The following is a 55,216-nucleotide window of genomic DNA, read 5'->3' as shown; positions in this document are numbered from 1 at the left end:
CAGAAGCCAGAGCAGAAGCAGAAGCCAAAGTCACAAGCGAAGCCGAAGCAAAGCCACAGAAATAGCAACAACCAAAACCAACATCAAAACAGCCGCTACTCAGCTACCACCACGTTGTTGCGCCCCTGGGCCTTGGCCGCATACAGCGCAGCATCGGCGCGCGCGAACCAGTCCTGCCAACGTTGCTCGCCTGCATACATCGCCGCGCCCGCCGAGATGGTGATGCGGCCACCGGGGCCGCGCAGCGATTGATAGACCATCTTGCGCAGGCGCTCGCTGAAGCGGGCCAGCGCTTCGCGGCTGCCGGTGTCAACCAGGATCACGAACTCCTCGCCACCAAAGCGGAATACCTGGTCGTTTTCGCGCAATTCAAAACGCAGGATCGCGGCCAGGTCGGACAGGGCGATGTCGCCCGCGCCGTGACCGTAGCGGTCGTTGACCTCTTTGAAATTATCAATATCGATCACCACCAGGCCTTGCCGGAAGCGCTCGGCACGCATGCCGTCTATATGCGCCTGCAAGGATTTCTCCAGCGCCCGCCGGTTGGGAACGCCGGTCAGCGCATCCAGCGATGCCAGCATTTCCAGGCGTGTGCGGTCGCCTTGCAGGCGATGCGAGAAGTGGTAGCCAAAGCCGAAAACCAACACCATCACGATCAGCGACTGCAGTTGTGCCGGTTGGCCCAGCAACAGGCCCGGCATCAGCAGCAGGCCGGCGACCAGCATCAGGTTGAGCGGGGTGGCGATCTGATTGCGGACGATGAAGAAATTCGACATCAGTACCAGGTAGGTCCACGGCAGGGCGTCGCTGCCCAGCTGCCAGGCAGAGAGCAGGCAGCCACTCACGGTGGCCACGCACAGCAACACGCCACCAAGCTCCAGGCGCGGTTGGCGCTGATGGATCCATACGCTGGCCAGCAGGGCCAGCACGGCCAACACGCCGCTGATGGCGGCAGCAAGGCGCTCGCCGTCAAACCACAGCCATAGCGCAAAACACAGCAAGGCCAGCGTGGTTACCGGGGCGATGGTGCGCAGTGGCACGCTGCGCAATGCCTGTGGCAAGGACGGATACGGTTTCATGGGGACTTTGGGGTCCATATGGCGCGAAAGATAGCAGCGGCACCGTGTTTTCCACATTCACCTGAATAGAGGCGCTTAGCCTCTGGCGGGCTTTGTGTAGATGGAGTACAAATGTACTCCATGACTGACCTCAGCCCCCGCCGTGCCGCCATCCTTGGCTATATCCGTGACCAGGTGAATGGGCACGGGCAATCGCCGTCCCTGGCCGAAATCGCCAGCGCCTGCGGCCTGGCCTCGCGTGGGGCGGCGCGCAAGCATGTGCTGGCCTTGAGCGAGGCCGGGCTGATCGAAGTGGCTGCCGGTCAGGCACGCGGGATCCGCCCTGCGGGCCAGTCGGCGCGTGCCGAGCTGCTGCAGGTGCCTATTCTGGGGCGGGTTGCCGCAGGTGCACCGATCGGTGCCGATGCCGGGCTGGTCGATACGCTGGCGCTGGATGAACGGCTGTTTGCGATGCGCCCGGACTACCTGCTGCGCGTGCAGGGCGATTCGATGATCGACGACGGTATTTTCGATGGTGATCTGGTCGGGGTCAGGCGCAGCAGTGATGCGCGCAACGGGCAGACCGTGGTTGCCCGGCTGGATGGCGAGTTGACCATCAAGCGGCTCGCGCGTAGCGGCGCATCGTTGCGTCTGCTGCCGCGCAATCCGGCCTATGCGCCGATTGAAGTGCAACCCGATCAGGACTTTGCCGTCGAAGGTGTTTTCTGTGGCCTGGTGCGGCGCGGCTGATGGGCGCGGTGGTTGCCCTTGATAGCCTGCTGCATGAGCGCCGGGTCTGGCGCGGCCGACCTGCGCCGTTGCCGGCCAGCCGCCAGCCCACCGGCTATGCGCAACTGGATGCAGCGTTGCCGACCGGCGGGTGGCCAGAATCGGCGCTGAGCGAAATCCTGCTGCCTGCCGAAGGTGTGGGTGAACTGCGCCTGCTGTGGCCAAGCCTGGCACGGCTGACCCAAGCCGGCGAGCGTGTGGTGCTGGTGGCACCGCCCCATATTCCGTATGCACCGGCCTGGCAGGCGGCGGGCATCGACCTGCGCCAGTTGCAGGTGGTGCAGGCGGCCGATCAGCGCGATGCGCTCTGGGCCACCGAACAATGCCTGCGTTCGGGTAGCTGCGGTGCCGTGCTGTGCTGGCCGCAGCTGGCCGAAGACAAGGCCTTGCGGCGGCTGCAGGTGGCGGCCGAATCCGGGCAGACCCTGGGCTTTGCCAGCCGGCCGTTGCAGGCGGCAAAAAATCCTTCGCCTGCGGCGCTGCGTATCGCCATCGATGCACAGCCGGCGCAGCTGCGGGTATTGAAGTGCCGCGGTGGCATGGTGCCTTCGCGGCCGCTGCCCTTTGCCCGGGGGCAGTAAGCCATGCGGTGGGCGTGCATTTTATTGCCACATCTGGCCATGGATGGCGTGTTGCGCGGCTGCGCCGAGCCGGCAGCGGCACGGGTGCTGATCAGCGGGCCGAGCCAGCGGCGGGTAGTGCATGCGGTCAATCCGGCAGCGGCAGCGCTGGGCTTGAAGGCAGGGCAATCGCTGGTGACGGCGCAGGCACTGGCAACCGGGTTCGAGATACATGCGCATGAGCCCGATGCGCAGTCGGAGTGGCATCGGTTTCTGGCGGCCTGGGCGTATCAGTTCAGCTCGCAGGTAAGTCTGCAGTATGCGCAGGCCTTGATCATCGAGATCGAACACAGCCTGGCGCTGTTTGGGCCATGGCCGAAGTTCGAAGCACGTCTACGGCAGGAACTGGGCGCACTGGGTTTCCGCCATCGGATCGCCTTGGCCCCCAATCCGGTCGCAGCCCGCGCCCTGGCCAATGCCGGTGATGGCATATGCGTGGATGAGGCTGGGTTGCTGGCATTGCTTGGCCAGTTGCCGGTGGCGCGCGCCGGCTTTGGTGCCAGCGCATCGGGGGCTTTCGCGCGCATGGGCATCCGCACCGTCAAACAGTTGCAGGCTTTGCCACGGGCCAGCATCAATCGGCGCTTTGCACCGGAGGTGCTGCGGCAGCTGGATGCCTTGCTGGGTGAGAGGCCTTTCGTATTGCAGCCGTACCAGCCGCCGGATGTTTTTGAGCTGCGTATCGAGCTGGGTTACGAGGTGGAGTCTTCGCAGGCGCTGCTGTTTCCGCTGCGGCGTTTGACCTCCGATCTGGCGGCGTTTCTGGCCGGACGTGATGGCAGCGTGCAGCGTTTTGCACTGTTGTTGGAACACGAGGACCGGCCAGCCACCACGGTGGAAATCGGTCTGCTTGCGGCCGAACGTGATGCCAGCCTGTTGTTCGAGATTGCCCGCAGCCGTCTGGAGCAGGCCAAGCTGCCGGCGCCGGTGCGCCAGTTCGGTTTGCGCGCCGATCAATTGCCGGCCTTCGTCCCCGAGCACCGTGAGTTGTTCGACACCCGCCCGCAGCAGAGCATGCCGTGGGAGCAGTTGCGCGAACGCTTGCGCGCGCGCTTGGGCGACCAATCCGTGCACGGGCTGCGCGTACATGCCGATCATCGGCCCGAACATGCCTGGCGCGGCGAGGCCGCCCCAGCTGCAGCTGCAACCGCCGATAGCCTACCGTCACCAGTGCGGCCTGGATGGTTGCTGCGCACGCCGCAACCCTGGCCGGGGGCAAGCCCGGAATTGTTGTCGGCCCCGGAGCGGATTGAAAGCGGCTGGTGGGATGGCGACGACGTGCGCCGTGACTACTACCGTGTCAGCACCCGCTTCGGCCAGCAGGCCTGGGCCTGGCGCGAGGTAGGCGGCGAGGGCGGTTTCATGCTGCAGGGCTGGTTCGCATGAGTGCCGGTTACGCCGAACTGCATTGCCTGTCCGCCTTCAGTTTCCAGCGCGGTGCATCGACTGCGGATGAGCTATTCGCACGGGCCAAGGCGCATGGCTACAAAGCGCTGGCCATCACCGACGAATGCACGCTGGCCGGCATCGTCCGGGCCTGGCGTGCGTCGAAGGAAACCGGATTGCCACTGATTGTTGGTAGCGAAATCCAGCTGGAGAACGGACCGAGGCTGGTCCTGCTGGTGGAAAATGCCGCCGGTTATCAGGCCTTGTGCTGGCTGATCACGCAGGGCCGCCGACGCGCGGAGAAAGGCGAATACCGCTTGCTGGCCGACGACCTGGCCGCGGTTGATCGCAGCGGCTTGTTGGCGCTGTGGTTGCCTGGCGTGCAACCGCAGTCTGCAGAAGCCATGCAGTTGCGGCAGTGGTTTCCACAGCGCTGCTGGATTGCTGTGGAGTTGCACCACGGTGCCGATGACGATGCACGCCTGCAGCAGCTGCGGCAACTGGGCGAAGAGCTGCAACTGCCGCTGGTGGCGGCCGGTGACGTGCATATGCATGCGCGCGGACGACGCGCGTTGCAGGATGTGATGACTGCCGTCCGCCATCGGGTCACCGTTGCCGAAGCCGGGCAGCGCCTGTTTGCCAATGGCGAGCGGCACCTGCGTACGCTGTCGGCGCTGCAGGCGATCTACCCCGCCGAACTGCTGCAGCACAGCCTGTGCATCGCCCGGCGTTGTGCCGGGTTTGATCTGAAAGAGGCGGTGAACTACCAGTATCCGAGCGAGGTGGTGCCTGCCGGTTATACGGCGCAGTGCTGGTTGGCGGAGCTGGTGGCACGCGGCGCGCGCAAGCGCTGGCCGGAAGGCGCGACGCCTGCAGCACAGGCGCTGATCGAAAAAGAACTGGGCCTGATCGCCAAGAAGAAATACGCCTCCTACTTCCTCACCGTGCATGATCTGGTGGCCCATGCACGCAGCATCGGCATCCTTTGCCAGGGCCGTGGCTCGGCGGCCAATTCGGTGGTGTGCTTCGTGCTGGGCATCACCGAGCTGGATCCCTCGCACAGCTATCTTTTGTTCGAACGTTTCATCTCGGATGACCGCGATGAGCCGCCGGATATCGACGTTGACTTCGAGCATGAGCGGCGCGAGGAAGTCATCCAGTACGTGTTTTCGCGCTATGGCCGCGAACGTGCCGCCCTGGCGGCGGTGGCCACCCAGTACGGTGGGCGCGGTGCACTGCGCGACGTGGCGCGGGTATTGGGCATGCCGGGCGATGTGATCACCCAGCTCACTTCCTGCATCGGCCACTGGTCGGACAGCATCCCCGATGCCGAGCGGCTGCGCGAACACGGCTTTGACCCGGACAGCCCGCTGCTGCGGCGCATCCTGATACTGGCCAACGAGCTGGTCGATTTCCCGCATTATCTATCCCAGCATCCGGGTGGCTTTGTCATTTCCGAGCGCGCCCTGCACAGCATGGTGCCGGTGGAGAACGCGGCGATGGACGCTCGCACGGTGATCCAGTGGGACAAGGATGACTTGGAAACCCTGGGGCTGATGAAGGTCGATGTGCTGGCGCTGGGCATGCTCACCGCAGTGCGGCGCTGCTTCGACCTGATCGAGCGTTATCGCGGCCGGCACTACACCCTGGCGACGATTCCGCAGGAAGACAAACCCACCTACGACATGATCAGCCGCGCCGATACGGTGGGCGTATTCCAGATTGAATCGCGTGCGCAGATGGCGATGCTGCCGCGGCTGCGGCCGCAGACCTTCTACGATCTGGTGGTTGAAGTGGCCATTGTCCGCCCCGGCCCGATCCAGGGCGACATGGTGCATCCCTACCTGCGCCGGCGTACCGGTGAGGAGCTGGTCAGCTATCCATCCGAAGCCCTGAAGGAGGTGCTCAAACGCACCTTGGGCGTGCCGCTGTTCCAGGAGCAGGTGATGCAGATCGCAATGGTCGCCGCCGGTTACAACGCCAGCGAAGCCGATGGCCTGCGCCGTTCAATGGCGGCATGGAAGCGCCACGGCGGCCTGGAACCACATCGGGTAAAGCTGACTGAGGGCATGCTGGATCGCGGCTATCCGCTGGACTTTGCCGAACGCATCTTCGAACAGATAAAGGGCTTCGGCAGCTACGGTTTTCCGGAAAGCCACGCTGCCAGTTTCGCGCTGATCGCCTATGCCAGCAGCTGGTTGAAATGCCACCATCCAGCCGAGTTCACCTGTGCGCTGCTCAACAGCCAGCCTATGGGCTTCTACAGTGCGGACCAGTTGCTGCAGGACGTGCGCCGGCATGGCGTGGCGACGCGGCCACTGGATGTACGTTACAGCGGCTGGGAGTGTTCGCTGGAATGGGAGCGCGACAACCAGCGTCTGGCGATCCGGCTGGGCTTCTGCCTGGTGCGCGGCTTCAATGCCGAAGACGCATTGCGTATCGAGCAGGCCAGGGCGCAGGACGCGTTCACCGATATCGCCGACTTGTGCCGGCGTGCGGATCTGGATGCGCGCGCACGTGCCTTGTTGGCCGATGCCGGTGCCTTGCGCGGCATGGCCGGCAACCGCCATCGCGCACGTTGGGCGATTGCCGGCGTGGAAGACCAGCGGCCGCTGTTCGACGATCAGCCGGCGACGGCGGAGGCCGATGTTGCCTTGCCGATGCCCAGCGTCGGCGAGGATCTCAACGCGGACTACGCCTTGCTGGGAACCACCTTGGAGCTGCATCCGCTTGCCCGCCTGCGCAGCCAGCTGCGCGCGCGGCGCTGCCGCAGTTCCCGGGATCTGGAAAGCATGCGCAGTACCGGCAATGTGCTGGTGGCCGGCTTGGTGCGCGGCCGGCAGCGGCCGGCGACCGCCAGCGGGGTTACCTTCATCACGTTGGAGGACGAGTTTGGCCAGATCAATGTGGTGGTCTGGCGGCAGCTGGCTGAACGCCAACGGCAGATATTCCTGGAATCACGGCTGATGCAGGTCAGTGGTCGTCTGGAAGCCGAAAACGGCGTGCGTCATCTGATCGCACGCCGCCTGGATGATCTGTCCTCGCTGCTGGGCAGCCTGGACGTGCGCAGCCGCGATTTCCACTGAGGCCGGGCCTGTTTGTTCCCAGGCCCGGGGTGCGCTCAGACGGCGTTGAAACTTGCCGCCAAGGTGCCCACCACCAGCACCCAACCGTCGACCAGCACGAACAGCAATATCTTGAACGGGGCCGAGACCAGCATCGGTGACAGCATCATCATGCCCATCGACATCAGCACGCTGGACACCACCAGGTCGATGATGACGAACGGGATGAAGATCAGGAAGCCGATTTCGAAGGCGGTCTTCAGCTCGCTGGTGACGAAGGAGGCAACCAGCACCGGGAAGGGGATGGCATCCGGGCTGGCGTAAGGGCCTTGCCCGGCCAGGCCGGCGAAGGTCATCAGGTCGGTCTCACGTACCTGCGCCAGCATGAAGGCGCGAAGCGGCGCGGTGGTCAGCTGCCAGGCAGTCTGGAAATCGATCTTGCCATCCAGATACGGCGCCATGCCGGTGGACCACGACTTGTCCCAGACCGGCATCATGATCATCGCGGTCAGGAACAGCGCCAACCCGAGCAGGATCTGGTTGGAAGGCGTCTGCCCGGTGCCCAGCGCCTGGCGCAGAAGGCCAAGCACGATGATGATGCGGGTGAAGGCGGTGAGCACCAGCAGCATCGATGGCAGCAGGGTGATCGCCGTCATCAACAGCAGGGTCTGCAGCGGCAGGCTGACCGGCGCGCCGCCGATCTTGCCGACATTCACGTCCGGCAGCGCCGGCATCTGCGGGCCGGGCGCGGCCCATGCAAACAACGGCAATGCCAGCATCGCCAGCAGTAGCAGCAGCTGCCAGCAGGTGCGTGAGTTCAAACCGCTTGAATTGAAGCGTTGGCCCGACATGATCAGGAGTCCTTGCGCAGTTTCTGTGCCAGCAACTGGGCGAAATTCGGTAATTGTTTGAGATTGGGCAGGGCCGGCGCAGGTGTCTGCGGCAACGGCTCAGGCAGCTGGTGCAGGGTGCTGATGCCGCCGGCGGTGATGCCCAGCAGCAGCTGCTGGCCATTGACGTCGACCACCACCACACGCTCCTTGGCACCGACGTTGATGCTGGCCACCACCTTCAAGCCCTCGGCCGGCCGGAAGGCGCCGCCCGGCATGCGCTTGAGCAGCCAGCCCAGGCCGATGATCAGGCCCAGCACCAGCAGCAGGGTGAAGAACGCACCGAACAGGCCGGGTGCACTGGCCGCATGCTGGCCAACCGGCGTGGCCGCCTTGGCGGCCGGCGCGGCATAGGCGAGCAATGCGATCAACGCAGTCTCCGGATGCGCTCGCTGGGGCTGACCACATCGGTCAGTCGCACGCCGAAGCGATCATTGATGACCACCACTTCGCCATGCGCGATCAAGGTGCCGTTGACGAACACGTCCAGCGATTCACCGGCGCCGCGTTCCAGTTCCACCACCGAGCCCTGGTTGAGCTGCAGCAGGTTGCGGATCGGCAGGCGCGCGCGGCCGACTTCCAGCGACAGGGTCACCGGGACGTCGAGGATGACGTCCAGGTCCAGATCGGTACTGATGCCGTTGTCGGCCTGCAGGTTGGCGAACTGCGCCGGCGCTGCGACGGTTTCGGTTTCGGGGGATTGGTTGTCATTCATCGGTGTTTTCCTGAATCACGGGGACGCTCGGGCGCTTTCCCGGAGGATGGGTAGCAGTGATCTTGATGGCGTTGCGGTCGTTGGAGACGCCAAACTCGCCGGTGAATACCGGGATGCCTTCCACGCACAGCGGCACCTGCTTGGGCATCTCGATCGGCAGCACATCGCCGATCTTCAGCTTGGTCAGCTCGCGCAGGCTCATGCGGCGCTTGGCCAGCACGCTGGACAGCTCGACTTCGGCGGTATCCAGCTGCTCGCGCAGCATGATGGCCCAACTTTCGTCGCGGTCGTTGCGATCGCTCTGGATGCCGGCATCCAGCAGTTCGCGGATGGGCTCCAGCATCGAGTACGGCAGGGTGATGTGGATGTCGCCGCCGCCGCTGTCCAGCTCGACATGGAAGCGACTGACCACCACGTATTCGCGCGGGCTGACGATGTTGGCGAAGTGCGGGTTGATCTCGGAGTTGATGTAGTCGAAATCGACGTTCATCACCGGGCCCCAGGCTTCGCGCAGATCGGTGAAGGTCTGCTTGAGCATCAGCTGGATCACGCGCATTTCGGTGGCGGTGAACTCGCGGCCTTCGATGCGGGTGGGGTAGCGGCCATCACCGCCGAAGAAGTTGTCGACGATGGCGAACACCAGGGTCGGCTCGAACACGATCAGGCCGGTGCCGCGCAGTGGCTTGAAGCGGATCAGGTTGAGGTTGGTCGGCACGTACAACGAGTGCAGGTAGTCGCCGAACTTGATCAGCTCGATACCGCGTACCGACAACTCGGCCGAGCGGCGGATCAGGTTGAACAGGCCGATGCGCCACAAGCGTGCGAAACGCTCATTGACCATTTCCAGGGTCGGCATGCGTCCACGGATGATGCGGTCCTGGCTGGCGAAGTCATAGGAACGCGCTTCGCCCGGTGCCGCCGCAGGCTCGGCGGTATTGACCGAGCCGGAATCCACGCCATGCAGCAGGGCGTCGATTTCGTCTTGGGACAGCAGGTCGTTGATGCTCATCGTGGCGCCTTACTGGGTCACAAAGCTGGTGAACAACAATTCGTCGGCGCTGTTCTGGCCGGTCTCGGTCTTCATCAGCTTCTGTACTTCGGCCAACGCGGCGGCCTGCAGTTTTTCCTTGCCGGCGCGGTCGGCGATCTGGGTCGGCTCGACCTGCGAGAACAGCATCAATAATTTGGCGCGGATGGCCGGCGCATGGGTCTGCAGCGCGGTCAGGGCCAGCGGGTCGCGGGTCATCAGCTGCACTTCGACCTGCAGGTAGCGCGGGCCGTCGATGGGACCACTGAGGTTGACCACGAACGCCGGGTCCAGCGCGAAGTACTGTGCCGGCGCCGGTGTTTTGGCAGCGGTGGCCTTGGTGGCCGCGGCATCGGCCTTGCCCTGGGTGAAATACCAGACGCCGCCGCCGGCAGCAGCGGCGGCAAATACGGCGACCAGGGCGGGGACCAACAACGAGCGCCGCGGTTTGCTTGCCGCTTCCTTGGTGGGTTCAGCTTTGCGGTTTTTATCAGCGGCAACGGCCACGTGGAGCTCCTCAGGATTGCTGCCCAAGCAGATGCAAGGGCCGTGCCGGAGGATGTGAATGGGCAGATGGCGGGAAATTGACGCGGGTGGGGAGGGGCGGGTTTGTGGGATGTGTGGTTTGTGGGAGCGGCGTCAGCCGCGAAGCTGAGCATCTGACAGATCACCAGCTTCGCGGCTGACGCCGCTCCCACAAAGGCAGGGCCTAGATCCACACCGCATTCCAGTAGGGGTATCCGCGAGGCGAACTCGCCAGCCCGGCGCGGACCGGATTCATGATGATGTAGCGGGCAGTCGCCTTTAGATCGTGATCCTCGCGTGCGGCGCGGTCATGAAAGCCAGGTGCCCAAATGGGGCGAGTAATCGAGGCGGGCAGGGTTCGCGCGGTATTGGCTTTGATACTTCGTACCAATGTACTGAGATGGGTGTGGGCACCCAGTTGAACCAGACCGTGCCAGTGATCCGGCATCAGTACCCAGGCCAATAAGCGTGCGTCGCGCCAAAGTAGTGGGTGATACAAGGCTTGGCAGATGTGTGATGCCAGCGAGAAATCCTGGAACAGTGGCTGGCGACCCAACGTGGTGAACGTGACCAGATATACGTGGCCGGGTACGGATACTCGGCCTGTGCGAAGGGTTTTGGAGCCTGGCTTTGGGTTGGTTGCTGGTAGCGCCATCAACGCAGAATTGCACTGCGATTTCTCAAATTCTGTCAGCGCAATGATCGTTTGTAGATGGGCGGATGGATTGCCAGCTTCGCGGTTTACACCGCTCCCACAGGAGTGCATCGGCGCTGTGGGAGCGGCGTCAGCTGCGAAGCTTGGAGTGTTTCAGATTCTCAGCTTCGCGGTTTACACCGTTCCCACAAGAAGTGAATCGGCGCTGTGGGAACGGCGTCAGCCGCGAAGCTCGGAGCGTTTCAGATTCTCAGCTTCGCGGTTTACACCGCTCCCACAAGAGTGCATCGGCGCTGTTGGAGCGGCGTCAGCCGCGAAGCTCGGAGTGTTTCAGATTTTCAGCTTCGCGGTTCACACCGCTCCCACAAAGTCACTTTCTTGCAGGGCTTCAGGCATAGGCATCGAGCAGGCCGCGCAGGCGTAGGTTCTGGCTGCTTGCCATTGGCAGGTCGGTGCCATCGTGTGGGCTGCCGGTGGCCAAGCCACTGCCGGCTTCGTTTTGGTCGTTCTGTTGCTGCGAGCTGGATTGCTGGCCTACATCGGCATGGCTCAACTGCAGGCCTTGTTCGCCCAGCATTTCGCGCAGGCGCGGCAGGCTGCTTTCCAGGGCGTGGCGGACGTCGGCGTGGGCGCTGCTGAAACTGGCGTGGACGCGGTCGCCGTCCAGTTGCAGCTTCACGTCGATCTGGCCCATGTTTTCCGGGTTGATGCGGATATGCGCATGGCCGATCTTCTGCTCGGCCAGCCAGCCGACACGCGCGCCGATGGCCTCGTCGAAGTCGCCGGCATTCAGATCCGGGGTCGGCGTGGGCGCGGTGATGCTGCTGGCCGGGGCAGTGCTGCGTACTTCCTGCAAGGCCTGGTTCTGTAGCAGCGACGCAAACGCGGCAGGTGCAGGTGCGTCGACATCGAGGTTGAGCTCGCCGCCATCATCGTTGGCAGCCGCTGTCATCGGCAACGTCAACTCCGCTGTGACGTCATCGCTGCTCGGGGCTGCCGCTGGCGTGGCGCCAGCAACTGCAGCTGCAGTGCCAGGCAGGGCCGGGGTTGCGCCCGTAGCGGGAGCTGCCGGTGCCGCCTGCTGGGTGGCGGCGGCCAGCGCTGCGGGCAATTGCGCTGCCGGTTCCGGAGCTGGCACAACGATTGCCGACAAGCCAAACGGCGGCCAGGGCGCATCGGTGTCCGTGCCTGCTGCCTCGGGCTTGTCGTCATCACCGGCACTGCTGGTGGTTGTGCTGGCCTGCTCGGTGCTGGCCTCGCTGGCGCTGTCGTCGGCGCGTGCTTCCTTGGCCGGCGCCGGGTCATTGCTGGCTGGCTTGCTGGCTGCGGGCTTCTGCGTGGCGGGCTTGCTGTTGAGCATTGCATCGAAGCCGCTGTCGGCGTTCTTGTCGGTGCTGCTGCGCGGCGCGCTGTTGCTGTCGACGTTGCCGGCAGAGGAGAGCGCTGAGGGGAGGATATTCATTGGCTTTCTCCTTCGCCCTCGGTCTTCTTCAGGCGTGCGCGGCGGGCGCCGATATCATCCATCTCGCGTTGATCGCGGCGGTCGGCCACCTGCTTTTCCTGCGCCCGGTAGCTGGCAGCGAGCTGTTCAAGCACGGCCTTGTCGCGGCTGGCCAGCAGCAGGCGCGCGCGCTCGGCTTCAACGCGTTCCTGGTTGCTGTCCACGGTCTTGCTTTGTGCTTCGACCGCGTTGTCGAGGCGGTCGAGGAAGGCACGGCGGTTGAGCAGCTGGGCGGCGCTGGTGGTGGCCAGCTGCGCGTTGGCGTATTCCTCGGCGTACTGGCGCAGCTCGGAGAGGCGCGACTGATGCATGTCCAAGGCCTGCTGGCGTTCGGCCAGGGCTTTGGCGACTTCATCTTCGCGGTCCTGCGCGCGGCGCAGCAGCGGATCCAGGCGGCGGCTAGGGCTCATGCGGGCGTCTCACTATCTACCAGTTGGTGCAATGCATTCAGGCTATGGCCCAGGTCGGCGGCGTTGTGCACGTCCTGACCAAGGAATTCCATGATCTCCGGCCAACGATCCAGCGCCTCGTCGGTGAGCGGATCATTGCCGCGCTGGTAGGCGCCGATCGCGATCAGGTCGCGGTTGGCCGTATAGGCCGACACCAGCTGTTTGAGCTTGCGGATGCGGGCGCGCCAGACGTCATCGGCGATGTCCTGGACCACGCGGCTGACCGAGGATTCGACGTCGATGGCCGGGTACAGGCCGCTGTCGGCAACGCGGCGCGACAGCAGGATGTGGCCATCGAGAATGGCACGCGCGGCATCGGCAATCGGGTCCTGCGGATCGTCACCTTCGGTGAGCACGGTATAGAACGCGGTGATCGAACCACGGCCTTTTGCGCCGTTGCCGGCGCGTTCCACCAATGCCGGCAGCTTGGCAAATACCGAGGGCGGATAGCCGCGGGTGGTAGGCGGTTCGCCCACCGACAGGCCGATTTCGCGCTGGGCCTGGGCAAAGCGGGTCAGCGAATCCATCAGCAACAATACGTTCAAGCCCTGGTCGCGGAACCACTCGGCGATGGCGGTCGCACGGTAGGCACCGTGCAGGCGTGCCAGCGGCGGCCGGTCGGCTGGACTGGCGACGACGACGGCACGGCGCAGGCCTTCTTCGCCCAGCGTGGATTCAACGAAGTCGCGGACTTCGCGGCCACGTTCACCGATCAGGCCAACCACGATCACGTCGGCGGCGGTGAAGCGGGTCATCATGCCCAGCAAGGTCGATTTGCCGACGCCAGAACCGGCGAACAGCCCCACACGCTGGCCGCGACCGATCGGCAGCAGCGCGTTGATCGCGCGCACACCGACGTCCAGTGGCTGGGTGATGGGTTCGCGTGCGAGCGGGTTGATGGACACGCCGGCCATGCCGACGACGCCTTCGGCGCGGATCGGGCCCTTGCCATCGAGCGGGATACCGTCGGAATCGATGACGCGGCCGAGCAGGCCTTCGCCGACTTCGACACCGCCGCGGCGGTAGGACGGCACCACGCGGGCATTGGGCAGCAGGCCATGCAGTTCGGCGCTGGGCATCAAATAGGTGCGGTCACCGGAAAAGCCGACGACCTCGGCATCGACCCAGCCGCCATCTATGATCTCGACCTTGCAGCTGGCACCCATCGGCGCTTCGCAGCCAACGGCTTCCAGGGTGAGGCCAACCGCGCGGCGCAGGATGCCTTCGCGGACCAGACCATGGCCACCGCCGGCATCGAGCGAGATGCCATCCAGACGCGCGGCCAGGCGAAGATTGCGGGCCGCTGCCCAATCGGCGGGGGCGGGCGAGGGCGTAGCGTTCATTGTGCGGCTCCGGCACGGCGCAGGACGGTGGCCAGGGCGGCACGCAGGCGTGCATCCAGGGTGCCGTCGACACGTACGGCTTCGGCGTGTACGCGCAGGTCGCCACGGCTGAGGCTGTGGTCGGGTACCAGGCGCTGGCCGGCTGGCAGCGTCAGCAGATTGCTGATGGCGGCGATATCGTCCGGATGCAGGCGGACTTCGACATCGCGGTTGGTGCCGCTGACAGTGTCCAGTGCTTCATCGATCAGATCCTTCAACAGCGACGGGTCCGCCTCGTAGGCGCGGCTGATCAGGGCGCCGGCGATGCGTACGGACAGTTCGCCGAGTGCGCCGACCACTTCATTTTCCAGACGTACCAGCGGGCGGCTGAAGTTGTCGAGGATGCCTTCGATCTGCGCGGTCAAACGGCGTACTTCGGCTTGACCCTGGGCGTAACCATCGGCGTGACCTTGCTGGAAACCTTCTTCCTGCGCGGCGTCGCGGATGGCCTGGATCTCCTCCAGTGTCGGCAGCTGCACCGGCGGCGGAGCGGGCTCGGCGACGATGGTTTCCAGCGCGTCCAGATCGATATCGTCCAGCACCGGCGTAACCGCCGGTGCATTGAGATCCGGTGCAAGCCAGCGCACGGCATTGTTCACAGCATGGCCTCCGCGGCACCGCCGAGGGTGATGGTGCCTTCATCGCCCATGCGCTTGACGATGGCGAGGATCTCGCGCTGTGCACCTTCCACATCGGACAGGCGCACCGGTCCGCGGGCTTCCATGTCTTCGAGCAGGATTTCGGCGGCACGCTGGGACATGTTGCGGGTGATCTTGTCGCGCACCTTGATGTCGGCACCGCGCAGGGCCAGGCCCAGGCGCTCGCCGCTGACTTCGCGCAGCACCAGCTGCATCTCGCGGTCGTCCAGATCCACCAGGTCGTCGAACACGAACATCAGGTCCTGGATGCGGCTGCCCAGCGGCGAATCGATACGGGCGATCTCGGTAAGGATGGCCTGGTCCTGGCCACCGTCCATGAAGTTGAGGATGTTGGCGGCACATTGCACGCCACCAATGTTCGACGACTTCAGGTTCTGGTTGCCGGCGAACTGGCGCTCCATGATCTCGTTGAGCTCGTTCAACGCGTTCGGCGGAATGCCGTCGAGAGTAGCGATACGCAGCAGCACGTCGACGCGGGTGCGCTCGGGCAGCAGCTTCAGCGCTTCGGCAGCCTGGTCGGTTTCCAGGTGGGCCATGACGATGGCGATGATCTGCGGGTGCTCGTTGCGCACCAGATCGGCGACCGCGCGCGGGTCCATCCACTTCAGCGCGTCCAGGCCGGTGGTATTGCGGCCGAGCAGGATGCGATCGATCAGATTGCTGGCTTTCTCATTGCCCAGCGCCTGCACCAGCATGTTGCGGATGTAGTCGTCCGAGCCAACGCTCAACGAGGTCTTGTTGCCCAGCTCGGCACCAAAATCATCCATCACTTTCTGCACCTGCTCACGGGTGACATCGGTGAGCGTGGCCATGGCGATGCCGATCTTCTGTACTTCCTTCGGTTCCATGTGGCGCAGCACTTCGGCCGCGTCGGTCTCGCCGAGCGACAGCAGCAGTACGGCGGCACGTTGCACGCCGGTCATCGGCATTGCATCAGTCATTTGACACCCATCCCTTCACTACCTGGGCAACCCGCTTGGAGTCGGTCTTCACTGCTTCACGGGCCATGCGCAGGCGTTCTTCATATGCATCCACTGGCAGGGCCAGCGCCGGCGTGCCGTCCAGGTGCAGGCGGTCGGCGGCAAGGGCCGGCATTTCGGTGCCGTCATCCAGTACCTGCACGTCGGCGCTGAGCGGATCTTCCGGGCCTGCAAGCGCCTTGGGCGTGCCGGTGATCTGGCGCAGGGCGGGGCGCAGCACGCCGAACAGCAGGGCCAGTACCACGATGGCGCCAAGAACCAGACGCAGGGCGTCACGGACCTGCGGGTTTTCCCACCACTTGGGCGCTTCCACCGGCAGGGCTTCACGCACGAAGGGCGCGTTCATCACCGACACGGTGTCGCCACGTTCGGCGTTGAAGCCCACAGCCTGCTTGACCAGTGCCTCGACGCGGGTCAGTTCGGCAGCACTGAGCGGCTGATCGGCGAGTTTGCCGTTGGCACCGGCACGCGGCACGTGGTCCACCAGCACCGCAACCGAGACGCGGTTGACCCGACCAGGCGGCTGGCGGGTGTGCTGCAGGGTGCGGTCCAGCTCGTAATTGCGGGTAGCGTTCTTGGAGGTTTCAGTCGGCGTGCTGGCCGTTGCCGGCGGCGCGGCGGCCGGGCCCGGCGGGGTGTTGCTGGTGGCGCCGGGAATGCCCTGCGGGCCAGCGGTGGTGCTGGTGTTCTCGCTGATCTGCTCGCTGCGCACCTTCTGCGGCTCGGCGTTGTAGAGCTCGCGGGCTTCCTCGGTGACGGAGAAATCCATGTCGACGCTGACTTCCGGGTTGACCCGGCCTGCGCCGGTCATCGGCTCCAGCAGTTCGCGGATGCGCTGGTTGTAGGAGCCTTCCAGGCGACGGACCTGGTCGAACTGGGCGGCGTTGAGCGCAGCGTCGCTGTTGGGATCGGCGATGGTGAGCATGCGCCCACTCTGGTCGACCACGGTGACGCGTTCGGGCGCCAGATCGGGAATGCTGGAGGCCACCATATGCACGATGGCATCGACCTGGTTGCGTTCCAGCTGCTGGCCGCCACGCAGTTCCAGAACCACCGAGGCGCTGGCGACATCACGCTGGCGGGTGAAGGCGCTGGGCTTGGGAATAGCCAGATGCACGCGGGCATCGCGCACCGGGCGCAGGCTGCTGATGGTGCGCACCAGCTCGGTTTCCAGCGCGTGCTGGTAGCGCGCGGTTTCAACGAACTGGCTGACGCCGAAACCGGGGTCGCGTTCCATCATTTCAAAGCCGAGGCGGCCACTTTCGGTCAGGCCGGAACCGGCCAGCTTCAGGCGCGCATCGTGCACGTTCTTTTCCGGCACGCTGATCGCGCCGGTAGCGGCGTCCAGCTCGAACGGGATCTGCGCAGAGCGCAGCAGGTCGGTGGCCTCGGCGGTGGCCTTCTGGTCCAGCCCGGTGTACAGCGGCATCATCTGCGGCTTCTGCGCCCAGAAGAACACGAACAGGCCGGCCGCCACGGCAACCGTGATCATTGCCATCAAGCCCAGGCGACGGGTGATCTGCAGGCTTTGCAGACGGTCGAACCAGGCCCCAGCCCGTTCCGGATTCAGTGATTCTCTGGACAGCGCGAGTGCCATGCGTGCGGATCCTTACAGCGGCATGTTCATCACGTCCTGGTAAGCCTGGACGAGACGGTTACGGACTTCCACGGTGGCGCGGAACGCCAGCGAGGACTGTTGGGAGGCGACCATGACCTTGGCCAGATCGGCATTGGCATCGCCACGCTCGAAGGCTGCGGCCAGTTGCCCGGACTTCTGCTGGGCTTCGTTGACGCCCTTGATGGCGCCTTCAAGGGTCTGGCTGAAGGACGGTGCGGCAACGGCATTGCCCTCGGCCAGCCCCTGGATCGCGTTGCTGCGCGGCAGATCGGCGATGGGCGCGGTTTGCCCCACCTGGTTCTGCAGCGTGCGGATCTGGGAGAGAACGGAGGTGATGGAGTGGGACATCGTGCGGGTTTCCGGGCAACGTGTGGGGAGCTGCTGGAGCAACTGCAAGTTGCGTGCCGGAACCGTGAAGGTCTTGATGTTCGTGAATACGTCGCGGCTGCGGTGATTGGGCGTCGGCTTTCCGACACGGGAGCTTCGGCTCACGCCGCTGGCGGTGGATTCGCAGCTGGCAGAACGAAGACGGCCGCCGGAGAACCGGCGGCCGTAATGACAATGGAGCAGAGCTTGGATCAGGGCAGCCAGGCGGCGCGCCACTCATCAAGCCCGGCACCTTCGAGCATCCAGTCGCGGTGAACCACCGATTTCAGCGCATCGCCTGCCAAGCGACGTACGTCGGCATCGGCCAGATGTTCGCGGATGGCACCCACCCATTCGCGGTGCCGGTTGCGTACGCGGGTAACCGGCAGGGCGGGGTCACGGTACGGGCCGACATCACTGCAGACCACCGGTACCGCGCAGGCACCGTACTCGAGCAGGCGCAGGTTGCTCTTGCATTCGTTGAAGCGGTTCTCTTCTAACGGCGCGATGGCCAGGTCGAGCTGCAGCTGCGCCAATGCACGCGGATACAGCGCGATATCCACGCCCGGATGGAACTCGGCCACATACGGACGCAGGCGGTCCGGGCACATGCCGAAGAACACCCAGTCCACCTCCTGCGCCAATTCGCTGACAACATCGGCAATCATTTCCAAGTCGCCGGTATGGCCCAGGCCACCGGCCCAGCCGACGCGTGGGCGCCGGTTGTCGTCGCGGCGCACTGCGGGCAGGTGCTTCCACCAGCTCAGCGGAAGACGGTTACGGGCAATGCGGATATCCGGATGCAGGCCTGCGAAGGCCTCGGCCATCGCCGGTGTGGACACCACGAACCGGTCGACCATGCCCATGGCCTTGCGCAGGCTGCGCAATACATCGCGCGGCATATGCTCGCGATGCGTGCTTTTGGCCGGCAGATTGGGCAGGTAGTCGTCGAGCTCATAGACCTTGATCGCACGCGAGAAGCGGGCACCGCGCTGGATCTTGTGCAGGTCATCCTCGCTGACGCGGCGCTGCAGGATCACTACATCCGGATCTATGCGCGCCTGCTCGACCGGGTCCAGCAAGGTCGAATAGAGCGCGCCTTCAACATGGCCTTCCAGCTTCAAGGCTTCAAACGGCTGGATTACCCGGTACTGGCCACTGCCCCAGGGATCGGCAGGCTGCGCCAATACGCGGGGAAGCGGCCGCCAGGGCAGTGGCTTCCACGAGAAATCCGATTCACCCAGGCGGAATCCACCGGCGACGTCCAGCCGCAGGCTGGGGTTGTAGGCCGGATCGTGGGCGAGGGCAGGGAGCCAGCGTTCGAGCAGGGCATCGGCTGTCGCTTCAATCATCCCGGACTGCTCGGTCGAATGCAGCAGCAAGGCATGCGGCGTCCACACGGTCAGATAGCCGCGCGCACGCGCGCGCAGGCACAGATCCACATCGGCACCTTCATCGGCGAACGTCGCGTGATCGAAACCATCCAGTTCGGCGAACAGCTCCGCGCCGATCAACAGGCAGCTGTCCGCTACCGCCGAATATTGCTGCGCCACCTGTAGACGGTTCATGTAGCCGGGCGCATCCATGGCAGCGCCGGCAAACGCGTGGCCGCCGCTGCAGAACAGGCCTGGCACCAGCCCGGCGTGGCTGAGCTTGCCATCGCCGGAGACGGTCTTGGCACCCACCACCCCGACCTCGGGGCGCAGGCCATGATTGAGCAGCTCATCCAGCCAATGAGGCTGCAACGCGGCTACCTCGGGGCGCAGGAACAGCAGGAACTCGCCGCTTGCCTGGGTCGCGGCAAGATTGCAGGCAGCGGCGTGCGGCAGCGGCGGATCGAAGGCGAATGCCTGCACCCGATCTGCGGCCAAGGACTCAACCTGCTGCATCCATTGACGCAGTTCATCCGTCGCGCCGTTGTCGACCAGCAGCAAGTGATAGTCGGCATAGCGGGTCTTTTCCAGTACCGATACCACGCAGCGCTCGAGGACTGCCAGCGTGGTGTCGGCCGATACCACGATCACCAGCGACACCACCGGCCGCCGTGCGTGCGCATGGTTGATGCGATACAAGCCCGAGCCAATCGCCTCCACTGTCGCATCGGGGTAACCGCGTGCGCGCAGATGGGCAAGGATGACCTGCTGCTGCGCCTGGCAGTCAAACCGCGCCGGCGCGCCAGTGATCACGGGTTCGTGCAGATGGGCAATGCCCTCAAAGCCACTGCGGTGAATGAGCCGCAGGATGAGATCAAGTTCGGTGGCACTGCCTGCGGCGGCATTGAAACCACCAGCATCGCGTGCCGACTGACATTGGAACACCCAATGTGATGCCAGCATCGCCGGGTTGCCGAGTAGCAGATCGAGATTGAAGTCGGGGCGCAGGATCGGCGCCAGCGTACCGTCAGCATTCCGGCACCAGCCGTCCGCAAACACAGCCCGCAGCTGCGGCTGCTCGGCCAGTTGCATGCGCAGTTGCAACAGACCGCCTGCAGCGAACTCGTCGCCGCCCTCAGCCGCCATCAGCCAGTCAGAGCCGATGTCTGCAAGAACGGCTTCGAGAATGGCTGCAGGCTGCTGCAGATCCCACTCAATTACCTGGACATCTTCGTCGGCAAGGGCAGCATGCATCCGCTCGGCCGGGCCAGCTGTCGCTACCACTATCTGCAAACCATCCGGCAGGCCGGTCTCGCCGCGGAGGCTGGCAATGCTGCGCAAGACAGCGACGGTGTCACCATCGGCGCAACGCAGCAGCACGCACAGTCGCGGTGGCGGCCCGAGGCTGCTGATGCGTTGTTCGCACAGCTGCCGCTGGAGCGGGCTTGGTGTGCGAACTGCACGCCAGTGGTCGATCGCGCTTTCCGCGGTTTGTGGCAGCAGACGGCCGAGTTGTTTCAGCCGCTCCGCGCGGCCGTTGCGAACGGTCTCCGCATCCAGATCGGAATGGCGTGCGTACAGTTTCTGGTAAAGCGCTGGGTAGTGCTCGAAGGCATGCACGGAGCGGCGCTCGTCGCCGTCAGCGCGCATCCGCACCTGCACGGTTTCCTGGTGGACGTGATGGAAGGCGACGCGCGCAGCCAGGCGCAGCAGGAAATCCCAGTCCTCCAATCCCGGCAGTCTTTCGTCGAAGCCGCCGACTTCCGCAGCGAGCGCACGTGGCCAAGAAAATGTGTTGATGGGGATGTAGTTGTCTACCGACAGCCGCTCGTGCGAGTAGCGGTCATGCGGATAGCGGCGCTCCTCGGCCAGCGGGTGCCGGCTGCTGCCTTCGATGCGCTCGGTGATAAACAACGCGTCGCTGTAGACCACCTCATCCGGGTGCGCCTGCAGCGCATCGGCCAGGGTCTGCAGGTGGTTGGGCAGGTACAGGTCGTCGTCGTCCAGATAGACCAGATAGCGTCCCCGCGCGAGCCGATGTGCCGCGTTGCGGGCGGCGGCGGGGCCGCCGTTGCGGCCAAGTTGCAGGTAGGTGAGTGGGAACCCTGGTTCGCCGAGCAGGTGTTCGACCGGGCCGCCGCAGTCATTGACCAGAATCACCTCGAAGTCGCGCAAGGTCTGTGCATGGATGCTGTTCAGAGCATCGGCAAGCAAGGCTGGGCGGTTCCAGGTGGTCAGGATGACGCTGAACAATGGCGCCGCATTGAACTCAGCCAGCTGCTCCAACTCGCTTACCAGTTTCTGCGCTCGTGCACCGAGTGCTGAGGTCCGCTCACCGGGGTAAAGCGAAAGACGGCGCTCGATGTGCTCGGCGACCGCATTTTCATGGCCGCGAAGATGTTTCTGGGCGCTACGTTTGAATACACCTTCAAGAATGGTCAGGTGATCTTCAAGCGGATTGGTGGAGGCATAGAACCGGCTGGAATGCTGCGAAGCATGCAGCCGGTAGCTGACGCCAGGCGCATCGATATATGCGAAGTCGGGGAACTTCTCGGCGATCTGGATTGACATCTCCCAGTCGCCGGCGCCATGCGTGTTTGACGGTTGCCAGGTGGTGCGTAGTTGGAGCGTGCGGTAGATTGCCGCCGAAGGTGCAATGTAGCAGTCGTGGACGAGCAGGTCGGCCACTTCGTTGCGACCGCCAACATAGTCGGCCGATCTGTAGCCAGGATGGCGCGGCTGGTTCACGGCGGCACCATTGTCGTCGACCCAACAGATGCTGGTATAGCCGGCAACCACCTGCGGGTTGCTGCATAGGGCAGGCATCAGTCGCAGCAGATGGCCGGGATTGTAGAAGTCATCGGCAGAGAGGAACGCGCAATAGGTGCCGCGCGCCAGGTTCAGGCCATTGAGCCAATTGAAGCCGGCACCATAGTTGTGTGGATTGCGCATGTAGCGGACCCGCGGCTCATCCGCAAAGCCATGCATGACCTCAGGGCTGTCATCGGTTGACGCATTGTCAAGTATCAGGATCTCGAGGTCGTCAATACCTTGATCCAGTACCGACTGCACACATTGGCGGAGAAAGCGCCCGTAGTTGTAGGCGGGCACGATGACGCTCAGCAGCGGTCCGTTGGCGCGCACTACAGCAGCGTCTCTGGCGATCGCAGTGGTTATCCAATTGATCCACGACGGTGCGGAGTGATAGTAGGCATGTACCCCTGTGTGGGCAGGCGGTATGTCGGCCAGTGCGAGTGCCTGGGCTGCAGCGTCACCGTGTAGACGGGAGTCAATATAGTGCGTTGTGGTGACGACGTTCCCTGCGCGGCCGGGGTGGTCGCCAGGAACGAAAATGGCCCCGAAGCTACCTTCATCTGCAAGCAGGGGCTGGTCCCGTGCAGTTGCCAGCACAAGGTACTTGCTGCTTGAGGCCTGCAATGTGAACGAAGCCTGGTCTGGGCGGGATTGGGCAAACAGCAGCACCGCGTCGGCATCCTGCACCAACGTCGCCAAATGCGGTGAACTGAAGCGCATGCCGTTGGCCAAGCCATACTCGCGCAGTCCGTTCAGTGGCAGCGATTGATTCAGGGCTTGCAGATCAGTGTCCGACAACGCATGGCAGGTCCCCGTACGGATGCAGAAGCCGAGCATGGCTACTTGCCATGGCGCACCGCTGACGCGTCCGCCGGGAATGGTTTTCCAATCAATCAAGATTCATCTCCAGCACTTTGTGCAGCTGCCATTGGTCAGAGTTGCTCCACCAACTGTTTCCACGAGACGATGGGTGTAACTGCATCGTGACGGCGAAGCATGTGGATGAGTTCGTCTTCATGGTCGCGTTCGGAACTCAGCACGATCGCATCAAGCGGCTTGTGGTTGTCTGCCAACCATGCTGGTTCGACGATCTGAACGCCCAACCAATCACGCCCCTGTCGGGTAACACTGGAGTCGAGGCAGCAGGCAATGTTGACACCGGCCTGGCGGGCCTCATGCACCAGCAGCGCCGACAACAGGACGCTACCGAGTATCACTACCTGCGAGCCCGGCGCGAACTTCTGAAAAAGGTTCCGCCCCTCACAGCGATGGCTGGCCCAGCGGTGCAGACGGTGTATGGAGGTCTGCAAGGTTTCGTCAGGCGTGGGCATGCTCAGGAGCAGGCGTTCAAGTTGGTCGTTCGCTCCTTGCTTTGCAATCTGGTCCAACAGAATGGCTAGCGGCAACAACTGGAATCCGGCGCGGGGATTCGCTGCAAGGTCTTTGCTGCCCTGAGCGAACATCTGCTGGAAGCGGCGGATTGCGGCTGTTGAAGTCGTCGCGCCGGGAATTTCGGTTACCTGTTTCTGCGCCTTGTAGCGCGCGATCAAGGCGTCATAGACCGGTGTGTACTGTTGTTTGTAACTGGTACGGACGACGAAACGGCGCAACGACACATAGCCGTGCAACACCGCGCCGGTCAGGTCGGCATGATTGGTTTCCTGGCCTCCATGCTGACGATAACGTAGCAACGGGGCGTTGAGAAAGGCCACTGGTGCCTTCAGATTCATCTTGGCAGGAATGATGTAGTCACCGCTGCCTTCAACGAGTGGACGCTTCCCGTTGCCAAGCGGTAGCCCGCGATATCCCTTGTGCAGGGTGGCAAGCGACAGCAGCCCGGGAGTAAATATCAGGCTGCTTGGTGGGTGCCAATGTCGCTCTTCGGCGGCCCTGGCGATGTATTCACCGCGGGCGTAGATCCGGTCCGGCCCGGGAGGCGCCAGGTGCTCCAGCAAGCGCTGGCCGTTCTCGTCGATCGTGCTCTGGTTGGTCCAGATGGCGGCGAGTTCGGGCTGGCGTTCAAACATGGACATCTGCCGCTGCAGCATGTCCGGCTCCATGATGTCGTCGTCATGGGTTATCAGCAGGCGCTTGCCGCGGGCGATAAGGACCGCGCTGGTGCCGTTGAAGCTGGCCGGATGACCTGGCGCATTGCGTACATAGCGCAACCGGTCGTCCTTGAAGCCGAGCACTACCTCAGGCGTGTCGTCAGTACTGCCGTTGTCCATCACCAGCAGTTCGAAGTCCGTGTACGTCTGCTCGATGATCGCGCGCAACGCCAGCCGCAAGTAATGCGGACGGTTGTAGGTAAGCAGGGCAACGGTGAGTGGAATTGTCATCGACGTACGGCTCAGGACACCAGCGATTCGGGAACGACGCGATTGTTGTACGCCCTGGCCCAGCTGGCCATTGCGTCAATGGAGTCTTCCAGGCTCGTCCATGGCGCCAGACCAAGCGCACGAGCCTCATCAATGGCGGGAACATAATAGGAGCGTGGGCCATCGGCTCGGCCGAGGATGCTCAGTTGGGCATCTGGTGCGAGCCGCTGCTGCACCAGAACCGCGAGCTCGGCGACACTCAACGCCTGGTCAGAGCCTACGTTGTAGGCATGCCCCGCAGTCCCTTCGGCCAGCAATATCAGCAGCCATACGGCCAGGTCGGCGCCGTGCAGGTAGCTACGCATGGCTTGGCCGGATGAGTTGAGCGTGATGCCATGGCCGCGCAGCGCATCGCGGACGAAGTTCCCAATGGCAAAGTGGCCGTCAAGCGCGAGGCCCGGACCAGAGAAAGCAAAACACCGGGTCATGACCACGTCAATGCCGGTCTGATGCATATATACCGCTGCCAGCGTCTCCTGCATGCGCTTGGACTCGCCGTAGATGTTCAGTGCGAGTCGGCTGTCGCAGGCCAATGCAGAGCTTTCTTTTGCGGGTTGCCCATCCGGAATCGCGCCGTACTGTGCTCCTGACCCGGTAAGCAGAAGTCGACTTGCGCCGTTGCGGTGTGCGTATTCAAGGACGCGACGCGTGCCGTCGATCACGCTGGCGAATATTTCCAGCGGCTGTTCATGCGCGCGGCTTGAGGTGTCTGTCGCGGCATGAAGAACCAGGTCCACTGGGCTGTCATGAACGGCAGCCAGAGCGCGGACATCGGATATGATCCAGCGCAGCCAGGGCTCTCCGGCATGCTCGGGATGTGCAACAAGGAAGCGGGCCGGATCGCGTGAAAGGGCAATGACCTGTATATGCGTGCCACCGGCATTGAGCCGTTGCAGCAATGCGAGTAGCCATTTTCCGAAGAAGCCGGTAGCTCCAGTCAGCAGCAGGTGCTTACCGTCCAGTGCAGCATTCAGGCGCGGCCAGATCGCTGCTGGCAGGCGGTCAAAACTGTCCGCTGCACAGCTGGCCATTGGCGAAGGAGGAGTCATCTGAGCTCGGCGATGAATGTTGATTGTTGGCGCTGCAGGTTCTGACGCGCGGCTGGTGTTACAGCCCGCGGTCAAGAATCAGGCTGTGCTGTTCGGTGCTGAAGGCGCTTGCAGCCACTGTTTCCAGGGTCAGGGCGGCGTCGCCGTCCAGCGGCTGTGCCAGTGTCAGGCCAGACAGTATTTCCCGGCACGAGAGCTGGCCCTTCAACAGCGGAACCGCCATATAGAAGTCTTTGTCGAAGGTCGCCGGTTCGACGACATAGCCGGCCGGCAACTCGCGCTTGGCGTAGACACCACGGACCAGATTGTCGAGATAGTTGATCTCGCGGCTCGGCAATTTGCGCCGTTGCGCGGTCGAGCCACCACACATCTCGCGCGCCTTGTGGTAGGCGGAGAACCATTCAGCGGCTTGATGGGGCAGCGTGCAGTACGAGGAGACCGGAATGCCATCAGCCTCGATGTCGATGTGGCGTTCCCAGGTGCGCGCGCCCTTGGCATATGACATCAGCATCGAGCTGGTCCAGTCGTGGTACTCGTGGGTGGACAGCCCAACCACATGCGTCGGGTATCGGCTACGGAGATAGTCGATCTGATTCAGTTCCAGCTCGTTGTCTTCGGAGGGATACAGCGACACACAATGATTGATGGCCAACGGAATTTCGCGTTCGCCGAACTGGCGAACGACCCGGTCAATGGTCTGCTCGCTTGCACCACCGGTGGAGATGATGGTGGGACGCCCGGTCCTGACGATGCGGTCGATCAGGGAATGGTCACCCAGGTCCGAGCTGGCGACCTTGATGATCGGGAAGTCCAGCGCTTCGCACAGTTCAACCGAGGGCTCATCAAATGGGGTTGCCATCGCGATGCATCCGCTGGCCTTGATGGCATCCACGAGAATCTTGAACTCCTCGATGGAGAGCTTGGTATCCATGGTTTTCTTGACGTAGCGGATATCGCTGCGCGCCTTGTAGTCCTTGTGGACGAAGGCATCGACGTCACGGAACTGCAGCTTTATCGCCGCGCGTACGTTCCCTGCGCGAACGACTTCGGAAAACTGCCTGACAATCTCAAGCCCACGCGCAAGATTGCCCCAATGGTTGTTTGCCAGTTCCAGGACAAACAGATCTTCGAAGAATTTATTGGTGGTTTGCATGATGCAGGTTCTGGTAGGAGAGAGGGGTTGCAGCAATGGTCAGGCGTTGTAGGCGTAGAACACCGCATCGAAGCTGTTGGCGCAGTGCAGCCGCAGCTTGATCGTATAGTCCGGGTTGATGGCATGAATCAGCGTCGGAATCTTCCACAGGTCATCCCAGCGGTGGTAACCGGCTATCGCCAGGAAAGGCTTGCGTGTGGAGATCAGCTGACGTGCGCCATGCAGTGCCTCCACCTCGCATCCTTCGATGTCCAGCTTCAGGAAATCAATGGGTAGTTTGGAGACAATGCTGTCCAGGTCGACCACCTGGATCTGGCTGTCGCCGGTTCCATCCACCGCACAGCCCGCACCGTTGTCGGAGCGGAAACGCAGGAAGCGCACTGCATCGGAGATGCCGAGTGGAAACAACGTTGCAGGCAGGTCGATGCTGGCGACATGCGTGACCAGCTTCCTGAAGTTGTCCGGATCCGGTTCGAACGCGAGAACCTGGGTAGGTGACAGTTTTTCCACTGCAAGACTGACGGTATCACCGTCATATGCACCGCCATCGAGGTAAACGTTTGTGCTGTGGGGGAGTGCAGGCAGCAGGTCGACCGGGAAGTACTGCGGACCCGCCGAGCGGGGCAGGGACTCGTCGAGTTTCGTACCGGTACGGAAATCGAGGATTGCGTCGAATACGGCGATGCTTTCCGCGTCAGCCAGCAACGCACGCGCTTGCGCGATGGAGGTCTGCTGCTGTTCGTAGGCGTGCAGCGGAGCCAGCCAGTAGCGCCAGCCCATCTGCGCTTCGACCAGCGCGTAGAACTGCTGTGGAACCAGTACTTCACTGAAACCGCTTGCCAGACACTGGCGGCGCAGCTGGACCAGGTCCGAGCTGTCGCCGTGGTTGAAGATGCCTATCCAGATTGGCTTGACCAGCAGCGCATCCGGAGTCTGCGCCAGGGCATGCACCGGAAGCCCGCGGTGGTGGCTCAGCGTGGCACTGCTGGTGATGAATGCATGCACCTCGATGCCCAGCTGCACACAGGCGTCATGCAGGTCGCCCGCCATGCCGCCGGTGCCCATGATGGCGATACCGTCGCGTCGCGCGTTCTTCAGCCAATTCTGGCCCTGTGCTTGAAGCTCCAATGCCTGCTGGTTCATGGCTGCGTTACCTGGCGGATAGCCGCTGCCTGCGCGCGGATGTCCTGCAATTGCTCGACATCCAGGAACGGGAACATGTCATCGAGTTCCGGCGTATGGAACGCGCCATTGGCGTCGCGTCGCGATTTGATCCGCGGTTCAAATTCCTGCTGCGGGTCCACATGAACATGTAGCAGCGCGGGACCGTCTGCGGCGAGTGCGGAGTCCAACAACGGCAGTTCGTTGGGCTCGCGCACAGCGATAGCGGGGATCCCGTATGCCGTCGCCAGCCGTGTGTAGTCCGGGAACTCGACGCCGCTGTTGGCGGTGGCGCCGACTACGGTGCCGAAGAAGTTCTCGTGGGTCTGGCGGATGGACAGGTAGCCCTGGTTGTCCAGTACCACGATCACCACATTGAGACCCAACGTGCGCAGGGTCTGCAGCTCCTGCACGTTCATCTGCAGGCTGCCATCGCCGGCAAAGCAGATCACTCGCCGCTCGGGCGCTGCCAGTGCAGCGCCGATAGCGGCCGGAAGATCGTAGCCCATCGATGCAGAGCCGGAATTGCTGAACATGCGCTGCTGCGCCTGCAATGCGCCTACCTGGAAAGGCAGGATGCAGGCTGAAGCGTTGCCGCAGACGATGATGTCATCAGCACGTAGCTGCCGGAACACGCGTTCAACCAATGCATAAGGATTGATCGAAGGTGCCTGCTGCTGGGCCTGGGAGATGGAGGGGAACCGACTGCGCAGGTTGCGCAGCCAGTCTGCCCAAGGTGCGTAGCCTGGCAGCGTCGTATTCTCGAGGCTGGCCTGCAGCGTGGTGAGAAACTCGCCTGCATCGGCATTTACGCGCAGATCGGTACGCAGGCTGGGTTTGTCCAGCTCGGCTTGATCGATGTCGACGTGGACGGTGTATGCGCGGGCGGCAAACGCATCCCAGTTGTAGCTGGTCTGGCGGATATTCAGGCGAGAGCCGATGGTGATGACCAGGTCCGCATTCTGCACGGCGAAGTTGCCTGGCCGGGTACCGATGGTGCCAGGGCGGCCGGCGAACAAGGGATGATCGCTGGCGATCAGATCGTGCGTCCATGCCGTGGCCAGCGGAATGCCATGGCGTTCGGCAAACGCGAGCAGCGCTGCTTCAGCACCGCTGAGCCTTACGCCAGTGCCGGCGAGGATGACAGGGCGGTGTGCGGCGAGCAGTCGTCCAACGATATCCCTGCAGTCTTCGCTCAGCTGCGATGCCGGAGCCGCCGCCGCGCGGGCTGCCGTTGCCGGGAAACTTACATCAGCAACCGCACCTTGCAGGTCCAATGGAATATCCAGCCACACCGGGCCGGGCCGACCTTCGGTGGCCAGCGCGAACGCGAGCGGCAGTTCCGTCTCAAGCTCAGCGAGCTCGCCAATGGCGACCGCGCGCTTGCAGACAGGGGCGGCCATCGCAACGATTGGTGCTTCCTGGTCGCCCAACTGGCGCAGGCCGGCTATCGGCCGGTGATCCAAGGCGGTTTCCCGCTTTACCTGGCCTGAGAGAACCAGCATGGGAATGGAATCGGTGAATGCGCCAAACACGCCATTGAGCGCGTTGATGCCGCCGGGCCCCGTGGTCACATTGACCACGGCTGGCTTGCCGGCGATACGCGCATAGCCTTCGGCAGCCATTGCACAGGCCTGCTCATGGTGCATGTACGTGCAACGCAGCCTTGGATTGGTTCCCAATGCCTGATTGAGGAACATGGCGCCACCGCCTGTGACGGCAAACACCTGCTCTACGCCACGATCTGCCAGCCAATCGGCAATCTGAGAGGAGACCGTGGCTTTCCGGGAATCGCTCATCGACGCACGCCCGCATCGCCCGACGAGAAGCGGGTGTGTTGATGGTGAAAGGCGGGGAGAGCCTGGGCAGTATCCATGCGGGTTCCTGCAATTGACTGGATCATGGCTGTTGGGCTTGGCTTGCAGTCCGAGAGGTGGAGTAGGGTGGGCGAACAGGTCAGTTCATCTTTGCGCCAAGTGACGTTGTCGCGGATCACCCGTGCAGGACTGCCAGCAAGAACCGTGCCTGGGGCGAACTTGCCAGCAGTGACCGCGCGTGCGCCGATGATGCAGTCGTCGCCGATCTGGCAACCTCCAAGCAGGAATGCCTGGTAGCCGATCCAGACATGGTTGCCGATGCGGATATGCTTGCCGTGGTTTACGCGCTCGCCGCTGCTGGCATCGAAGATGGGGTGGGAATCGGTCTGCTGCAGGTGCACCTGCACCGATACCATGCAGTCGTCGCCGAATGTAATCTCGCCTTCGTGTACATCGGCGATGAGTGCTTCGAATGTGCAACGCTCACCCGTCTTGAAGCGGGCATTGCTGCTCGCGGTGACGCTGAAATCGCCAGCCATCCAGGTGCCCGCCCCCAGATCGACGCAGGATCCTTCACCGAGGAAAGTAATCTTGTTGCTACCGTTGAAGTGACAGCCAGCGCCGATCCGCAGCCGATTTCTGCCCGCGCTCAGCGGCTGTCTGCCGTCCTTGCCGTCACGCCCAAAGCGAACGCTTAGATTGGGAGGGACTTCGCCTTCCCATTCGATGCTGTTGCCATACGGGTCAGAGTAGGGTGCCGACAACGACGCAACATCGATGACCGGGTAGATATCCGCCTGAAAGCCGATGATGTCGTCCAACAGGCAATGCGTGATGCCTAGCCCGCTCAACTGCGCATTGATTTCCGGATAGTGGGCGCGTGAGGTGGTTACGATGACGAATGGGCGATCGAGCGTACTCAGCTGCTGCGGTGGCACGTACAGATAGTGCGGATAGCGCTGCGCCGCATCAGCATGGTTGTCGCTGATGTGGGTGAGTGCGAAGTTGGCACGAAGCCAGGGTTCGGCCATCTGCAGCATGTTGCCAGCACCCATCACCACAACGGTGCCTGTCTGCTGGATGTGTTCGCGGGGAATCCCGTGACTGGCGACGAGGGCAGGGCTCATACAGATGCCTGGGCGCGTGACGACGCGGAAGTGCTGGCCAGTCCGCTCTCGATGCAACTGGCGGCGTAGTCAAGCTGGTCTTCGCTCAGGCCCGGCCACAGACCGATCCAGAAGGTGTCTTTCATGACCTTGTCGGTCACCGGCAGCTCACCGCTGACCCGGTAGTTCTGGCCCTGCATGTAAGGCTGGCGGGTCAGGTTGCCGGCAAACAGCAGGCGGGTGCCGATCTTGTGGCTGTCCAGGTGGCGCAACAGGTCTTCGCGCAGCACGCCGCTGCCATCACGCAGGGTGATCGGGAAGCCGAACCAGGAGGGATCGCTGCCGGGCGTGGCATGCGGAAGAATCAATTGTTCAGTGCTGCCGGAAAGACGCTGGTGCAACCAGGCAAAGTTGCGTTTGCGCGCGGCAATGAAGCCCTCCAGGCGATCCATCTGTGCCAGTGCACAGGCGGCCTGCATGTCGGTGATCTTCAGGTTGTAGCCGAGGTGCGAGTAGGTGTACTTGTGGTCGTAGCCTTCCGGCAGGCCGCCCAGCTGCCAGTCGAAGCGCTGCCCGCAGGTATTGTCGGTGCCCGGCCCGCAATAGCAATCGCGGCCCCAGTCACGGAAAGATTCGATGATGCGCTTCAGGCGCGGCGAGCCGGTGAACACCGCGCCACCTTCGCCCATGGTGATGTGATGGGCTGGATAGAAGCTCAAGGTGCCGATATCGCCGAAGCTGCCAACCAGCTTGCCGTTGTAGGTGGAGCCCAGCGCGTCACAGCAGTCCTCGATCAGCCACAGCCCATGGCGGTCGCACAGCTCGCGTACAACGGCCAGGTTGAATGGGTTGCCCAGCGTATGCGCGAGCATGATCGCGCGCGTACGCGGAGTGATCGCCGCTTCGATCAGCTCGGCGTTGACGTTGTAGGTGCCCAGCTCGACATCGACGAATACCGGCACCGCACCGCATTGAAGAATCGGATTGACCGTGGTCGGGAAGCCGGCGGCGACGCCGATCACCTCATCGCCCTTGCCGATGGCGCGTTCGCCAAGGCGCGGCGAGGTCAATGCCGAGAACGCCAGCAGGTTGGCGGAAGAGCCCGAGTTGGTGGTGAGTACGTTGCGGATGCCGAGGTAGCGTGACAGCTTCTTCTCGAAGGCCTCGTTGAAGCGTCCGGTGGTCAGCCAGCCATCCAGCACGGCCTCCATCATCGACTTCAGCTCGGGGGCGCCTATGACCTTGCCGGACGGTGCCACCGTGCTGCTGCCGGGCACAAAGGCAGGTGCGGCCAGGTGTCGGTCGGCGTATTGCCCGACCAGTTCGGCGATCTGATGGCGCAGCTGGAGTTCGTCGTGGTTCATCGCGTGCTGTTCTGGAAATCTTCGATCTGGGTGAGTGTGTGACGCTGCATGTCTTCGCCGGCTTGCCATGCCTGGTGCCAGCGCACGGTCTGCGCCAGTGCCTGCGGCAGCGACCATCGTGGTTTCCATGCAAGCAAGTGCCGTGCCTTGGCCGAATCCAGGGCCAGCAAACCGGCCTCGTGCGGTTGCGGTGTGGCGTCGATCTGCCATTGCGGCTTGCCCGGCCACAGCGCCGCCAACTGCGCGACGACGGCACCGACACTGGCGACATCGGCGGTATCCGGACCGAAATTCCATGCCGAATCTGCGCCGTGTTGGCCATTCAACAGCGCCTGCGCAAGCAGCAGATAGCCGTGCAGGGGTTCAAGCACGTGCTGCCAGGGGCGGGTGGCGCCGGGGTAGCGCAGGGTGACGGGCTGATCGTGTTGCCATTGGCGCAGGATGTCGGGCAGCAGCCGTTCCGCTGACCAATCACCGCCGCCGATCACATTGCCGGCGCGTGCGGTCGCCAGCGCCACTCCCTGCGCCTGCAGGAAGGACGCGCGCCAGGAGGCGCACAACAGCTCAACGGCAGCCTTGCTGCTGCTATAGGGGTCGTGGCCGCCCAGGGCGTCCTGCTCGCGGTAGGGCCATACCCACTCGCGGTTGTCATAGCACTTGTCGGTGGTGACCACGAGCACGGCGCGAACGCTGTCGCATTGGCGCACCGCCTGCAGCACATTGAGAGTGCCGGTGACATTGGTCGACCAGGTGTCTGCAGGCGTCCGGTAGGACTCGCGCACCAAAGGCTGCGCAGCAAGATGCAGCACCAGTTCGGGTTGTTGCCGCGCCATTGCGGCGGTCAAACGCTCGGCGTCGCGGATGTCGGCCAGTTCACCGCCGATCAGGTCGGCCAGCCCGGTCGCCTGCCACATCGAATCACCGTCCGCTGCGTGCAGGGCGTAGCCATGAACATCGGCGCCCAGCTGGCGCAGCCACAGCGCCAGCCAACTGCCCTTGAAGCCGGTGTGGCCGGTAATGAAGACCCGGCGCCCGCGCCAGAAATCCGAAGTCACTGCCACAGTTTCCACTCCGCCTTGCCCAACGACCAACGTTCCTCGAGCCGCGTTTTGTCACGCAGGGTGTCCATCGGCTGCCAGAACCCGTGATGGAGGAAGGACATCAGCTGGCCTTCATCGGCCAGCTGGCGCATCGGTTCCTGCTCCCAGGTGGTGGCATCGCCTTCGATGTAATCGAATACGCCCGGCTCCAGCACGAAGAAACCACCGTTTATCCAGGCGCCATCGCCCAGCGGTTTTTCCTTGAAGCCGCATACCTGCGTGCCGGTGATATCCAATGCACCAAACCGACCTGGCGGCTGCACGGCGGTCACCGTGGCCAGACGACCGTGCTGACGATGGAAGTCGACCAGGCTGGAAATGTCGATGTCGGCCACACCATCGCCATAGGTCAGGCAGAACGTGTCGTTGCCCAGGTACTCGCGTGCACGCTTCAGGCGGCCACCGGTGGAGGTGCTGTCACCGGTATCCACCAGCGTCACCCGCCACGGTTCGGCGTTGCGGTTGTGGATCTGCATGCGGTTTTCGGCCATGTCGAAGGTGACATCGGACATGTGCAGGAAGTAGTTGGCGAAGTACTCCTTGATCACATAGCCCTTGTAGCCCAGGCACACGACGAAGTCGGTGATACCGAAATGCGTGTAGAGCTTCATGATGTGCCAGATGATCGGCTTGCCGCCGATCTCGATCATCGGCTTGGGGCGCAGGTGGGACTCCTCGCTGATGCGGGTTCCCAGGCCTCCGGCCAGGATGACGGCTTTCATTCCAGTAACGGCGGGCTTCATGTGCAGGCAGGGCAGCGAATGATGTGAATGACGCTGCAAGATTCATGCCGCGCCGGGTCGGCTACTTCAGCAGATGCACGTAAGAGTGCGGCAACCGTCCGGGCGTGATCATTTGCCGGCGAAAGCGTCGCCGGCCATGGTGTTGTTACTGGCTGGCGGTCTCGACCGAATCGCGCTCGATGCCGTACTTGCGCAGCTTTTCCACCAGGGTGGTGCGGCGCAGGCCCAGCAGCTGGGCGGCATGGGCGACCACGCCCTGGGTGCGCTCCAGTGCTTCGTTGATCAGGGTCAGTTCGATGTTGGCCATGTGGTCGCGCAGATCCATGCCTTCATTGGGCAGCTGACTGGTGACTTCGGGGGCGGCGATCTTGTTGATCAGGCCTGCAACCGTGTTTGCGGAGGCTTCTGCTGCAGCCGGCTGCTTTCCAAACAGCAGCGGACGTTCGTCTTCGGCGCTGGCAGCGGCCAGGATGGCCTTGTCGCCGCGGTAACGGCTGGGCAGATCCTGCAGGCGCACGGTGCCACCGGGATGCAGTACGGCCAGACGCTCAACCAGGTTGGTTAGCTCGCGCACGTTGCCCGGCCAGGCATAGCCGGCCAGGGCCTGCAGTGCTTCGGGAGCGAAACGCACTTCGCCACGGCCGGTACGCGAGAGCTGGGCGGCGATGGTCTCGACCAGTTCGGGAAGATCGCTGGCGCGTTCGCGCAGCGCCGGCACATCGATCGGGAACACGTTCAGGCGATAGAACAGGTCCTCGCGGAACTTGCCGTCGGTGATGCTCGATTCCAGGTTGCGATGGGTGGCGGCGATGACCCGCACATTGCAGCGGATCGTCTGGTTGCCGCCGACGCGCTCGAAGCTGCGCTCCTGCAGCACGCGCAGAAGCTTGACCTGCATCGGCAGGCTCATGTCGCCGATTTCGTCGAGCAGCAGGGTGCCACCTTCGGCCATCTCGAAACGGCCCTTGCGTGCACTCAGCGCACCGGTGAAGGCGCCTTTCTCATGGCCGAACAGTTCGCTTTCCAGCAGGTCGGCCGGGATGGCGCCGCAGTTGATGGCGATGAACGGGCCGTCGCGGCGCGGTGACCGCTGGTGGATGGCGCGCGAGACCACTTCCTTGCCGGTGCCGGATTCACCCAGCACCAGCACGGTGGTGTCGAAATTGGAAACCTGGTCGATCAGCTGGCGCAGCTCGACCACCGCAGGGCTGTGCCCGGTCGGGCCACTGTCATCGGTATTGCCGGCCTGGTGCTCGGCATCGAGCCGCTTCAAGCTGGCGCGGCGCAGCAGGGCTTCCATCTGCGCATGGCGCATGGGCTGCTCCAGCGGCCATACATTGGCTTCGTGCAGGCCGTAGTGGCGCGAGAACGCCAGCGGGTCGCCTTCGGCCAGCAGGATAGGCGGCGGCAGGGACGTGCCTGCCAACCAGGTGAAGAAACCGGCAGCGCGGTCGGCATCTTCCAGCGTGCCAACCACCACCGCCATCCAGTCGTTGCTGCGGTGGCGGCTGACGTCGATGTCCTGTGCGTCGCTGACCCAGCGCGGGTTGAAGTCCATGAACTCCAACAGCGCCAGCGTGCGCTCGGCGCGCACACCGTCGGCATCGATCACCAGAATGCGTGACTCACTCATGTTCCTGCACCTTGAGACTTTCCAGGATGGGCATGACTTCCTGGATGTAGGACAGCTTGCTGACGAAGTTGTCAGCACCGGCGCGCAACGCGTGTTCGCGATGCTCGGCGTCATCAAAATGGCTGGCGATGACGATGTAGGGGGGCTGGTCCTGGGTCTTGATCAGGCGCGTGGCCTGCAGGCCGCCCATTTCCGGCATGGCCAGGTCCATCAGCACCACCTGCGGGCGCAGGGCTTCGGAACGCTCGATCGCTTCCAGGCCGTTGGCGGCACTGCCTACCACTTCCAGCCAATCGATCTTGCGGAAATGGCGCATGGCGGCGTTGATGAAGCCTTCATGGTCGTCGACCAGCACTACGGTGAGCTTGTTCATTGGAATCCTTGGTCTCAGCCCACACGGGCCAGCTGGGGCTTGCTGCTCTGGCGGCGACGTTCGCGCGCCGGGGCGATATCAAGCTGTTCGCGGTATTTTGCGACGGTCCGGCGTGCAATGTTCACTCCCTGACGTGACAACAGGCCGGCAATGGCCTCGTCGGCGAGTGGGCGGGCGGGCGGTTCGGCGTCGATCAGGCGCTTGACCATTGCCTTGACGGCCTGGCCGGAGACGGTGGCGCCTTCCAGGCGTACGGCGAAAAAGTGCTTCAGTTCAAAGGTGCCGCGCGGGGTCTGCAGGTACTTGCCCGAGGTGATCCGCGAGACCGTGGATTCGTGCATGCCGATCAGGTCGGCGACTTCCTTCAGGGTCAATGGCGCCATGCATTCATCGCCATTGACCAGAAACGCGGCCTGGCGCTCGACGATGACCCGCGCGGTGCGCAGCAGGGTGTCGTAACGCATCGACAGGCCACGGGTCAGCCAGCGGGCTTCGTGCAGCATTTCGCGCAGCGGCTGGGCCGACTCGCCACTGCTGTCGGCGACAACCCGCTCATAGCTGCTATTGATCGCCAGACGCGGCGTGGTGGCCGGATTCAGCGCGACCCGCCACTGGCCGTCGGCATGCCAGGCCACCACGTCCGGGATGACGCTGGCTTCCTGCTGGGGCAGCAGGGTTTCGCCCGGCCGCGGCTGCAGCGAAAGAATCAGCCGGAAGGCTTCCTGGATGTCGGCGACTTCCGCGTCCAGCGCCTGCGCCAGCGCCGCATAGTCATGGTTGGCCAGCAATTGCATGTCGGCATCGAGCAGGCGGCAGGCCAGATGGCGCGCGGCTACCAGGCCGGGCAGGGCGGTGAGCTGGGCCAGCAGGCACTCATGCAGATCCACTGCGGCCATGCCGGCAGGTTCGCCCAGGAGCAGGCGCTGGCGGATGGCTTCGATATCGGCGCCGGTCCGATCAAGGCGGGCGCTGGCCAGCTGGCTCAGCTGTGCCAGTGGTGCCTGCAAATAACCTGCCTCGTCGCAGTGTTCCAGCCAGAAAGCGGCCACGGCCAGATCGGCCTCGTCCAGTTCCAGCGCCAGCGCATTGAGCACGCGCAGCTGCGGATCGGTGGATTCGCCGGCGGCCACGCGGGCCATGCGGTCCTCGTCGTCGGCATTCCAGCTGGCGCCGGGGACATCCCACAGATTGCTTTCGGGCAGTTCGTCGAAGGCGGCGGTGTCGGTTTGGGCGCTGTCAGCGGCAACGGTCGCCGGCACGTCTTCGGCCAGCTCCTGCAGTTCCAGCAACGGGTTGTTCTCCAGCGCCTGACGTACTTCCAGCTCCAACTGCATGCCATTGAGCTGCAGCAAACGGATCGATTGCAGCAGCGCAGGCGTGAGGTGGAGTTGTTGGCCCAGCTGGGTAGACAGTACGGCTTTCATGCAGGTTCCCGTTGCGCCCGGTTGATCGGCGCGTTGTGGAACGCATCTTGCGTGCTTCATGTCGGGGCGGTAATAGGTGTCGACCTGATAGCTGTCATAAACACCCCTACTTCATGTAGGTGTAACCCCTACATTGCGACGAAAAATTGGCGCTCGAATGCCGGCGCCTTGTTGCAACTTGTTGATTTCAATGAGTCCGACAACATCGGTGACGGGTTTCGGATTCCGTGACGCAGGTTCACTTTGTCCGGACTACTGACATCAACCCAGTTCGTTTTCGTGGCGCACGGCCATCAAAAGCAGGTCATTGGCGCGGCGGCAGCCCAGTGATTCCATCATCCGCGCCCGATGGGTCTCCACCGTCTTGATGCTGATGCCGAGGTCCGCGGCGATTTCCTTGGTGGTCTGGCCGGTGCCCAGGCGCCGCAGGATCTGCTTCTGTCGTGGCGACAGGGCGCCGATGCCGGTAGCGCGCTCCTTGCTCATCAACGGCGCCAGCATTTTTGCCGAGATCTGCGGGCTCAGGAAAACCTGGCCGGCGTGCGCGGCGCGCAGCGCCAGCTCCAGTTCCGCCGGGGCCGCATCCTTGACCAGAAAGCCGACCGCGCCACGGTCCAGTGCATCGCGCACATGGGCGGCGTCGTCATGCATGGACATCATCACCGCGCGCGCATGCGGCAGGCGCTGGCGGATGTCGGTCAGTGCCTCCAGGCCGGAGCGGCCGGGCAGGGAGAGATCAAGCAGGATCAGGTCCGGTACATGGAAAAGCGCCATTTCCAATGCCTGTTCGGCATTGCTGGCTTCGGCCACCACCTGGATTCCGTCAAATGTCTGCAGCAGCCGGGTAAGCCCAGCACGAACCAAGGTGTGGTCGTCGACAATAAGAACGCGCACAGGAGACCGGGTCATATCAGAAGGCTGCACCTTAGCGGAGCGGCGGCGCAGGCGCCAGCGCAGCAATCTGCAATTCACTCACCGGTTGCGACGACTATCGGCGATCTGCTTGCGATGCAGGCGGAACAGGTGGCGCTCAACGGCAGCCAGCAAGGCCTCGTTCTGGGCGTCCAGGCGTACCCATAACTGTGGGCCATTGGGGGTAGCGGCTTCGGCCAGCACCACGACGGGCAGTTCGATCAGGTCGGGCAGCCACTCGGCCGGCTGCAGGCGGACCACGCCCTTGGTTCCTGCCGCGTAGCCGGCAAGCTCGTCACGCTGCAGTCGCAGACCATGCCGGGACCAGCGCAGCGCTGTGATCGTTGCAGCCGGAGCGTCGCGTTGCAGCAGGCGCCCCAGCAGAACCAGGGTCAGATCCAGCCGTGCTTCCAGCCGTTGCAATTGCAGGCTGTTGTCGTTGCGCTCGTCGCTGCCGTCATCCGCATTGCGTGCGTCTTCCACCAGCGCAATGCTGCGTAAGAGCATTTCGGTACTGCCGGGGCGCTGCAGCGTGGCGCCGGCCTGGAATTCCACCGGCAGCGACAACTCGCAGCTGAGCGTGTCGTCGAACAGCTCGGTTTCCGCGGGGTGATCGATGCCGGTGCTGTTCATGCCAGGGTTCCAGCCTGTATATACGCGCTGGCCGCGCGGGTGGACTGGCGTTCGGCGCGCAGGTGTGCGGCCGCCTCGTCGCGCAGTTCGCGCATCCGCCCGGTCAGGGTGTGCTGCTGTTCCAGCAGGAGTTGCAGTGCGTCTGCCGCAGCCGCTGCGCCGTTGTCCTGGATGTAGCTGCGCAGACGCTGATCATGCGCAGCCACAATCTGTTCGGCGCGATCATGATCTTCGGCGTCGATGGCGTTCTTCAAGGCATCCAGATCTTCGTGCAGGGCATCCAGTACCTGGCGGGCGGTGTCGGTCATCAACGTGCCCCGGCGGCGTTTGGCATGGCGCGCTGCTCGGCGGGAATGGCATTCCAGGCGGATTCGATCTCGGTCATCAGCGACAGGGACTCCTGCAGGGCATTGACGTCGTTGTTGAGGTTACCCTCGGTCAGACGGTGCAGTACATATTCGTATAGTGCCGACAGATTGCCGGCCACGTCACCACCGGCCTCATGATCCAGCGAACCGTTGAGGTGGCCAATGATGGCGCAGGCCTCGCCGATGGCCTTGCCCTTCAGGGCCTGGTCGCCGCTGGCCAGGCAGGCTTCAGCGCGGCGGATGCGCTCGCCGGCGCCTTCAAGCAGCAGCGCAACCAGGCGATGGGGGTCCGCATCGATGGCACGGCTGGAAACGCCGACCTTGCGGTACTGCTCGGCATAGTGGCGGTTGGCACCGTACATGTGGATGGGACTCCTTTGTTTCAGCCGCTGCACGAGATGCTCGTCGCAGCGGTGGGTGGTGGATGAAAATCAATAAGTACTGCGATTACTTGGATTTGGAGGCCAGCTGCTGGCTCAGGTAATTGCTGGTGCTCTGCATCTGTGCGACCAGTGTGTCCATCGCAGTGAATTGCTTGGTGTAACGCTCCGATACCTTCTCCATGCGCGCATCGAGCGCGTCCAGATCGGATTCGAGTTTCTTGATCTGCTTGTTCAGCGAGTCGGTACGCAGGGTCAAGGTGCCCTGGCTGTCCAGGTTGCTCTTGAGCATGCTGGTGACGCCGCTGGACAGGCTGCCCTTGCTGCCCAACAGCGCCTGCGCCGCACCCGGGCTCTCGGCCACGGTCTTGTCGAAGGTGGTGCTGCTGAAGCTGAGCGTGCCGTCCTTGTTGATCGCCACGCCAAGTGCCTTCAGATCGAGGACATTGGCGCTGAGCTGGCCGCGCATCTGCTGCTGCAGGCCGCGGATCATCGAATCGCCGGTCAGCGTGGACGCCTTGTTGTTGGTAGCGTCGTAGCTGGTGGAGCTCTTGAGCAGGGCGGTGGTCGCGTTGTAGGCGCTGATGAACGCCTGCAGGTTGATCTTCAGCGGCGAATTGTCCTGCGCCACCGTCAGCGTGCGGGTGGTGCCCACCTCGGCCTTGCTCAGGTTGAGGGTGACACCGGGAATGATGTCGGTAATTGAATTGCTGCTGGACTCGCGCTCGAAGCCATCCACGCGCACCTTGGCGTTGCTGGCGGCGGTGGTCTGGGCCATGCCGCCGGCACCGCCATCCCAGGTCAATGCAGACAGGCCGCCATTGCCGCCGCTGGCGCTGACTTTCAGCGCACCGTCGGTGCCCGCGTCGACCGCATTCATCACCAGGTGCTGGCCATCGCTGGCGGTAATGATGGTGGCGTTGACGCCCTTGCCGTTTGCCGCGTTGTTGATGGCGGCGGCGATCTCGGTCAGCGTCGCGCCCTCGGCGATATCCACGTCCAGGGTTTTGTCGCCCCAGGCGAACGTCAGCTTTCCGTCGCCCACCGGCGCATCGGCAGCGAACGCGCCGGAGCTGAGCTTCTGGGTGGTAGCCAGGCTGAGCACTTCAACGTTGTAGGTGCCTGCTGTCGCCAGGGTCTTGCCGGTGCTTGGATCGGTGATGATGCTGGTGCTGAACCCCGCGCCCTCCGGTACCGTCGCCTTGTAGGCGCGGATATCGGCGCTCTTGACCATGGCCTCCAGTGACGACTGCAAGCCACTCAGCGAGCTCTTGATGTTGCCCAACGCCGACAGCTTGGCGGTGGCCGCCGTGCCCTGCGAGTTGATGCGATTGTCGGCCGGCTTGCGCTCGGCAGCCACCAGCTGGGCGACGATGGTGGGGATGTCGAGGCCGGAGCCGACAGCAGCGAGAGAGGAGGTGGCCATGTGTTTCCTTGGTCTAGGCTGTAGGACGCCTGTGCAGCTATCCCTTGTATCGGCACGCCTGCCCAGCAACTTTAGGCAGTCGGCGACGGTTGCCGTGCTGACCATGCAAGTGGTGTGCCGCAATTGCCTGGGCACCCCCTGCAACTGCTGCAAACGCAGAACCCCCGCCTGAAAGCGGGGGTTCTGGAAACGTCACCTTTGGGGCTGGTCCACCGGCCCCGCGGCTTGCTTAGCCCAGCAGGCTCAGCACGTTCTGGGTGGAGCTGTTGGCCTGCGAGAGCATGGCGGTACCGGCCTGCTGCAGGATCTGGTTGCGGGTCAGCTCGGCGGTTTCCTTGGCGTAGTCAGCGTCACGGATGCGGCTGCGCGAAGCGGACAGGTTTTCCGAGGTGGTCGACAGGTTGGAGATGGTGGAGCTGAAGCGGTTCTGGATCGCACCCATGTCGGCGCGCGAGCTGTTGACGGCGGTCAGTGCCTTGTCGACGATTTCCAGCGCCTTCTGCGAACCGGCGAAGCTCGAGATATCCAGCTTGCTGGCATTCTTGGCGTCGCTGACGTTGGTTGCGGCCTGCGCGGTGAACGCGGCGCCGGCGGTCAGGCCACCGCCGCTGATGGTGCCCAGGCTCATGGCCGAGGTGAACTGGTTGCCCTTGACCGACTGCAGCGTGATTGCGCCGTTGCTGTCATCGATCTTGGCGTAAACGCCGGTCTGGTCCATCTTGTCGTTGATGGCCGAGGCGATCTTCTTGTTGATCGACAGGGTCGAATCACCGGATTCAAACTTGACGGTGTCGATGTTGACGGTCTTGGCAGTGGCGCCTGCGCCGGTGCCGGTCACCGCGATCGAGATGCCGCTGACGTTGCCGGCAGCGGTAGCAGCGGCGCCGGAAGCGACGACGTTGACGGCCGTGGTGTCGACGGCGAAGTTCATCGTGCCCAGGCTGGTGGTCTTGGCATCGACGATGCTGTTGATGCCGATGGTCTGGCCAGCGTCAGCACCAACCTGGAACAGGGCGCCGGAGAAGCTGCCATCCAGCAGCTTGGTGCCGTTGAAGTTGGTCTGGTTGGAGACGCGATCGATTTCCTTCAGCAGCTGGTTGACTTCCGAGTTCAGCGCTTCGCGGTCGGTCGAGGAGTTGGTGGCGTTGGACGACTGCACAGCCAGCTCGCGGATACGCTGCAGGTTGTTGCCGATTTCAACCATCGCGCCTTCAGCGGTCTGGGCCAGCGAGATGCCGTCGTTGGCGTTGCGGGTGGCAACGTCCAGGCCGCGGATCTGGGTGGTGAAACGCTCGGAGATGGCCAGGCCAGCGGCGTCGTCCTTGGCGCTGTTGATGCGCAGGCCCGAGGACAGGCGCTGGATCGAGGTGGCCAGGCTGCTGCCGCTCGTGTTCAGGTTGCGCTGAGCATTGAGCGACATGATGTTGGTGTTGATGACTTGTGCCATGGTTTCGGATTCCTTTTTGTCGTTTGATCCGGCAGCTCAACCTGACCGGTACTGAGTGCAGTGGGAGGTGCCGTAGGGGCCGCAGTACCGCTGCTGATATCAATAACGGCAGCACCCTCCCACGCTTTAGGGCTGCTGTAGGTTCGGATTGACAAAAATCGCTGTCCATCGGAGGAAGTGCGTGGAACCCGGCATGTGGGAGCGGCTTCAGCCGCGAAGCAGGTGGCTTTCCAGGCACTACAGAGCCTGTACTTTCAACAATCTCGGCTTCGCGGCTGACGCCGCTCCTACATAGGGGCCTGCAACGCAAAAACCCCGGCGAGCCGGGGTTTTTGCGAAGAACACGTGCGACCGGCTTACTTCAGCAGGCTGAGCACGTTCTGCGGCACCTGGTTGGCCTGGGCCAGCATGGCCGTACCGGCCTGCTGCAGGATCTGGGTGCGGGTCATCTCGGCCGTTTCCTTGGCGTAGTCCGCGTCGCGGATACGGCTACGGGAAGCGGAGAGGTTCTCCGAGGTGGTTGCCAGGTTGGCGATGGTGGAGGTGAAGCGGTTCTGGATGGCGCCCATTTCCGCGCGCGAGCTGCTGACCGCGGTCAATGCCTTGTCGACGATCTCGATCGCACGCTGCGAGCCGGAGAAGTTGGAGACGTCCAGATCCTCCATGTGGCGGATGCCGCCGCCATTGGCGGCCACGCCGGCAGCGGCGGTGGTGGCGCCCAGGTCGGCAGCGAGCGAGACGGTGATGCCGGTGCCACCGGCCAGCGTGCCATTGGTGACGCCGCCGAAATCCTGCCCGGCCTTGACCGAGGTCAGCTTCAGTTCGCCGGCTTCGATGGTGGCGTACATGCCGGTCTGGTCCAGCTTGTTGTTGAACGCCTGCGCAACCTTCTTCTGCACGGCGGCAGCATCGTCGCCTACTTCGATCTTGATGTCGTCCAGCTTGATCTGGGTGGCAGCGGCCGCGCCCGCCGGGGTGACGCTGACGGTGATACCGCTGATCGAGCCCGAGGCGGTGGCGGCGGTGCCGCCGATACCTGCGCCACTCACGTTGTCGGCAAAGCCGGCCTGGCCCAGGGTGTCGATGTTCGCATCGACGATGGCATTGATACCGATGGTCTGGCCGGAGTTGGCGCCGACCTGGAACAGCGCACCGGTGAAGCTGCCATCGAGCAGCTTGGTGCCGTTGAAGCCGGTCTGGTTGGCGACGCGGTCGATTTCCGACAGCAGCTGATCGACTTCGGCATTCAGCGCCTCACGGTCGCTGTCCGAGTTGGTGGCGTTGGACGACTGCACGGCCAGCTCACGGATGCGCTGCAGGTTGTTGCCGATCTCGACCATCGCGCCTTCGGCGGTCTGGGCCAGCGAGATGCCGTCATTGGCGTTGCGCACGGCAACGTCCAGGCCACGGATCTGGGTGCTGAAACGCTCGGAGATGGCCAGGCCGGCGGCATCGTCCTTGGCGCTGTTGATGCGCAGGCCAGAGGACAGACGCTGGATGGACGTCGCCAGGCTGCTGCCGCTGGTGTTCAAGTTGCGCTGAGCGTTCAGCGACATGATGTTGGTGTTGATGACTTGTGCCATGGGACTTCTCCGTTGTGTTCGGTGACGTGGTGCGTATGAGGAGGCGGTAGGATGCGGATTACGGAATCAGCGGATCATGTTGAACAGCGACATCGACTGCATCTGGGTGAAGATGGTCTGTGCCGCCTGCAAGGCCGCGCCTTCGAGCTGGTATTGCCCAATGGCCTCGGCATAGTTGAGGTCGCGTAACTGCGACAGGGAGCTTTCAAGGGTGATGCTGCTGGCTTCGCGCAGCGAGGCCGCATCGTCGATGGATTTCAGTTGTGCGCCGCCAGCGGCGCGTGCATCGATCAGGCTGCCGGATGCACGCGCGACATCGCGGATGCTTGCCTGCAAAGCGTTCTGTTGGGCGGTGCGGCCGGCTTCCGTGGAAGTGTCCATCTGCAGCGTCTGCACCAGCTGGTCGATGGTGCTGAACACATCGCGGGTACTGGCCTGGCCAGCGGTGAACGCATCGCCGGCGGCCGGAGTGCCTTCAATACGCACCCGCAGCCCCTGGAAGACAATGTCTTCGCCGGTTTTGTAGGTGCCGGTGCCGACCACCGTATTGCTGGCATCGACGACGTCATAGGTATCGGTGCCGGTGAAGCGCAGCGTATAGCTGTCGCCATTCCAGCTGCCCGAGCCATCACGGCTGATGTCGGTCAGTACCGCCTTGCCGCTGTTGCCGGCGGCCGCGGCTGCATCGACGGTGCCGTCACCGGTGCGAATGCGCAGGAAAACCTCGCTGCCCGGTTGCGCATCCTTGACGAAGGTGCCTGGCGCTACCTCGACCTGGCGCTGGATCTGATCACCGTTGTAGGTGACCGTGCCATTGGCCAGGGTGAATGGTGCAGCGCCATCGGCGGCACCGCCAAACAGGTAGCGGCCGTTGCCGTCGGTGGTATTGGCCAAGGCCAGCATCTGGTCCTTGATCGATTGCAACTCGGCGGACACCGTCTTGCGGTCCTCGGCTGACAAGGCGGCGTTGTTGGCCTGCACGGTCAGTTCCGATACCCGTGCCAACAGTTCGTTGGCCTGCGACAAGGTGTTTTCCTGCAGACCGAGCCGGTTCTGCGCGGTATTGGCGTTCTTGCCCAGCTGTTCCAGTTCGGCAAGCACACGATCCAGGCCAACGGCGGTACCGGAGGCGACCGGATCATCCTTGGCAGTGACGATCTTCTTGCCGGTGGCCAGCTGCTGCTCAAGATGGTTCATCTTGCTTTGCTTGGACAGCATCAGCGAGACCGACTGGTCATACATCATGTTGCTGGAAATACGGTTACTCATCAGCCCACCGCCTTCAAAATCGTCTGGAACATGGTGTCGGCGGTGGAGATCAGCTGTGACGCGGCCTGGTAGGCCTGCTGCAGCCGGAGCATGTCCGCCGCCTCTTCATCGAGGTTCACGCCCGAGATCGAGTCCCGTGATGCCTTGGCGTTGTCATTGATCACCTGCTGCGCCTGCAGCGAGTAATCGGCTGCACGTGCCGCCGAGCCGATCTGCGTGGTCATGCCGCCGAGCGCGCCATTCAGGGTGACAGTGCCACCACTGAATGCCTTTGCGTCTTCCACGCCGGCAAGGCGCGAGGCATTGCCGTTGTCACTGGAGCCGGCGGCGGTCTTGCCGATGTCAAAGCGATCACCTGCGGCGGGCTTGCCATCAAGTACCAGGCTCCAGCCGTTGGCGCTGATGGTCTGCCCGGGCGTATAGGGATACGGGCCGGCACCGTCGATGGTGTAGTTGTTGGCGTCGGTGAACGCGATCACCGCAGGATTGAGCAGGGCAGGGTTGCCAGCATTCAATACGTCCAGCTTGCCGAGTACGCCGGTGCCGGTGTTGCTGAGTACCGCTGTGCCCTTGACCGGATTGGCGGCGGCAATGCGCGAGGGATCGGTGATCGCCACCGACAGGTCATTGGTTGCCCCGGCCGTCGGCTGCAGCAGGAAGCGATCATTGGTGGCGGGGGTACCGCCCACCACGAACTGCACGCCATTGACCACGAATGGATCGGCGGCAGTGCCGGTGCCGGTCATCGGTACCGCCACGCCGGTATCGGCGCGGCTGGCCTGCCAGTTGCTGCCGTCGAACTTGAGCAGCAGGTTCTGGCCGTCCAGCGCGCCCAGGTCGCCATAGCTGGCGGTGAGGCTTGCAGTGCCGGTATTGCCGCTATGGCTGGATATCTTCGGCGTACCCAGGTTGAAAAAGTTGCCGCCCATGTCGCCGTACAGGTCCATGCCTTCGGCGTGGGCCTGGTTGAACGACTGCGCCATGCCCACCGCGATCCGGCCAAGCTCAGCCTGGGCGGGGGTCAGTATGGTTTCGCGGAACTCCATCAGGCCTCCGATCTGTCCGCCCAGCGCCTTGCTGTCCAGGGTCACGGTCATGCCCTGGGTCTTGATCGCAAGACGCAGGCGCTCGGGCTGGTAGGGATCAGCTGCGGTAGTGATCTGCGAGGCGGTGGTGCCGACAACCAGGGCCTGGCCGCCAGACGAATAGACGTTCATCACGCCGCCGTCCTGGATCACCGCGGTGCCGCCGGTATAGCCGACCAGCTTGGAGATCAGCTGATCACGCCTGTCCAACAGGTCCGGTGCGGCCGCCGCGGCATTGCTGCCGATGGCGCCGTTGATCTGCGCGATCTCCTTGGCCAGCCGGTTGACCTCGGTGGCGGCGGAGATCAGGCCGTTGTTGACCTCGCTGTTCAGGCTGTCGAGGTTGCTATTGAGCTGCTTGAAGCGGTTCACCAGGGTGCTGGCGTTGTCCAGCACATCTCGGCGGTCAGCGGTGCCGGAGGCATTGGACGCCAGTCCATTGACGGCGTCAAAGAAGTTGGACCACACACCGCTGACATTGGTGGCCGCGTCGGAGAACAGCGCGTCGACGCGATCGGCCATGCCGGACAGCTGCTGCAGGCGTGCAAGTTCACCGTTGCTATCGAGCAGGCGCGAAATGGCCAGCTGATCGGCGACCCGGCGGATGTCGGTGATCTTGGTGCCGTTGCCGACGTCGCCATAGCCCACGTCGCTGGGGTCGCGAGTGGCAAAATCCACCTTCTGCCGGCTGTAACCGTCAGTCTTGATGTTGGCGACGTTGTGGCTGACGGTGGCCAGCGCCCGTTGGAAGGCGATCAGCGCGCTGGTGCCAGTGGAAAGAACATTAGACATGGACGGCTATCTCAACGACGGGTGATGCCGGTAGCACCGGCGGTACTGGCAAAGGTCTGGCCCAAGCGCGCACCGGCATCGCCGATGGCGGCAACGGCGCGGCCGATGGTGGGCCCGGCGGCAATGGCGGCGATCTTGGCCGCGTAGGCAGGATCGGTGGCGTAGCCGGCACGCTGCAGGCCCTGGGCGAAGCTGCGTACATCGCTGCCGGCGCTGAGCGCGGCCTTGTAGCGGGGGCTGGTTTTCAACATGCGGACGTAGTCGCCGAAGCTCTCCGCCATCGAGCCATAGGCACGGAAGCTGGCGGTCTCGTTGCGACGTTGGCCGTTGACGTATTCGTGGGTGCCGGTGGTGGCGCGTTCACCGCTCCAACCGTTGGCCTTGATGCCGAACAGGTTGTGGCTGCTGTCGCCGTTGTCGCGCTTGATATGGCGCTTACCCCAGCCAGTCTCCAGCGCGGCCTGGGCAACCAGGGCGCGCGGGTCAACGCCGAGCTCACGTGCGGCGCGTTCGGCGTGTGGCCAGATGCTGGCGACAAAGCCTTCGGGCGTGTGCTTGCCCAGCTTGTCGGCGGCAAGATTGGCGGTGGTGGTGTCGACGGCGTCACCGCGCTGCGCTGCGGTTGCATTGCTCCAGCGATCATTGCCCATCGTCCAATCGGCAGCTGGCGTTGCCGCTGCGCTTTCCTGATACGGATTGGCACTGCTCAGTGATGCATGAAAGCTGCTGCTGTCACGCCCGGCAATCAGATCCAGCGCCTGCGCCTGCGGCGCCATATAGGTGGATTGGTCGCCGAGGTTCAACGACGACAGTGGGTCGACGCCGGTTGCCGATGCAGGGTCCAGCGGCAGGCCAGCGGCTGCGGGTGCGGGTGCGGTCAGCTGATATGCGCGCGCAGCTGCGGCAGGCTTGATGCTGGGATCAACGTTGGGAGTGTTTGCCGCATCGCTGCCACCGAGCTGGCGCGCGATCATCGCCGACAGGCCCAGCCCACGACCGCGCGTCATCGCCTCGGCAATGCGCTGGTCGTACATCTCGCGGAACATCTGGTTTTCGCCCGGGAACAGCGAATCGCCGAAGCTTGCATCACGCATGCTCTTGACCAGCATCTGTGCGAACTGGCCTTCCAGCTGACGGGCAACCTTGTCGATCTTCGCCGGGTCATTGGCGATAGCCGGGTTCAGCTCAAGCGCGGGCGCGGCGATACGCATGTCAGATCACCTCAAGGTCGGCGGTCAGTGCGCCGGCCTGCTTGAGGGCTTCCAGGATGGCGATCAGATCGCCAGGCGCTGCACCAACTTCGTTGACCGCGCGCACAATCTCATCCAGGGTCGCACCGCCATCGAAGCGGAACATGCGGCTGCCTTCATTGCTGGCAGTAATGGTGGACTGCGGCGTGGCAACGGTCTGTCCGCCACCGAAGGCATTGGGCTGGCTGACCTGGGTCGATTCGCTGACGGTCACAGTCAAGGACCCGTGCGAAATCGCCGCCGGGCTGACCCGCACCTGCGAGCCGATCACCACGGTGCCGGTGCGCGAATTGACGACGATGCGTGCAGGCGCCGCGCCTGGCGACAGCTCCACGTTCTCGATACGGGCCAGCATGCCGATGCGGGCACCTGCGTCGGTCGGTGTCTGTACCGCAACGGTGCCACCATCAACCGCGCGAGCGGCGCCCTCGCCGAAGGTGGCGTTGAGCGCGCTGACCATCCGCGAGACGGTGGTGAAATCGCTCTGGTGCAGGTTCAAGGTGATGTCGCCGCCGCCCGAGAAAACATCCGGCAGGGCGCGTTCGACGGTTGCACCGTTGGGGATGCGGCCTGCGCTGGGAATATTGACCGACATGCGCGAGCCATCCTTGCCCTGCGCACCGAAGCCGCCGACCACCAGATTGCCCTGGGCGATGGCATAGACCTGGCCGTCTATGCCTTTGAGCGGTGCCATCAGCAAGGCACCGCCGCGCAGCGACACCGCATTGCCGATCGAGGACACGGTGATGTCGATGGTCTGGCCGGGTTTGGCGAACGGTGGCAGCTCGGCGTGGATCGCGACGGCGGCAACGTTCTTCAACTGCGGGTTTACATTGGCCGGAACATTGACGCCCAGCTCACCGAGCAGGTTCTTCAGGCTCTGCACGGTGAAAGGTGCCTGGCTGGTGCGGTCGCCGCTGCCATCCAGGCCGACGACCAGGCCGTAACCGACCAGCGCATTGCCGCGCACGCCGCCGACCTGGGCCAGGTCCTTGATCCGCTCGGCGTGGGCGGGCAGGGCGGCTGCCAGTGCCAGCGTTGCCAGGGCCAGATGACGCATGAAAGAGAAAGTAGTCATCACGGTGCTCAGAACAGCGCAAAGGCGGAGTTGAAGAAGCGGCCCAGCCAGCCCATCGCATTGGATTGCGCGACCGCACCGCGGCCGCCATAGGCGATGCGGGCATCAGCAACCTTGCTGGAGGAAATGGTGTTGTCCGGGGCGATATCTGCTGCACGCACCACACCCTGGATCTGCACCAGCTCATCGCCCTGGTTCAGGCGCAGGTTCTTCTGCCCCTGTATCACCAGGTTGCCGTTGGGCAGGCGCTGGATCACGGTGACGGTCACGCTGCCCTGCAGGCGATTGCTCTGCGCGCTGTTGCCCTTGCCGGCGAAATCACGCTCGGCTGCTGCCGAAGCGCCAAGGATGTCCTTGCCGCCCAGCGTCACCGGCGCACCGAACAAGGTCGGCGTGCCGACATCGACATTGGACTTCTTGCTGATCGCGGTGCTGGCGGTGGTGGTGGCCATCGTGTTTTCGACCAGGGTGATGGTCAGCAGGTCACCGACGTCGCGTGCGCGCCTGTCGCCGTACAGGTTCAAGCCCGGGCCGGCCGCGTAGATCGCACCGGCGGTGGGCGCTGCGGCCTGCACCACGATGGGCTGGATCGGTGCCATCGGTGCGTAGGGGCGCACGTCGCCGGCCAGCGTGCAGCCGCCGATCAAGGCAGCGCACAGGGCGATGGAAAGTTGGCGCAGGAGTGGGGTGCTGCTCATGACGGTATCCCTTGGCGACCAATCAGACGTTGTTGTTGAGGTAGCCGAGCATCGAGTCGGTGGTGGAAATGGCCTTGGCATTCATTTCGTAGGCGCGCTGGGTTTCGATCATCGACACCAGCTCTTCGACCACGTTGACGTTGCTGCCTTCCAGCGCGCCCTGCACCACGGTGCCCAGGCCGTTGAGGCCGGGCGTACCGTTCTGGGCCGGGCCCGACGCGGTGGTTTCCAGGTACAGGTTTTCGCCCTTGGCCTGCAGACCGGCCGGATTGATGAAATCGGTGAGCGTCAACGAACCGATTTCCACCGACGCGGCTTCGCCGGCCATCTTCACGCTGATGGTGCCGTCGGTGCCGATGGTCATCGACTGCGCGCCTTCCGGGATCTGGATGCCGGGCTGCACCGGGTAGCCGCTGTTGGTCACCAGTTCGCCCTGGGCATTGATCTGGAAGCTGCCGTCGCGGGTATAGGCGGAGCTGCCATCGGGCATCATCACTTCAAAGAAGCCACGGCCATTGGCCATCACATCCAGGGCGCGGCCGGTCTGTTGCTGGCTGCCCTGTTCAAAATGCTTGGAGGTGGCGACCACGCGTACACCGGTACCCAACTGCAGACCGGTTGGCAGCTGGGTCTGTGCCGAGGACGAACCGCCTGGCTGACGCACCTGTTGATACAACAGGTCCTCGAAGCTGGCACGGTCGCGCTTGAATCCGGTGGTATTGGTGTTGGCCAGGTTGTTGGAGACAACCGACATACGTGTCTGCTGCGCATCCAAACCGGTCTTGGCGACCCACAATGCCTGATTCATGGTGCGATTCCTTGGTAACTGATACCGGCCGATTGGCCCTTGCCTGTGTCAATGCATGGGCCGTGCCAAAAATGGTGTCGAAATATCGGCGGTGTTCGCGGAGTGGTTGGCGACGTGCGGGTGGCGCCAAACTCATGACACCGGGCACGACTGCATCGGCCTGGGTTGAACAGGTCGGGGCGTGGGAGGGGAATGAACTGAAGTGAGGATGCTGGCAGCGGGGAACGCACCGCTGTGTATCGGATCGCGCGCCACGAAGTAGTGCAGGCGCGCGTAATGTCTGTGCGGCTTGTCTTGCTATCAGCCGTTCAGGCGCAGCAGGCTGTTGGCACTGCGCGCGTTTTCGTCGCCATGCTTGATGACCTTCACCTGCATTTCAAACTGGCGCTGCAGCTGGATCATCTGCACCAATGCACCGGCAGCGTCGACATTGCTGGATTCCAGCATGCCGCTGTCCAGCGCCTTGCCTTGGCGCTGCACGAAAGGCTGCTGTGGATCGGTATTGCGCATCAAACCATCGAGCCTGCGTTCCAGCCGTTCATTGGGTGCATCAACCACGCGCAGGCGGCCAATCATCGCCATCGTCTGCGGGCCTTCACCCAGCGGGATGATCGACAAGGTGCCGTCGTGCCCGATTTCCATCGCCTGATGCGGCGGTACCGCGATGGGATTGCCGTTGTCATCCAATACGGCATTGCCTTCGGCGGTGAGCAGTTGCCCGTTCGGCGTCAGCGACAAGGCGCCGCTGCGGGTATAGGCCTCGCTGCCATCGCTGGATTGCACGGCCAGCCAGCTGCCCGGCTGCAGGGAAAGATCCAATGCATTGCCAGTGATCTGCTGGGCGCCAACGCGGCGGTTGAAGCCGGCGTCCACATGCAGCGCATCCACCCGCGACGGAAAGCCCGGGCCCTGGATGCGGAACGCTTCGGTGTTGGCCAAAGCTTCCTTGAAGCCTGGGGTATCCGAGTTGGCCAGGTTGTGCGACACCGTGGCCTGCGCCTGCAGCGAGGCACGGGCACCGGTCATGGCAACGTAGAGGGCTTTGTCCATAAGGCTTGGATTCGGAAGTAAAGAGGGGTGGGAGCGCAGGGGGCGGGCAGAGCAACCCGTCGCACGCCACCTGCGGGCGCGCGACGTCAGTGCAGCGTCGTGCATAAGCGTGGGCGCGATTGCTTGAAAGGCTGGTCACTGGCCAGTCATGCACCGTCGCGCCCGACTGGCTTACCTGATGTTGATGATGGTCTGGGTGATCTGGTCCTGGGTGGACACCATCTGCGAATTGGCCTGGAAGTTGCGCTGGGCCACGATCATGTTGACCAGCTGCTCGGTCAGATCCACCGTTGACGCTTCCAGCGAGCCGGCCTGGATCTGGCCCAGGTCCGAGGTGTCCGGCGCGCCGGTACGCGGGTTGCCGGATGAGAAGGTCTCAACCCACAGATTGTTGCCCTGGTTCTGCAAGCCCTGTGGGTTGTTGAAGGTGGTCAACGCAACCTGGCCCAGTGGTTTGTCATCGCCGTTGGTATAGCGCGCATACACCACGCCTTCCTCGGAGATGCTGATCTCATTGAGCTTGCCGGCGGCATAGCCGTCCTGGCGGGTATCGCGCATCGCGAACTTTTCGCCGTACTGGGTAGCGCCGGAGACATTCAGGGTCAGGTTGACCACGCCAGCGCCGGTGCTCGGGGTGAACGGCGCCAGGGTGATGTCGCCATTCGCCGGGTTGGTCAATGCACCGGCGTTGGAGAACTGCAGCGTCGAAGGGCCGCCGGCAGGCTGGCCGTCGATGTAGTTGTGTACTTCCCATTCGTTGGCGTTGGCCGTCTTCACGAAGTACGAGGTCTGGGTGTGGCTGACACCCAACGAGTCGTACACGGTGATGCCACCGGTGGAGTGGTTGTAGGTATTGGAGTCGGTGGGATCAAACGGCGCCACCGTCGGCTCGGGCGCGTTGCCCGGCAGGGTGAACGCCATGTTGACCAGGGTGCTCTGCTTCGGCGGGCTGTCGGTGGTAAGCAGCTGCAGGTCGGTCAGCTGACCGTCGAAGCGGGTGCCATCGGCGCTGGGGGCAAATACCTGCAGGCGTGCGCCCTGCGGGTTCACCACATAGCCGTTGTTGTCGGTCTGGAAGTTGCCTGCACGCGAGTACACGCGCGAACCGTTCATGTTCATGGTGAAGAAGCCTTCGCCGGCCACGGCCAGGTCCAGGCTGCGCCCGGTCTGGTTGATGTTGCCCTGCGAGAACTGCTGCGCCACATTGCTCAGCCGCGCGCCGGAACCAATCGCGTTGCGCGACAGGCCATAGCTGGTGGCATTGAACAGATCGGCGAACTCGGCGCGCGATTCCTTGAAGCCGGTGGTGTTGACGTTGGCGATGTTGTTGGCGGTGACATTCAGGTCAGCGTTGGCCGCATTGATGCCTGACAGTGAGACGTTGAAGCCCATGGCGATACTCCTGGGAAATCGAAGAGGGGGCTCAGCTGACGCGGAGCACGTAGTCGAGCGGGGCAGTGCCCAGCCCCTTGAGATTCAGGTACAGGCCGTCGGAACCCACCGTCACGCTTTCCACTTCCGCCTGCACATAGGTGTTGAGCTTGCTCTGTGCGCCTGCGCTGTCGGTATGGGTTGCGGTGACGGTATAGCTGCCCGCGGGCAGGCGCTCGCCATCGGCGTTGGTGCCGTCCCACTGGAAGGCGACCTCGCCAGCGGCGTCGGCCGGCACGTTCAGCTGATTGACCTTCAGACCGTTGGCGTCGGTGATGTCGACGGTGACGAAGCCGGCGGAGGGTGCCGCGACAGTGCCGCTGGCGCCGCCTTCGGCTTCCAGCGCGACCTTGGTCGAAGGCACCATCACTTCGTGGCCAACCAGGGCCGCACCACGCAGTACCTGATCGCTGGCCATGGACTGCTGGAAGCCCTTCACCGAGGTGTTCAGATCGGTGATGCCCTGCACGGTGGACAGCTGTGCCATCTGCGCGACCATCTGGCTGTTGTCCATTGGTTTGGTCGGATCCTGGTGCTGCAGCTGGGTGGTCATCAGCTTCAGGAAGTCGGCCTGGTCAAGCGCGCTTTTATCCTTGGTTTTGGTGGCGCTGTTCGGGGCAGTAAGCCCGAGCGAGCTGTAGAGATCGGAGTTGACGCTGGTGCTCATGTCGGCAGATTCCTGGGGGAGGGGGCTCAGCGGCCCATGGTCAGCGTGGCCAAGGCAAGCTCTTTGGCCGTACTGAGCATTTCCACACCGGCCTGGTAATTGCGCGAAGTGGAGATGAGGTTGACCATCTGCGCTACCGGATCGACGTCGGGCGAATACACATAGCCCTCGCCATCGGCCAGCGGATGGTTGGGTTCGTAGCGTTTGATCGGCGGCGCGTCACTCTGCGCGATCTCCTTGACCTGCACGCCGGTCAGATTGGGATCGGTACGGCTGGTGACGGCCTGGAAGATCGGCTCCAACGGCTTGTAGACCGCCTGTGGCGATCCGGCGATGGAATCGGCGTTGGACAGGTTGGAGGCGATGGTGCTCATGCGCACCGACTGCGCCTGCAAAGCGGAACCAGCAATATCGAAGATGGGCAGATTGCTCATGGCGCGTTTCCTTATTGGCCGGTGATCGCGGTGAGCATGGTTTTCACCTTGGACTCGACGAAGCTGAGCGAGGCGCGGTATTCCAGCGCGGCGCGGCCATAGGCGGCGCGTTCGGTATCCGGATCAACGGTATTGCCGTCCAGGCTGGGCTGCGCACCCTCGCGCAGTATCTGGAACGGATTGAGCCCAGCGCTGCCGCCGATGGCGTAGTGCTGTTCGGCAGTGGTGTTGAGCAGGCCATTGCCGCTGGTTGCACCCTGTGCATTGCGCAGGGCGGCGTCAAAGTCCAGATCGCGGGCCTTGTAGCCCGGCGTATCGGCATTGCTCAGATTGCTGGCGATCAGCTTCATGCGCTGCTCGCGCAACGGCATCGCCTGCGCGTGGATGCCTAGGTAGTCGGAAAACAGGTTGGCCATGTGGAAGCTCCCACGGAACGTTGCCGGGGAAGTTGCAAAAGCTGTGCCAGAACCGAGTGGGGTCCCGGACCGGACCGGGCTGTGGCCCGTTGTAGGAGCGGCGTAAGCCGCGAAGCAGACACCGCATCAGCCCGCAAAGAGCTCACCCCTCCCCAACCCTCCCCTTGGCCTAAGGCCAAAGGGAGGGAGCAGAGCGGTAGTGCCGAGCCATGCTCGGCAGAGGCCGTACCGGCCAAGCCGCAGAACTTGTGGGAGCGGCGTAAGCCGCGAAGCAGGCACTACATCAGCCGACAAAGAGCCAACCCCTCCCCAACCC

Annotated in this window: 49 protein-coding genes; 4 read left to right on the top strand and 45 right to left on the bottom strand. The window is 63.6% G+C overall.

The window, feature by feature from the left end; translation table 11 throughout:
* Window positions 1-95 precede the first annotated feature (95 nt).
* Window positions 96-1,079: a GGDEF domain-containing protein gene (locus ABB27_RS08065; RefSeq protein ID WP_083491209.1), complete on the bottom strand. Its 984-nt coding sequence runs from the start codon at window positions 1,077-1,079 to the stop codon at window positions 96-98.
* A gap of 120 nt (window positions 1,080-1,199) precedes the next feature.
* Here ABB27_RS08065 and lexA point away from each other — a divergent pair, with 120 nt between their 5' ends.
* The 4 genes from lexA to ABB27_RS08045 are packed head-to-tail and all read left to right on the top strand — an operon-like array spanning window position 1,200 to window position 6,939.
* Window positions 1,200-1,808: a transcriptional repressor LexA gene (gene lexA / locus ABB27_RS08060; RefSeq protein ID WP_211263690.1), complete on the top strand. Its 609-nt coding sequence runs from the start codon at window positions 1,200-1,202 to the stop codon at window positions 1,806-1,808.
* Complete coding sequence (imuA, locus tag ABB27_RS08055; protein ID WP_057628156.1) at window positions 1,808-2,428, top strand: translesion DNA synthesis-associated protein ImuA; 621 nt, start codon at window positions 1,808-1,810, stop codon at window positions 2,426-2,428. The genes lexA and imuA overlap by 1 nt, the downstream gene beginning before the upstream one ends.
* 3 nt (window positions 2,429-2,431) lie before the next feature.
* Window positions 2,432-3,853 (top strand): Y-family DNA polymerase, encoded by a 1,422-nt coding sequence (locus tag ABB27_RS08050; RefSeq protein WP_057628154.1) that lies wholly within the window; start codon window positions 2,432-2,434, stop codon window positions 3,851-3,853.
* Window positions 3,850-6,939 (top strand): error-prone DNA polymerase, encoded by a 3,090-nt coding sequence (locus ABB27_RS08045; RefSeq protein WP_057628152.1) that lies wholly within the window; start codon window positions 3,850-3,852, stop codon window positions 6,937-6,939. Before ABB27_RS08050 ends, ABB27_RS08045 begins: the two co-directional genes overlap by 4 nt.
* A 35-nt stretch (window positions 6,940-6,974) precedes the next feature.
* On the opposite strand, the gene fliP is transcribed toward ABB27_RS08045, so the two are convergent.
* The 44 genes from fliP to flgB all read right to left on the bottom strand — a co-directional run bounded on the left by fliP (window position 6,975) and on the right by flgB (window position 54,900).
* Complete coding sequence (fliP, locus tag ABB27_RS08040) at window positions 6,975-7,697, bottom strand: flagellar type III secretion system pore protein FliP (protein WP_425477512.1); 723 nt, start codon at window positions 7,695-7,697, stop codon at window positions 6,975-6,977.
* A gap of 74 nt (window positions 7,698-7,771) precedes the next feature.
* Window positions 7,772-8,179 carry a flagellar biosynthetic protein FliO gene (fliO, locus tag ABB27_RS08035; RefSeq protein WP_057628148.1) on the bottom strand — a complete coding sequence of 136 codons (408 nt, stop codon included), beginning with the start codon at window positions 8,177-8,179 and terminating at the stop codon, window positions 7,772-7,774.
* Window positions 8,176-8,523, bottom strand: a complete 348-nt coding sequence (gene fliN, locus ABB27_RS08030; protein ID WP_057628146.1) for a flagellar motor switch protein FliN — start codon at window positions 8,521-8,523, stop codon at window positions 8,176-8,178. Before fliN ends, fliO begins: the two co-directional genes overlap by 4 nt.
* Entirely contained in the window at window positions 8,516-9,532 is a 1,017-nt protein-coding gene (fliM, locus tag ABB27_RS08025; RefSeq protein WP_057628144.1) for a flagellar motor switch protein FliM, read from the bottom strand. Before fliM ends, fliN begins: the two co-directional genes overlap by 8 nt.
* 9 nt (window positions 9,533-9,541) lie before the next feature.
* A complete protein-coding gene (locus ABB27_RS08020; protein ID WP_057628166.1) occupies window positions 9,542-10,057 on the bottom strand; it encodes a flagellar basal body-associated FliL family protein in 516 nt (171 codons plus the stop codon).
* A 202-nt stretch (window positions 10,058-10,259) separates the two neighbouring features.
* The gene (locus ABB27_RS20490; protein ID WP_083491208.1) at window positions 10,260-10,730 is read right to left on the bottom strand and encodes an REP-associated tyrosine transposase; all 471 of its coding nucleotides are present in this window, start codon (window positions 10,728-10,730) and stop codon (window positions 10,260-10,262) included.
* A 388-nt stretch (window positions 10,731-11,118) separates the two neighbouring features.
* Window positions 11,119-12,192 carry a flagellar hook-length control protein FliK gene (locus ABB27_RS08015; protein WP_057628142.1) on the bottom strand — a complete coding sequence of 358 codons (1,074 nt, stop codon included), beginning with the start codon at window positions 12,190-12,192 and terminating at the stop codon, window positions 11,119-11,121.
* Window positions 12,189-12,641, bottom strand: a complete 453-nt coding sequence (fliJ, locus tag ABB27_RS08010; RefSeq protein WP_057628140.1) for a flagellar export protein FliJ — start codon at window positions 12,639-12,641, stop codon at window positions 12,189-12,191. Before fliJ ends, ABB27_RS08015 begins: the two co-directional genes overlap by 4 nt.
* A complete protein-coding gene (locus ABB27_RS08005; RefSeq protein ID WP_057628137.1) occupies window positions 12,638-14,023 on the bottom strand; it encodes a FliI/YscN family ATPase in 1,386 nt (461 codons plus the stop codon). The genes fliJ and ABB27_RS08005 overlap by 4 nt, the downstream gene beginning before the upstream one ends.
* Complete coding sequence (locus tag ABB27_RS08000; protein ID WP_057628135.1) at window positions 14,020-14,661, bottom strand: FliH/SctL family protein; 642 nt, start codon at window positions 14,659-14,661, stop codon at window positions 14,020-14,022. The genes ABB27_RS08005 and ABB27_RS08000 overlap by 4 nt, the downstream gene beginning before the upstream one ends.
* Window positions 14,658-15,644: a flagellar motor switch protein FliG gene (gene fliG, locus ABB27_RS07995; RefSeq protein ID WP_057628133.1), complete on the bottom strand. Its 987-nt coding sequence runs from the start codon at window positions 15,642-15,644 to the stop codon at window positions 14,658-14,660. The genes ABB27_RS08000 and fliG overlap by 4 nt, the downstream gene beginning before the upstream one ends.
* Before the next feature lie 10 nt (window positions 15,645-15,654).
* A complete protein-coding gene (gene fliF / locus ABB27_RS07990; protein WP_057628131.1) occupies window positions 15,655-17,298 on the bottom strand; it encodes a flagellar basal-body MS-ring/collar protein FliF in 1,644 nt (547 codons plus the stop codon).
* Between the two features lie 12 nt (window positions 17,299-17,310).
* Complete coding sequence (gene fliE, locus ABB27_RS07985; protein WP_057628164.1) at window positions 17,311-17,667, bottom strand: flagellar hook-basal body complex protein FliE; 357 nt, start codon at window positions 17,665-17,667, stop codon at window positions 17,311-17,313.
* A 230-nt stretch (window positions 17,668-17,897) separates the two neighbouring features.
* Window positions 17,898-22,202, bottom strand: coding sequence for a glycosyltransferase (locus ABB27_RS07980; protein ID WP_211263688.1), 4,305 nt, complete (start codon window positions 22,200-22,202; stop codon window positions 17,898-17,900).
* Between the two features lie 602 nt (window positions 22,203-22,804).
* A complete protein-coding gene (locus tag ABB27_RS07975; RefSeq protein ID WP_057628129.1) occupies window positions 22,805-24,211 on the bottom strand; it encodes a glycosyltransferase family A protein in 1,407 nt (468 codons plus the stop codon).
* A gap of 11 nt (window positions 24,212-24,222) precedes the next feature.
* The gene (locus tag ABB27_RS07970) at window positions 24,223-25,281 is read right to left on the bottom strand and encodes an NAD-dependent epimerase/dehydratase family protein (RefSeq protein ID WP_083491205.1); all 1,059 of its coding nucleotides are present in this window, start codon (window positions 25,279-25,281) and stop codon (window positions 24,223-24,225) included.
* Window positions 25,282-25,357: 76 nt separating this feature from the next.
* Window positions 25,358-26,452: an N-acetylneuraminate synthase family protein gene (locus ABB27_RS07965; protein WP_057628127.1), complete on the bottom strand. Its 1,095-nt coding sequence runs from the start codon at window positions 26,450-26,452 to the stop codon at window positions 25,358-25,360.
* Window positions 26,453-26,491: 39 nt separating this feature from the next.
* A complete protein-coding gene (locus ABB27_RS07960; RefSeq protein WP_057628125.1) occupies window positions 26,492-27,595 on the bottom strand; it encodes an FkbM family methyltransferase in 1,104 nt (367 codons plus the stop codon).
* Window positions 27,592-29,412 (bottom strand): thiamine pyrophosphate-binding protein, encoded by a 1,821-nt coding sequence (locus ABB27_RS07955; protein WP_057628123.1) that lies wholly within the window; start codon window positions 29,410-29,412, stop codon window positions 27,592-27,594. The genes ABB27_RS07960 and ABB27_RS07955 overlap by 4 nt, the downstream gene beginning before the upstream one ends.
* The gene (locus ABB27_RS20320) at window positions 29,409-30,557 is read right to left on the bottom strand and encodes an acyltransferase (RefSeq protein WP_083491204.1); all 1,149 of its coding nucleotides are present in this window, start codon (window positions 30,555-30,557) and stop codon (window positions 29,409-29,411) included. Before ABB27_RS20320 ends, ABB27_RS07955 begins: the two co-directional genes overlap by 4 nt.
* On the bottom strand, window positions 30,554-31,900 hold the full coding sequence (gene rfbH, locus ABB27_RS07945) for a lipopolysaccharide biosynthesis protein RfbH (RefSeq protein WP_057628118.1): 1,347 nt from the start codon (window positions 31,898-31,900) through the stop codon (window positions 30,554-30,556). Before rfbH ends, ABB27_RS20320 begins: the two co-directional genes overlap by 4 nt.
* Complete coding sequence (gene rfbG / locus ABB27_RS07940) at window positions 31,897-32,961, bottom strand: CDP-glucose 4,6-dehydratase (protein WP_057628116.1); 1,065 nt, start codon at window positions 32,959-32,961, stop codon at window positions 31,897-31,899. The genes rfbH and rfbG overlap by 4 nt, the downstream gene beginning before the upstream one ends.
* Complete coding sequence (rfbF, locus tag ABB27_RS07935) at window positions 32,952-33,722, bottom strand: glucose-1-phosphate cytidylyltransferase (RefSeq protein WP_057628114.1); 771 nt, start codon at window positions 33,720-33,722, stop codon at window positions 32,952-32,954. Before rfbF ends, rfbG begins: the two co-directional genes overlap by 10 nt.
* 166 nt (window positions 33,723-33,888) lie before the next feature.
* Window positions 33,889-35,376, bottom strand: a complete 1,488-nt coding sequence (locus ABB27_RS07930; RefSeq protein WP_057628112.1) for a sigma-54 dependent transcriptional regulator — start codon at window positions 35,374-35,376, stop codon at window positions 33,889-33,891.
* Window positions 35,369-35,749: a response regulator gene (locus ABB27_RS07925; protein WP_057628111.1), complete on the bottom strand. Its 381-nt coding sequence runs from the start codon at window positions 35,747-35,749 to the stop codon at window positions 35,369-35,371. The genes ABB27_RS07930 and ABB27_RS07925 overlap by 8 nt, the downstream gene beginning before the upstream one ends.
* A gap of 14 nt (window positions 35,750-35,763) precedes the next feature.
* Window positions 35,764-37,173: an RNA polymerase factor sigma-54 gene (gene rpoN / locus ABB27_RS07920; RefSeq protein WP_057628109.1), complete on the bottom strand. Its 1,410-nt coding sequence runs from the start codon at window positions 37,171-37,173 to the stop codon at window positions 35,764-35,766.
* Between the two features lie 261 nt (window positions 37,174-37,434).
* Entirely contained in the window at window positions 37,435-38,067 is a 633-nt protein-coding gene (locus ABB27_RS07915) for a response regulator (RefSeq protein ID WP_057628107.1), read from the bottom strand.
* A gap of 78 nt (window positions 38,068-38,145) precedes the next feature.
* Window positions 38,146-38,718 (bottom strand): PilZ domain-containing protein, encoded by a 573-nt coding sequence (locus tag ABB27_RS07910; RefSeq protein ID WP_057628105.1) that lies wholly within the window; start codon window positions 38,716-38,718, stop codon window positions 38,146-38,148.
* A complete protein-coding gene (locus ABB27_RS07905) occupies window positions 38,715-39,026 on the bottom strand; it encodes a hypothetical protein (protein WP_057628103.1) in 312 nt (103 codons plus the stop codon). Before ABB27_RS07905 ends, ABB27_RS07910 begins: the two co-directional genes overlap by 4 nt.
* Window positions 39,026-39,448 (bottom strand): flagellar export chaperone FliS, encoded by a 423-nt coding sequence (gene fliS, locus ABB27_RS07900; RefSeq protein WP_057628101.1) that lies wholly within the window; start codon window positions 39,446-39,448, stop codon window positions 39,026-39,028. Before fliS ends, ABB27_RS07905 begins: the two co-directional genes overlap by 1 nt.
* A gap of 85 nt (window positions 39,449-39,533) precedes the next feature.
* Window positions 39,534-40,892, bottom strand: coding sequence for a flagellar filament capping protein FliD (gene fliD, locus ABB27_RS07895; protein ID WP_057628098.1), 1,359 nt, complete (start codon window positions 40,890-40,892; stop codon window positions 39,534-39,536).
* Window positions 40,893-41,121: 229 nt separating this feature from the next.
* Window positions 41,122-42,339 carry a flagellin gene (locus ABB27_RS07890; RefSeq protein WP_057628096.1) on the bottom strand — a complete coding sequence of 406 codons (1,218 nt, stop codon included), beginning with the start codon at window positions 42,337-42,339 and terminating at the stop codon, window positions 41,122-41,124.
* 356 nt (window positions 42,340-42,695) lie between these two features.
* Window positions 42,696-43,922, bottom strand: coding sequence for a flagellin (locus ABB27_RS07885; protein ID WP_057628094.1), 1,227 nt, complete (start codon window positions 43,920-43,922; stop codon window positions 42,696-42,698).
* Between the two features lie 66 nt (window positions 43,923-43,988).
* Entirely contained in the window at window positions 43,989-45,191 is a 1,203-nt protein-coding gene (gene flgL, locus ABB27_RS07880) for a flagellar hook-associated protein FlgL (RefSeq protein ID WP_057628092.1), read from the bottom strand.
* On the bottom strand, window positions 45,191-47,068 hold the full coding sequence (flgK, locus tag ABB27_RS07875) for a flagellar hook-associated protein FlgK (protein WP_057628090.1): 1,878 nt from the start codon (window positions 47,066-47,068) through the stop codon (window positions 45,191-45,193). The genes flgL and flgK overlap by 1 nt, the downstream gene beginning before the upstream one ends.
* 11 nt (window positions 47,069-47,079) lie before the next feature.
* Window positions 47,080-48,279 carry a flagellar assembly peptidoglycan hydrolase FlgJ gene (gene flgJ, locus ABB27_RS07870; RefSeq protein WP_057628089.1) on the bottom strand — a complete coding sequence of 400 codons (1,200 nt, stop codon included), beginning with the start codon at window positions 48,277-48,279 and terminating at the stop codon, window positions 47,080-47,082.
* 1 nt (window position 48,280) lies between these two features.
* Complete coding sequence (locus tag ABB27_RS07865) at window positions 48,281-49,396, bottom strand: flagellar basal body P-ring protein FlgI (protein ID WP_057628087.1); 1,116 nt, start codon at window positions 49,394-49,396, stop codon at window positions 48,281-48,283.
* 8 nt (window positions 49,397-49,404) lie between these two features.
* Window positions 49,405-50,094 (bottom strand): flagellar basal body L-ring protein FlgH, encoded by a 690-nt coding sequence (gene flgH, locus ABB27_RS07860; protein WP_057628085.1) that lies wholly within the window; start codon window positions 50,092-50,094, stop codon window positions 49,405-49,407.
* 22 nt (window positions 50,095-50,116) lie between these two features.
* Complete coding sequence (gene flgG, locus ABB27_RS07855) at window positions 50,117-50,902, bottom strand: flagellar basal-body rod protein FlgG (RefSeq protein WP_057628083.1); 786 nt, start codon at window positions 50,900-50,902, stop codon at window positions 50,117-50,119.
* Between the two features lie 300 nt (window positions 50,903-51,202).
* Entirely contained in the window at window positions 51,203-51,952 is a 750-nt protein-coding gene (locus tag ABB27_RS07850) for a flagellar basal body rod protein FlgF (RefSeq protein ID WP_057628081.1), read from the bottom strand.
* Window positions 51,953-52,123: 171 nt separating this feature from the next.
* Window positions 52,124-53,344 carry a flagellar hook protein FlgE gene (gene flgE / locus ABB27_RS07845; protein WP_057628079.1) on the bottom strand — a complete coding sequence of 407 codons (1,221 nt, stop codon included), beginning with the start codon at window positions 53,342-53,344 and terminating at the stop codon, window positions 52,124-52,126.
* A gap of 31 nt (window positions 53,345-53,375) precedes the next feature.
* Window positions 53,376-54,050: a flagellar hook capping FlgD N-terminal domain-containing protein gene (locus ABB27_RS07840; RefSeq protein ID WP_057628078.1), complete on the bottom strand. Its 675-nt coding sequence runs from the start codon at window positions 54,048-54,050 to the stop codon at window positions 53,376-53,378.
* Window positions 54,051-54,076: 26 nt separating this feature from the next.
* Entirely contained in the window at window positions 54,077-54,484 is a 408-nt protein-coding gene (gene flgC / locus ABB27_RS07835) for a flagellar basal body rod protein FlgC (protein ID WP_057628076.1), read from the bottom strand.
* An 11-nt stretch (window positions 54,485-54,495) separates the two neighbouring features.
* The gene (gene flgB / locus ABB27_RS07830) at window positions 54,496-54,900 is read right to left on the bottom strand and encodes a flagellar basal body rod protein FlgB (RefSeq protein ID WP_057628074.1); all 405 of its coding nucleotides are present in this window, start codon (window positions 54,898-54,900) and stop codon (window positions 54,496-54,498) included.
* Between the last annotated feature and the right edge of the window lie 316 nt (window positions 54,901-55,216).

The sequence above is a fragment of the Stenotrophomonas terrae genome, from assembly GCF_001431465.1.
Classification (GTDB): domain Bacteria; phylum Pseudomonadota; class Gammaproteobacteria; order Xanthomonadales; family Xanthomonadaceae; genus Stenotrophomonas; species Stenotrophomonas terrae.
This window is presented reverse-complemented; position numbering and strand designations above follow the sequence as displayed.

What these genes read in the sequence shown, in the direction of transcription:
- ABB27_RS08065 (WP_083491209.1), bottom strand. Translation starts at nt 1,079, where the DNA reads ATGAAACCGTATCCGTCCTTGCCACAGGCATTGCGCAGCGTGCCACTG.
- lexA (WP_211263690.1), top strand. Translation starts at nt 1,200, where the DNA reads ATGACTGACCTCAGCCCCCGCCGTGCCGCCATCCTTGGCTATATCCGT.
- imuA (WP_057628156.1), top strand. Translation starts at nt 1,808, where the DNA reads ATGGGCGCGGTGGTTGCCCTTGATAGCCTGCTGCATGAGCGCCGGGTC.
- ABB27_RS08050 (WP_057628154.1), top strand. Translation starts at nt 2,432, where the DNA reads ATGCGGTGGGCGTGCATTTTATTGCCACATCTGGCCATGGATGGCGTG.
- ABB27_RS08045 (WP_057628152.1), top strand. Translation starts at nt 3,850, where the DNA reads ATGAGTGCCGGTTACGCCGAACTGCATTGCCTGTCCGCCTTCAGTTTC.
- fliP (WP_425477512.1), bottom strand. Translation starts at nt 7,697, where the DNA reads ATGCTGGCATTGCCGTTGTTTGCATGGGCCGCGCCCGGCCCGCAGATG.
- fliN (WP_057628146.1), bottom strand. Translation starts at nt 8,523, where the DNA reads ATGAATGACAACCAATCCCCCGAAACCGAAACCGTCGCAGCGCCGGCG.
- fliM (WP_057628144.1), bottom strand. Translation starts at nt 9,532, where the DNA reads ATGAGCATCAACGACCTGCTGTCCCAAGACGAAATCGACGCCCTGCTG.
- ABB27_RS20490 (WP_083491208.1), bottom strand. Translation starts at nt 10,730, where the DNA reads ATGGCGCTACCAGCAACCAACCCAAAGCCAGGCTCCAAAACCCTTCGC.
- ABB27_RS08015 (WP_057628142.1), bottom strand. Translation starts at nt 12,192, where the DNA reads ATGAATATCCTCCCCTCAGCGCTCTCCTCTGCCGGCAACGTCGACAGC.
- fliJ (WP_057628140.1), bottom strand. Translation starts at nt 12,641, where the DNA reads ATGAGCCCTAGCCGCCGCCTGGATCCGCTGCTGCGCCGCGCGCAGGAC.
- ABB27_RS08005 (WP_057628137.1), bottom strand. Translation starts at nt 14,023, where the DNA reads ATGAACGCTACGCCCTCGCCCGCCCCCGCCGATTGGGCAGCGGCCCGC.
- fliG (WP_057628133.1), bottom strand. Translation starts at nt 15,644, where the DNA reads ATGACCGGCGTGCAACGTGCCGCCGTACTGCTGCTGTCGCTCGGCGAG.
- fliF (WP_057628131.1), bottom strand. Translation starts at nt 17,298, where the DNA reads ATGGCACTCGCGCTGTCCAGAGAATCACTGAATCCGGAACGGGCTGGG.
- fliE (WP_057628164.1), bottom strand. Translation starts at nt 17,667, where the DNA reads ATGTCCCACTCCATCACCTCCGTTCTCTCCCAGATCCGCACGCTGCAG.
- ABB27_RS07975 (WP_057628129.1), bottom strand. Translation starts at nt 24,211, where the DNA reads ATGACAATTCCACTCACCGTTGCCCTGCTTACCTACAACCGTCCGCAT.
- ABB27_RS07970 (WP_083491205.1), bottom strand. Translation starts at nt 25,281, where the DNA reads ATGGCCAGCTGTGCAGCGGACAGTTTTGACCGCCTGCCAGCAGCGATC.
- ABB27_RS07965 (WP_057628127.1), bottom strand. Translation starts at nt 26,452, where the DNA reads ATGCAAACCACCAATAAATTCTTCGAAGATCTGTTTGTCCTGGAACTG.
- ABB27_RS07960 (WP_057628125.1), bottom strand. Translation starts at nt 27,595, where the DNA reads ATGAACCAGCAGGCATTGGAGCTTCAAGCACAGGGCCAGAATTGGCTG.
- ABB27_RS07955 (WP_057628123.1), bottom strand. Translation starts at nt 29,412, where the DNA reads ATGAGCGATTCCCGGAAAGCCACGGTCTCCTCTCAGATTGCCGATTGG.
- ABB27_RS20320 (WP_083491204.1), bottom strand. Translation starts at nt 30,557, where the DNA reads ATGAGCCCTGCCCTCGTCGCCAGTCACGGGATTCCCCGCGAACACATC.
- rfbH (WP_057628118.1), bottom strand. Translation starts at nt 31,900, where the DNA reads ATGAACCACGACGAACTCCAGCTGCGCCATCAGATCGCCGAACTGGTC.
- rfbF (WP_057628114.1), bottom strand. Translation starts at nt 33,722, where the DNA reads ATGAAAGCCGTCATCCTGGCCGGAGGCCTGGGAACCCGCATCAGCGAG.
- ABB27_RS07930 (WP_057628112.1), bottom strand. Translation starts at nt 35,376, where the DNA reads ATGAGTGAGTCACGCATTCTGGTGATCGATGCCGACGGTGTGCGCGCC.
- ABB27_RS07925 (WP_057628111.1), bottom strand. Translation starts at nt 35,749, where the DNA reads ATGAACAAGCTCACCGTAGTGCTGGTCGACGACCATGAAGGCTTCATC.
- rpoN (WP_057628109.1), bottom strand. Translation starts at nt 37,173, where the DNA reads ATGAAAGCCGTACTGTCTACCCAGCTGGGCCAACAACTCCACCTCACG.
- ABB27_RS07910 (WP_057628105.1), bottom strand. Translation starts at nt 38,718, where the DNA reads ATGAACAGCACCGGCATCGATCACCCCGCGGAAACCGAGCTGTTCGAC.
- ABB27_RS07905 (WP_057628103.1), bottom strand. Translation starts at nt 39,026, where the DNA reads ATGACCGACACCGCCCGCCAGGTACTGGATGCCCTGCACGAAGATCTG.
- fliS (WP_057628101.1), bottom strand. Translation starts at nt 39,448, where the DNA reads ATGTACGGTGCCAACCGCCACTATGCCGAGCAGTACCGCAAGGTCGGC.
- fliD (WP_057628098.1), bottom strand. Translation starts at nt 40,892, where the DNA reads ATGGCCACCTCCTCTCTCGCTGCTGTCGGCTCCGGCCTCGACATCCCC.
- ABB27_RS07890 (WP_057628096.1), bottom strand. Translation starts at nt 42,339, where the DNA reads ATGGCACAAGTCATCAACACCAACATCATGTCGCTCAATGCTCAGCGC.
- ABB27_RS07885 (WP_057628094.1), bottom strand. Translation starts at nt 43,922, where the DNA reads ATGGCACAAGTCATCAACACCAACATCATGTCGCTGAACGCTCAGCGC.
- flgL (WP_057628092.1), bottom strand. Translation starts at nt 45,191, where the DNA reads ATGAGTAACCGTATTTCCAGCAACATGATGTATGACCAGTCGGTCTCG.
- flgK (WP_057628090.1), bottom strand. Translation starts at nt 47,068, where the DNA reads ATGTCTAATGTTCTTTCCACTGGCACCAGCGCGCTGATCGCCTTCCAA.
- flgJ (WP_057628089.1), bottom strand. Translation starts at nt 48,279, where the DNA reads ATGCGTATCGCCGCGCCCGCGCTTGAGCTGAACCCGGCTATCGCCAAT.
- ABB27_RS07865 (WP_057628087.1), bottom strand. Translation starts at nt 49,396, where the DNA reads ATGACTACTTTCTCTTTCATGCGTCATCTGGCCCTGGCAACGCTGGCA.
- flgH (WP_057628085.1), bottom strand. Translation starts at nt 50,094, where the DNA reads ATGAGCAGCACCCCACTCCTGCGCCAACTTTCCATCGCCCTGTGCGCT.
- flgG (WP_057628083.1), bottom strand. Translation starts at nt 50,902, where the DNA reads ATGAATCAGGCATTGTGGGTCGCCAAGACCGGTTTGGATGCGCAGCAG.
- ABB27_RS07850 (WP_057628081.1), bottom strand. Translation starts at nt 51,952, where the DNA reads ATGGACAAAGCCCTCTACGTTGCCATGACCGGTGCCCGTGCCTCGCTG.
- flgE (WP_057628079.1), bottom strand. Translation starts at nt 53,344, where the DNA reads ATGGGCTTCAACGTCTCACTGTCAGGCATCAATGCGGCCAACGCTGAC.
- ABB27_RS07840 (WP_057628078.1), bottom strand. Translation starts at nt 54,050, where the DNA reads ATGAGCACCAGCGTCAACTCCGATCTCTACAGCTCGCTCGGGCTTACT.
- flgC (WP_057628076.1), bottom strand. Translation starts at nt 54,484, where the DNA reads ATGAGCAATCTGCCCATCTTCGATATTGCTGGTTCCGCTTTGCAGGCG.
- flgB (WP_057628074.1), bottom strand. Translation starts at nt 54,900, where the DNA reads ATGGCCAACCTGTTTTCCGACTACCTAGGCATCCACGCGCAGGCGATG.